This is a genomic window from Caulobacter sp. Root655 (assembly GCF_001427665.1).
Lineage (GTDB): Bacteria > Pseudomonadota > Alphaproteobacteria > Caulobacterales > Caulobacteraceae > Caulobacter.
In genome coordinates, this window is the sequence record NZ_LMHC01000001.1 from 954,436 (window position 1) to 1,010,000 (window position 55,565).

Genomic DNA, 55,565 nt, shown 5'->3' on the forward strand with positions numbered 1-55,565 from the left:
CTTCTCCGAGAGCGCGACCAGCGCCGGCACGGCCTCGATCACCAACGTCAACGACGCCCCGACCGGCGGGGTGTCGCTCACCGGCACGGCGACCGAGAACCAGATCCTGACCGCCAACACCGCGGCCCTGGCCGACATCGATGGCCTGGGCACGCTGCACTACCAGTGGCAGCACAACGTCGGCTCGGGTTACGTCAACATCGTCGGAGCCCTCGACCAGGCGACCTACACCCTGGGTGACGCCGACGTCGGCGGCCTGGTCCGGGTGGTGGTCAGCTACACCGACCAGCAGGGCACGGCCGAGGCGGTGACCTCCGCCGGCTCCGCCGCCATCGCCGGCGTCAACGACCCCCACACCGGCGGGGTGTCGATCACCGGCACGCCGACCGAGGACCAGGTGTTGACCGCCAACACCTCGACCCTGGCCGACGTCGATGGCGTGGGCGCGCTGCACTACCAGTGGCAGCACAACGTCGGCTCGGGCTTCGTCAACATCGTCGGGGCCGCCGACCAGTCCACCTACACCCTGGGCGACGGCGACGTCGGCGGCGTGGTCCGGGTGGTGGTCAGCTACACCGACGACCAGGGCTTCGCCGAGAGCGCGACCAGCCCCGGCACCGCCTCGATCTCCAATGTCAACGACGCCCCGACCGGTGGGGTGGCCATCACCGGCACGCCGACCGAGAACCAGGTGCTGACCGCCGACACCTCGACCCTGGCCGACATCGATGGCCTGGGCACGCTGCACTACCAGTGGCAGCGCGACACCGGCTCGGGCTACGTCAACATCGTCGGAGCCCTCGACCAGGCGACCTACACCCTGGGCGACGCCGACGTCGGCGGCGTGGTCCGCGTGGTCGTCAGCTACACCGACCAGCAGGGCACGGCCGAGGCGGTGACCTCCGCCGGCTCCGCCGCCATCGCCGGCGTCAACGACCCGCACACCGGCGGGGTGTCGATCACCGGCACGCCGACCGAGAACCAGGTGCTGACCGCCGTCTCGACCCTGGCCGATCCCGATGGCCTGGGCACGCTGCACTACCAGTGGCAGCGCGACGTCGGTTCGGGCTTCGCCAACGTCGTCGGGGCCGCCGACCAGGCGACCTACACGCTGGGCGACGCCGATGTCGGCGGCGTGGTCCGGGTGGTGGTCAGCTACACCGACGGCCAGGGCTTCTCCGAGAGCGCGACCAGCGCCAGCTCCGCCGCGATCGCCAACGTCAACGACGTCCCGACCGGCACGGTGACCATCACCGGCACGGTCGCCGAGAACGAAGTGCTGACCGCCAACGTCTCGGCCCTGGCCGACGCCGACGGTCTTGGGACCCTGCACTACCAGTGGCAGCGCGACAGCGGTTCGGGCTTCGTCAATGTCGGGGTCGACCAGGCGACCTACACCCTGGACGATCCGGACGTCGGCGCCGTGATCCGCGTGGTGGTCAGCTACGTCGACCAGCAGGGCACGGCGGAAGCCAAGACCAGCACCGCGACCGTTCCGGTGGCCAACGGCAACGACCCCCACACCGGCGGGGTGTCGATCACCGGCACGGCGACCGAGGACCAGGTGCTGACCGCGGTCTCGACCCTGGCCGATCTGGATGGCCTGGGCACGCTGCACTACCAGTGGCAGCGCGACACCGGCTCGGGCTTCGCCAACATCGCCGGGGCCCTCGACCAGGCGACCTACACCCTGGGCGACGCCGATGTCGGCGCCACCGTTCGGGTGGTGGTCAGCTATACCGACGGCGGCGGGTTCGCCGAGTCGGCGACCAGCGGCGCCACCGCCGCGGTGGCCAATATCAACGACCTTCCGACCGGCGCGGTGACCATCACCGGGACTCTGGCCGAGGACCAGGTGCTGACCGCCAACGTCTCGACCCTGGCCGACGCCGACGGGCTGGGTCCGTTGCACTACCAGTGGCAGCGCAACACCGGCTCGGGCTTCGTCAATGTCGGGACCGACCAGGCGACCTACACCCTGGGCGACACCGACGTCAGCGCCACCTTCCGGGTGGTGGTCAGCTACACCGACCTGCACGCCACGCCGGAAAGCAAGACCAGCGCCGTCACCGCGCCGGTCGCCAACGTCAATGACGCGCCGATCGGCGTGAACGACGCCACCTCGGTGATCCAGCGTCTGTCCACCAGCGGCTCGGTGCGGACCAACGACACCGACATCGACAACACCAACGCCAGCCTGGTGGTGACCAACGTCGCCTTCAACTTCACCCACGTGAACCAGGCGGTGGTGGCCGGCGGCACGGTGGTGAACGGCGGCTTCGGCCAGCTGACGATCAATCCGGACGGCTCTTACACCTATGTCGCCAACCAGGAAGGCCTGATCATCGGCCAGGTGGTGACCGACAAGTTCGACTACACGGTCCGCGACCCGGGCGGCCTCACCTCGACGGCGCAGTTGACGGTGACCGTCACCGGCTCGGCGACCGGCGACGCCAACGCCAACATCATCATCAGCGACGGCCTGGGCCACACCCTGACGGGACGTGGCGGGGCCGACACCCTGATCGGCAACGGCGGCGCAGACATCTTCGCCTATGAGGCCATCGGCGACAGCACCCTGGCGGCCTACGACACCATCACCGACTTCGCCCACGGCGTGGACAGCCTGCGCCTGACGCCGTTGATGACCGCTTCGACCAAGCTGACCCTGGCCACCGACGGAACCAACCAGTTCCTCTATATCGACCAGAATGGCGACGGGGCTTCCGAAGGCGTGATCCTGGCCCTGGGCCAGGGCCTGCAGGTGAGCGACATCGTCACCGGCGTCGCCAACCAGGGCTTCACGATCCTCGGTTCGAGCGGCGCGGACACCCTCACGGGCGGAAGCGGCGACGACGTCATCGCCGGCAACGGGGGCGTCGACACCATCCGCGGCGGCGGCGGAGCCGACTTCCTGTACGGCGGCGCCGGGGCGGACACCTTCGTCTACGGCGCGGGCGACTCCACTCTCCTGCATTGGGACGTCATCGCCGACTTCGCGTCCGGCCAGGACAAGATCGACGTCTCGGCGGCGGACGGCGGCAATGTCGTCATCGCCCGCTTCGGCGCGACCAGCTTCGTCTATTTCGGCGGCGTGGGGACCGGCTTCAGCGCGGTCCAGGTCTATGGCGACATCCAGGCCGCCGACCTGATCGTCAGCGGCGCCGTCACTGGCGTGACCATGTTCGGCAGCTTCGGGAACGAGACGCTGCGCGGCGGGGCGGGCAAGGACGTCCTGGTCGGCGGACTGGGGCAGACCACCCTGATCGGCGGCGACGGCGCCGACATCCTCTATGGCGGGGCGGGGACCGACACCTTCCTCTACCAGTCGATCTCGCACTCGAACTTCACCGCCTACGACCTGATCATCGGCTTCACCTCCGGCACGGACAAGATCGACATCTCGGCGATCGACGGCGGCAAGATCACGCTCGCCCGCTACGAGGGCGTCACTTTCATCTATTCGGCTCCGGACTCGGGCGGCAACTTCCAGTCGGCCATCGCGGTGCAGGGCACGACGCTGAAGGGCACGGACCTGATCATCAGCGGCGGCGCCAACCAGGCCTTCACCCTGGTCGGCGACGGAGCCAGCCACAACGTCGCCGACGTGCTGGTGGGGGCCGGCGGCAACGACATTCTCTACGGGCTGGACGGCGCCGACACCCTGACGGGCGGCGGCGGGGCGGATTTCCTGGTCGGCGGAACCGGCGCGGACACCTTCGTGTTCCTCGCCGTCACGGACAGCAGCCCGATCGCTTCGGACCTGGTGTACGACTTCACCAGCGCCCAGGGCGACCGCGTCAACCTGAGCGGCATCGACGCCAAGACCGGCGGCGGGGACGACGCCTTCACCGTGGTGACGACGTTCAGCAACGTCTCCGGCCAATTGATCATCGGGGCCGCCGACGGCTCGGGCTACCATCACCTGTCGGGCGACGTGAACGGCGACGGCGTGGCGGACTTCGTCATCGCCCTGCAAGTGATCGGCACGCTCACCGCGACGGACCTCATTCTCTAGAGTGCTTTCGAGCGAAGTGGATACCGGTTCGCGTGAAGAAAACGCGCCAAAACAAAAGACTAGAGCGCCCGGCCTGATGCAATCAGGTCGGGAAACGCTCTAGGGGGACGCTACGCGCTCAATCAAGGATATTGCTTTGATGCTGGCGCAACCTAAGCTGTTGAACGGTCGGGCCGAGTCGCCCGGCTGCTCAACAGGCGCCCGCCGTCAGAAGCGCCGGTCAGATCGGAGGACGCCGTGACCCGCACCCTCAGCGCCAGCGCCCAGGCGCCGCGCGATCCGTCGTTCAAGCGGCTCGACGGCCAGGCCCTGCGGGCCATCGCCCAGGCGGCGGTCGACGTCGAGCTGTTCACGATCCCGCTCTACATGACCAGCCTCTACTCGATCCAGGGCATGCACGCGATCACCGGGCAGGGGAACGACTTCTACCAGGGTCGGCTGTGGCCGGGCTCCAAGACCTCGGCCAGTCCCAAGACCGCCAACGACCAGGCGTTCAACCTGGTCTTCTCGGTGTTCATCCAGGAGATGCTGCACCTGCAGATGGCCGCCAACATGGCCACGGTGGTGGGCGTCAGTCCCAGCTTCACCGCCACGGCCCTGCAGGACGACCGTCACGGCTGGACCTGCTATGGCCCGAGCAACAGCGTCATTCCCAACATCATCGACCTGAGGGACACCGTCGCCCACGAGGACGTGCCGGTGAACGTCGGGCCGCTGTCGGAAACGCTGGTGCGGTTGTTCCTGGCCATCGAGCAGCCGGAGATCGACGCCAAGGCCAACATCAAGCCCGGCAAGGAAAATGACTATTTCCCCACGGTCCCGTTCGCGACCTGGAAGCCCGGCCAGCCCCTGCCGATGTTCGGCACCATCGGCTGGATGTACCAGTGCTACTACGACTATCTGAGCCTGACCTATACCGACGGCTCCACCCTGTGGGACGCGGTGTTCAAGTCCTCGGCCGTGCAGAACGACCTGTTCAACAGCTTCTCCTCGCCCGGCCACCCGATGCGCGAGTTCATGGGCTTCGAGACCACCATCGCCACGACGGACAAGGCCATCGCCTACGAGCAGATGATCGCGATGATGGACGCCATCACCGACCAGGGCGAGGGCAGCGAGATCGTCCGACGCCCGGCCCTGCTGAAGGCGGTCAAGCCGAAGTACCAGCCGTCCGACACCGCCCTGCGGGCCGACTATCCCAGCTATGACGACACCGGCGCCCAGATCCGCTCGGCCGACGCCGTGGCCCGCTACGACAACGACGGCCTGGATCACTACGAGCGCTTTCAGAAGGTTCGCGACCTGCTGCCCCAGGTGGTCACCTGGCCGCAATGGCTGGCCAAGTCCGGCGGCTGGACCGCCGATCAGCTGGTGGGCCCGGGCTACGACCCGGCCAATCCCCTGAAGCTGCCGACCCCGGACGAGCTGGCCACGGCGCTCAACGCCTTGAACGATCCGGCGGCGCGGGCCGACAGCCACAAGCTGCTGAGCCAGGCGGTGATCGGCGCCATCGCCGGGGTGACCAAGGTGCTGGACGACTACTGGACGCCGCCGGCCACCGGCCCGGTGCTGTTCCCGTTCCCGTCGATGGCCGGCTCCGGCGACCGCATGTCGATCGCCTGGGCGGTGCTGGGCCTGACCCCCGACCTGTCGATCGGCCTGGGCGAGCCGACCTCCGGCAAGCTCTACCACTCCTGCCAGGGCCTGGACTTCGACCGGACCGGCGACAACAGCTGCGCCGCGGTGGAGATCTTCCACACCTGCCGGGGCTCCAACCTCTGCCACGCCCAGGGCGGCTGCGGCTTCGTGCAGCCAGTCGGTGGCGGCGGCAACTGCGGCTCGGCGGTGGTGGTGCGGACCGTCGCCGCCGTCACCGACGACCAGTCGTCTCCCGGGGTGGCGGCTGGCTGCGGCCTGCCGCCCCAGAAGCTGTACTCGGCCCCCAGCGACAACAAGTGCGGCGGGTTTGGCGGCTGCGCCGTGCCGATCTCGGCCTCGCAGGTCTTCCCGGGCGGCGGCCAGATGCAGCTGTTCGACTATGTGCAGGACGACAAGGGCAAGGACGGCTGGATGTCCGTGCCGTTCGGCGAGCCGATGTTCTACGACCGCGGCGAGAAGGTGCACGACGTGGCCTACCGCGCCTACCAGGCGGTGATGGCGCACCGGGGCAAGCCGATTCCGGCCGGTCCGCCGGCCGCGGACAACCTGCGCCTCGTCTTCCCGCCGTCCACCTGATGGACGAACCCCGTTTCGGATTGCCGAACCTGGGCGACGGGGTGGGGCTGCGCGAGCCGCACTTCCCGCACCTGATGGCCACCGCGCCCGCCGACTGGGGCGTGGACTGGTTCGAGATCATCAGCGAGAACTTCCTCGACCACGCCGGCTACGCCGCCCACGTGCTCGAGGTGGTGGCCGCCCATCGCCCGGTGGTGATGCACGGGGTGTCGCTGTCGATCGGCGGCGCCGACCCGCTGGACCTGGCCTATCTCGACAAGCTGGCGGCCCTGGCCGACCGGGTGAAGCCGGCCTGGATTTCCGACCACCTGTGCTGGACCGGGGTGGCGGGGCTCAACACCCACGACCTGCTGCCGCTGCCCCTGACCGAGGCGACCCTGGCCCATGTGGTCGACCGGGTGAAGGCCGTGCAGGACCGCCTGGGCCGGCCGCTGATCCTGGAGAACCCCAGCAGCTACCTCGAATTCCGCTCGTCCCAGATGCCCGAATGGGAGTTCCTGGCCCGGATGGCGCAGGCCGCCGACTGCGGCCTGCTGCTGGACGTCAACAACGTGCATGTCAGCGCTTTCAACCACGGCTTCGACCCGGAGACCTATGTCGAGGCCATCCCCGCCGAGCGGATCGTCCAGACGCACCTGGCCGGACCCAGCGACTTCGGCACGCACCTGATGGACACCCACGACGCCCCGGTGCCCGACGCGGTCTGGCCGCTGTATGCCCGGGTCCAGGCCCGGACCGGCGGGGTCTCGACCCTGCTGGAATGGGACGCCGACATCCCGGCCTGGCCCGACCTGCTGGCCGAGCTGGCCAAGGCCAGAGCCGTGCGGGAAGGCTGGCGACCGGCGGCGCCGTCGCCGACCGCCGCGCGCGCCCATGGCTGAGCCCGACCTGCCGGTCCTGCAGCGCTGGATGCAGGGGGCGATCCTGGGCCGGGTGGCGCCGCCGGGCCTGGACGACCTGATCGTCGGCGACGACCGGCTGTCGGCGACCCAGCGCCTGACCCTCTACGCCCGCGGCTATCGGGCCCGGCTGGCGGAGTGCCTTTCCGCCGAATTCCCCTGCCTCAAGGCCCTGGCCGGCGAGCAGGTGTTCCAGCTGTTCGCGGCCAGCTACATCGAGAGCCAGCCGCCCGGCGATCCCAGCCTCTATGCGCTGGGCGCGGGCTTCGCCGACTTCCTGGAGGCCACGCGGCCGCCGGGTGACCAGGGCCCCGGCGCTCTTTCGGCCCTGCCGGCCGACCTGGCCCGGCTGGACCGGGCGCGGGCCGAGGTCCAGCGGGCGGCCGGGGTGGAGCGCCGTCCCGGACCGCCGCCGGCCGTCGACCTGCTGCTGACGCCCGGCGCCCGGCTGCGGCGGCCAGACAGCGTGCGCCTGCTGAACCTGGGCTTCGACCCGGCCCCGCTGCTGGCCGCCGTCGATCGCGGCGGCCCGATCGATCCGCCCGAACCTTGTCCGACTCCGGTCGCCGTGGCCCGCAGCCGCTACCGGGTCGCGGTCCACAGGCTGACGCCGTGGCGCTTCGCCTGGCTGGAGGCGCTGGGCGAGGCCGGAGACGACGTCCACGTCGCCGCCGCCCGGGCGGCGCGGGCCACTGGGCGCGAGACCGGCGCAATGATCGCCGACCTGGCGCTGTGGCTGCCGCTGGCGGCGGAGCACGGGCTGGTGGACGGGGTGTGAAATTGAGAAACCCTCTCCCAGAGGGAGGCCCGCCGCGATAGCGGTGGGAGGGTGAGGGGTTTAGACGTCAACCGCCCATCCCCACCGCCCTGCCCAGATCTGAAACAGCGTAACGCCTCACCCTCCCACGCCTGCGGCGCGGGCCCCTCCCTCTCCTTACAGGAGAGGGTTTAGGTGGCTCGTCCTTAGTCGAACACCACCGTCTTGGCGCCGTTGATCAGCACCCGGTGCTCGACGTGCCAGGTCACCGCCCGGGCCAGCACCGTGCACTCCACGTCGCGGCCGAACTCCACCAGGTCGTCGGGCGTGTGGCTGTGATCGACCCGATGGACGCCCTGCTCGATGATCGGGCCCTCGTCCAGGTCGGTGGTCACGTAGTGGGCCGTGGCCCCGATGATCTTCACGCCGCGCTCGAAGGCCTGGTGATAGGGCTTGGCGCCCTTGAAGCTGGGCAGGAACGAGTGGTGGATGTTGATGCACCGCCCCGACAGCCGCGCGCACAGGGCCGGCGACAGGATCTGCATGTAGCGGGCCAGCACCACCAGGTCGACGTCCAGGTCGTCGACCAGCTTGAGGAAGTCGGCCTCCTGCGCGGCCTTGTTGTCGCGCGTGGTCGGCAGGTGGAAGAACGGGATGCCGCTCCATTCGGTGAACGAGCGCATGTCCTCGTGGTTGGACATCACCCCGACGATCTCGACCGGCAGCAGGCCGGCGCGCCAGCGGTGCAGCAGGTCGAACAGGCAGTGGCCGAACTTGGAGACGGCGATCAGCACCTTGGGCTTCACGGCCGCGTCGTGCAGCGACCAGGTCATCGAGAACCGCTTGGCGATCAGCTCGAAGCCCTGGCGCAGGTCGTTGATCGGCGGCATGTCGCCGTCCGGTCGGAACACCGTGCGCATGTAGAACTGGTCGGCCTGGCCGTCGTTGAAGTGGCTGCTCTCGACGATCGAGGCGTCGTTGTCGGCCAGGAAGCCGGACACGGCCGCCACCACGCCCTTACGGTCGGGGCATTGCAGGATCAGGATGTAGCGGTCGGCGGCGGCGGGCGGGCTCATGACCTGGGTCGTAGTCGACCTTGGTCGCCGACCGCAAGTCCCATGCGACCTTCCCTCCCCCCTGCGGGGAGGGTGGCGGCGAAGCCGACGGGTGGGGGCCGGTGCAGGGAGTCATTGCGGCGGCTCCCCCACCCGACCCCTTCGGGGCCMCCCTCCCCGCAAGGGGGAGGGAAAGCGCGTTTGGGCTAGAACCTCACCGCCAGCGAGACGCTGTAGTTGCGGTCGGGCTGGGTGTAGGCGTCCTTGACGGTCGAGCTGTCGGCCAGGCCGCGCACGTCGCTCCACCAGGCATAGGTCTGGCCGGTGATGTTGAAGACGCCGCCGCGCAGGGTGACGCTGTCGGTCAGGTTCCAGTAGGCGGTCAGGTCGAAGACCGTGAACGCCTTGGGCATCCAGCAATAGTCCGACGAGGTGGTCGCCGCGCCGGTCGCCGCGCACTTCACGCCGGCGCGGCTGGCCGACTCGCGGGCCGAGTGGACGGCGCTGAGCTGGCCGCCGAACCGGCCGGCCGGGTCGCGGTAGCCGAGGCCGGCGACCAGCTTGACCGGATCGATAGAGGTCAGCGGCGTCTTCTTGCCGTCGGTTTCCGAATGGCCGCGGGCGTAGGACGCCGCGCCTTGCAGGGTGAAGCCCGCGCCCAGCTCGACGGCGGCCCGTGCCTCGGCCCCGGTGATCTCGGCCTTGGCCAGGTTGATGTACTGGTAGACCGCCGGGTCGGTGGGGGTGAAGGTCCCGCGCACCTGCACCTGCTCGATGAAGTCGTCGTACTTGCCGGTGAAGCCGGTGACGCTGGCGTTCCACCGGGCGCGGTTCAGGCGAACGCCCAGCTCGAAGGTCTCGCTGGTTTCGGGCTTCAGGTCGGGGTTGGAGATCGACATGTAGTTGGACGCCAGGTTGGCGAAGCCGTTGTTGACCTGCGACGGGGAGGGGGCCTTGAAGCCGGCGGCGGCGTTGGCGAAGACCGTCACCAGGTCGGTCGCCTTCCACACCACGCCCAGCTTCGGCGACAGGTGGGAGTCGCTCTGGCTGGCCGGGACATTGGCGGTGAACAGGGCGTCCCGCTTGGGCTCCAGCTTGTAGTAGTCGTAGCGAAGGGCCGGATAGAAGGTCACCGGGCCGATGGCGATCTCGTCCTGCGCATAGGCCCCGGCCAGGGTGTAGTCGGTGGTCGGGAAGGCCCGGGTGGGGAACACCTCGCCGGCCGGCGGGACCGTGCCGTCGCGGATACCCTCCTGGCGGGTGATCGAGGCGTCGCCGCCCCAGACGATCTTGTGGGTGACGCCACCGAAGGCCGCTTCGCTCTTCAGCTCCAGGGCCGCCCCGAACACCTCGTTGTCGAAGCTGGCGTCGCGGGTGCGGTCGACGGCGGTGTTGCGGTCTTCGGCCGAATACTGCCGGGTGGTGCTGTTCTGGTAATAGAGCGTGGTGGTCGCCGAGCGGATCAGGCCCTGGCCGCCGGTGAAGCGGTGGTCGAGGGTGACGCGGTCGCGCTTCATCCGGTCGAAGGCGGTCAGGCCCAGCACGCTGGTGGCGACCAGCGGCGGTTTGGCGATGGCGCTCAGCACCGTCCAGTCGACGTCGCGGTCGAGGTGGTCGTAGGTCAGGCGGAAGCGGTTCTGGTCGCTGAGATTATAGACCACCCGGGCCAGGACGGCGTTGGAGCTGTTGTCCTCGGGGTTGGCGGTGGTGCGGTCGGTATTGGCCGAGTCGTTGGTCCCTGCCGTCTTCTGGCCCTCGCCGTCGCGGCGGGTATAGGCGACCAGGCCTTCCCAGCGGCCCTGCCGGCCGGCGGCGACCAGGCTTTCGGTCCAGCTCTCGTCGGCCGAGGCGTAGCCGGCCCGGGCCCGCAGGCTGAAGGCCTTGCCCGCCTTCAGCAGATCAGACGGGTCCTTGGTGAAGAAGTTGATCGAACCGGCCAGGCCGTCGCTGCCGTACAGGGCCGAGGCCGGGCCGCGCACGATCTCGACCGACTTCAGCAGGTCCAGGTCGACATAGTCGCCGCGCCCCATGTTCTGGGCCCCGAAGGCGTAGCCGTCCGGCACGCGCACGCCGTCCACCAGGATCAGCACGCGGTTGCCCTCCAGGCCGCGGATGTTGAAGCCGGCATTGCCGTCGCGGCCGGTCGAGGCGCCGGCGGCGGTGAAGCGGGCGGGCGCGCTGCGCACCGAGACGCCGGGCTCGAACCGCACCAGGTCCTTGATGTCCTTGACCAGCCCGTCCTCGATCTCCTCGCTGGAGATGACGCTGGCCGTCACCGGGGCGTCCTGCAGCTTCTTCTCCGAGCGGGTGGCGGTGACGGTCACCTTGTCGAGCTCGGCGACGGCGTCGGCCGAGGTTTCAGCCGCGAAAACGGCCTGGGCGCAGAGCAGGGCGGTGGCCGAAGCGGCGGCGAAACAGACGAGTTTGGAACGAGACATTCTGGGGCCCCCAAACGCCGGCGTGAACGAGCGCCGGCATAAATGCGAACCATTCGCATCTTTCGGCGTCGAGCTACGGCCATCTCCCGCCTCGGTCAAGCTAAATGCAATTGATTCTCAGAATCATGAGCAATACACAGTGTGGCGACGCTTTCGCACCGACTCCTGGAGACCGCCATGCGCCGCTCGATCCTTGCCGCCACCTTGCTGGCCGGCGTGACCCTCGCCGGGGCGGCCACCGCCCACTCGCCCTACCTGCTGCCCAGCGCCTTCGACGTCACCGACCGCAAGCTGGTGACCGTGCAGGGTTCGTTCACCGAAAGCTTCTTCAGCCCCGAGGTGGTGATGAAGTCCGACGCCTGGGCGGTGGTCGGTCCCGACGGCGTGCGTCGGCCGCTGACGGCGACCAACCTGCGCGAACTGGCCCTGGTCGAGGTCCCGACCGAGACGGCCGGCACCTATCGCGTCACCACCGGCCAACGCACCGGCCGCACCGCCAAGGCCGTGCTGGTCAAGGGCGAGTGGGAGTTCCTCGAGGACCCGACCAAGGCGCCGGCCGGGACGACCCCGGTGGACATGCAGAGCCTGACCCTGGCCGATGTCTATGTGACCCGCGGCGCGCCCAATGCCGCGGCCCTGGCGCCCATTGGCAAAGGTCTCGAATTCGTGGCCGTCACCCATCCCAGCAGCATCTTCACCGGCCAGGACGCCAGGTTCGTGGTGTTGTTCGACGGCAAGCCGGTGAAGGGCCAGGCCGTCACCCTGCACGCCGGCGACGACCGCTACGCCGAGACCAAGGCCCCGCCGGTCAATCTGGTCAGCGACGACCAGGGCCGCTTCACGGTCAAGGTCGAGCGCTCGGGCGTCTACCAGATCCAGGCCCGCTATCGGGTCGCGCCCCAAACCACCGGGGCGGCCACCAACGCGACCGGCCACAGCTACACCTACGCCCTGACCTTCGAATCCCTGCGCTAAGGACCCGTCCCATGAACATCAAGATCGCCCTCCTGGCCGCCGCCACGCTCTGTGTCGCCGCCCCCGCCTTCGCCGCCTCCCACGCCCGCGACACCTTCATCAAGGAGCAGGACACCGGCGGCGACGGCTCGGTCAGCAAGGAAGAGTTCAAGGCCGGCCGCGAAAAGCAGTTCGCCGGCATCGACGCCGACAGGAACGGCGCCCTGTCGCACGACGAATATGTCGGCGAGTTCACCGCCCGCCTGACCAAGCGCCTGGCCGCCTCGACCGACACGGCCGAGAAGAAGGAAGAGGAGCGCCAGCGCCAGACGCGTCAGGCCGAGGTGCGGTTCGGCGTGCTCGACACCGACAAGAGCGGCGGCATCACCCCGGCCGAGTTCGAATACTCCGGCTGGCGGATGTTCGTGACCCACGACACCAACAAGGACGGCGCGGTGTCGGCGGCGGATCCGGTGACGGAAGAGCAGGACTAGCTACCCCAAAACACCGCTCATCCCGGCGAACGCCGGGACCCAGATGGAATGGCTTTGAGGCTGACGCCAAGGACTCTGAGCCCTTCCAATCATCCACACCGCTATGGGATCTGGGTCCCGGCGTTCGCCGGGATGAGCGGGTTTATTGGGCAACTTAAGGGTTGCTTATCTGATCCTGCGGAGTCACAAACAGGCAACCAGGAGGTTGCCATCATGTCCGATCGCATCGAAAAGACCATCGACCTGCGCGCGCCCATCGAGCGCGTCTGGCGCGCCATCACCGACTTCAACGAATTTGGCCAATGGTTCCGCGTCAAGCTGGACGGGCCGTTCGTCGCCGGCCAGCCGTCGACCGGCCACATCACCTATCCCGGCTACGAGCACCTGGCCTGGCAGGCCCAGGTGGTGACCATGGACCATCCGAGACTGTTCTCGTTCACCTGGCATCCCTACGGTGTCGATCCCGACATCGACTATTCCAAGGAGGAACCGACCCTGGTCGAGTTCAAGCTCGAGCCGATCGCCACCGGCACGCGCCTGGTCGTGGTCGAGTCCGGCTTCGACAAGGTGCCCGCCTATCGCCGCGAGGAAGCCTTCCGGATGAACGACGGGGGCTGGGCCGAGCAGATCAAGAACATCCAGGCCCATGTTGAATCCTGACGTCGGCAAATCTGGCGCGGGGTGGGCCGACCCCGCGCCGATCTTCGCGGCCCTGGGCGACCGCACGCGCCTGTCGCTGCTGATGAAACTCAGCGACGGCGATGCGCGGTCGATCGCCAAACTGTCGACCGACACCCTGCTGACCCGCCAGGCCATCACCAAGCACCTGCGCGTGCTGGAAGGCGCCGGCCTGGTGGCCAGCCTGCGGGTCGGCCGCGAAAGCCGCTTCGCCGCCCGCCGCGAGACGATCGACGAAGCGCGCGCCTATCTCGACCGGGTGTCGGGCCACTGGGACGACGCCCTGGCGCGCCTGAAGACCTTCGTGGAGCCGGCGGGCTAGGCCGGCTTGCCCGCCGCCAGGGCCAGGCGCACCGCCTCGGGCGTGATCGGGATGTGGCGCAGACGGACGCCGACGGCGTTGAAGATGGCGTTGGCGATGGCCGGAGCGACCACTGTCGTGGCCGGCTCGCCCAGGCCGACCGGGACCTGCGTGCTGTCGACGAACTGGATGTCGAGCTCCGGCGTGTCGGCGATGCGCAGCGGCGTGTAGGTGTCGAGGTTGACGTCCTTGACCTGGCCGTTCTCGAACGCCGTGCCCTCGTGCAGGGCCATGCTCAGGCCCCACAGCGCGGCGCCCTCGGTCTGGGCCCGGGCCCCGTCGGGGTCGACGATCGTGCCGGCGTCGGTCATCATCGTCAGCTTCTGGACCGTGACCACGCCGGTGGCGCGGTCGACGTGGACGCGGGCGGCGCAGGCCACCCAGGTGGGCATGTCGCGCTCCTGGCCGAAGCTGGTGGCCAGGCCCAGGCCGGTGTCCTTGGGCAGGGATTGGCCCCAGCCGGCGGCCTGGGCGGCGCGGCGCACGACCTCGGCCTGGCGCTTGGCCCCGCCGACGGTGCTGGCGTCGCTACCGGCGTTGGCGCCCGCGCCGGTCAGCAGCTTCAGGCGCAGGGCCACCGGGTCGGTCTTCAGGTGGTGGGCGGCCTCGTCGATGAAGCTTTCCAGCGCCCAGTTGGTCCAGCCCGGACCGACCGAGCGCAGCCAGCCGGGCCGGAACGTGCTGTTGGCCAGGTCGTTGTTGATCGCCCGGACCTTGTGGGCCCCGACCTCGTACCAGTGGTCGGCGCCGGAGATGGCGAAGGGGTCGTAGGCCACGCCGTTCTTGCCCTTGGGCATCAGGGCCGGGGCGTTGGCCAGGGTCGGCCAGCCGGCGGCGGCGTGGTGCTCCATGGCGGTGATCGCGCCGGCCCCGTCGAAGGCCATGCGCAGGGTCTGGACCGAGGGCGAGCGGACGGAGTCGAAGCGGACGTCGTCCTCGCGGGTCAGCACCATCTTCACCGGCTTGCCCAGGGCCTTGGCCGCCAGGGCGGCGGGCACGGCGTAGTCGCCGTTCAACCGGCGACCGAAACCGCCGCCCAGCATGTAGGTGCGCATGACGATGCCGGTCTCGGCCCGGCCCAGGGCCTTGGCCAGGGTCGGCAGGATCAGGCTCTGCCACTGGTTGCCGGTGTGAATCTCCATCACCCCGTCCTTCTCGAAGGCCAGGGCGTTCAGCGGCTCGAGCTGGAAATGCAGGACGGTGGCGGCGGTGTAGGTCTGTTCCAGCACCGACTTGGCGGCCTTGAAGGCCGGGGCCGGGTCAGCGGTCTTGGTGTCGAGCAGGGCGCCGCCGTCGGCCTTGGCGATCAGGGCGGCGGCATGGTCCTGCAGACCCTTTTCCGAGACGTCCGCGCCCGGGCCGGCGGCCCATTTGACCTTGACCAGGTCGGCGGCGCGAATGGCGGCGGGATAGCTTTCGGCGATCACCATCACCCAGCCGGGCACGGTGTCGGACGGGTCGTCCAGCGTCAGGCAGCGCAGGTAGCCCTTGACCTTCCTGGCCGCGCCGTCGTCGACCGACAGCACCTTCGACCCCTGGCGGGTGGGCGGCAGCTTGGGCCGCGCGAACACCATGCCCGGGACCTTGGCGTCGATGCCGTAGATCGCCGTGCCATTGGTCTTGGCGGCGATGTCCAGGGCCTTGCCCGGCTTGCCGATCAGCTTGCGGTCGGCCGCCGGCTTGATCGGCAGCTTGGCCAGCTCCTCGGGCGTGAACTGGCGGGCGACGCCGCCGCGCTTGACGATGTCGCCATACGAGATCGACCGGCCGCCGACATGCACCATGCCGTCCCGGGCCGCGCCGCCGGCCGGCGACACGTTCAGCAGCTTGGCCCCGGCCTCGACCAGGGCGATCCGTCCAGCCGCGCCGGCCTGGCTGAAGATCGGGAAGGTCTGCCACACCGACCAACTGCCGCCGGTGACCATCAGGCCCCATTTGGGATCGGTGTCGACGTGGACGATGCGCACCTTGTCCCAGGCGACCTCCAGCTCGTCGGCCAGGATACGGGCCAGGGCGGCGCCGATGTGCTGGCCCATCTCGGCGCGTATGATGTTGACCGTGACGATCCCGTCGCCGTCGATGGCGAACCACAGGGTCGGCTCGAACTGGGGGCCGGTCTTGGCCATGGGCGCGCCGCCGGGCGCGGCGGGGTCCATCGCCGCCTCGACCAGGGCCGAGAAGCCGAAGGCCAGGCCCGCGCCGGTCGAGGCGACCAGGAAATTACGACGCGACAGGAAGCTTCCCTGTTCGCCCTTGGGCGGCAGCCGGCTCACGACTTGCCTCCCGACGTGCTGAGCGCTTGGCCGCCCATCGCCGCGGCCGCCTGCTTGATGGCCGCCCGGATGCGGACATAGGTCATGCAGCGGCAGAGGTTGCCGCTCATCGTCGCGTCGATGTCCTGGTCGGTGGGGGCGGGGAAGTCCTTGAGCATCGCCGCCGCCTGCATGATCTGGCCCGACTGGCAGTAGCCGCACTGCGGCGTCTGCAGGTCCAGCCAGGCCTGCTGCACCGGATGCTGGCCGGCCGGGTCCAGGCCCTCGATCGTCGTCACCTCGGCCCCGTCGACCGCGCCGAGCGGGGTGATGCAGGACCGTGTCGCCCGGCCGCCGACATGGACCGTGCAGGCCCCGCACATCCCGATGCCGCACCCGAACTTGGTGCCGGTCAGGCCGATGTCGTCGCGGATCACCCACAGCAGGGGCGTATCCTCGTCGGCGTCGATGGAGACCGCGCGACCGTTGATCGTGAACTGGGTCATGGCTGGGTCACTTTCCCTGCGCGCGGATCGCCGCGACCTTCTTTTCCAGGTTCGGCCAGGCGGGCTTGTCGGTGCGGGTGGCGCGCAGATAGGTCGCCAGCCGCGCGATGTCGGCGTCGCTGAGGCGGTCGAAGGCGGGCATCACCACGCCCGGCGCGCCCTCCCTGGCCCCGACGCCATGCAGCACGACGCGGACCAGGTTGGTCGGGTCGTCGAGGTTGACCGCGCTGTTCAGGGCCAGGTCCGGCCGCAGCGGGGCGGGCTGGCCGGCTCCGTTATAGTGGCAGGACGCACAGGCGGCGGTGTAGAGCCGGGCGGACGGGTCGGTCTGCGGCCCGACGTTCAGGCGATCGGCCGCCGCCGCCCGTTGCAGGGCCGGGGCGAGGCTGGCGGCCCGGCCGGCCGCGCCGTCGGTGTCGGCGAAATAGACCGCCAGGGCCCGGATGTCGGCGTCCGGCAGCTTGGCCAGGCCGTCATGGACCACCGGCGCCATCGGGCCGGCGGCGACACCGTGATAGTGGCTGACGCCGGTGCGCAGATAGGCCACCAGCTCGGCCCGGTCCCACGGGGCCGGCGAGGGGTTGGCGGCGGTCAGGGCCGGAGCGATCCAGTTGTCGATCGCCGCCCCGGCGAAGGCCTTGTCGCGCTTCTCGGCCCCCAGGGCGCCGCGCGGCGTGTGGCACGCGCCGCAGTGGCTGACGCCCTGGGCCAGATAGGCCCCGCGGTTCCACTCGGCGCTCCTGGCCGCGTCCGGCTCGAAGCGGCCCGGCCGGAAATACAGCAGCTTCCAGCCGGCCTGCAGCGCCCGGATGTTGAGCGGGAAGGCAATGCCGTTGCGCCTGTCGGGGGCGACGACCGCCGGCCGGGTCATCATATAGGCGTAGAGGGCCGAGACGTCGGCGTCGGTCAGCTTGGTGAAGTGGTCATAGGGGAAGGCCGGCAGCAGGTGCGAACCGTCGCGGGCCACGCCCTGGTGCATCGCCCGCCGGAACGCGGCCTCCGACCAGGTCCCGATGCCGGTCTTGGCGTCGGGGGTGATGTTGGTCGAGTAGATCGTCCCGAAGCCGGTCTGCATCGGATAGCCGCCGGCGAACGGCTGGCCGCCCTTGGCGGTGTGGCAGGTCGAGCAGTAGCCGGCCCCGGCCAGGACCTCGCCGCGCGCCACCAGCGCCGGCGAGAAGCCGGAGGCGGCCGGTGGGGTGATCTTTCCGATGGAGGGGCGCCAGGCGAAGGCGGCGAAACCGACCATCGCCACGACCACCGCCGCGAGCAATCCGACGAGGAGACGTTTCAACACGGCGCCACTCCCGGCGGTCCCGCGTGACGGCTGGCGCGTCAGCAACAGGGCCAGATGCTCATGAGCTTGAGATCAAAACCGGGGTGGCGCAAGGCTGGCGGGCGACTTGCGAGTCGATAGCGTCTGGGGTGGCCGGGCGCGTTCTGTCGCCTTCGGCGAGCGCCCTGCGTCCTTCGAGGCTTCGCTACGCTACGCACCTCAGGATGAGGAGTGTTGTTGCTGAATTCCTCATCCTGAGGCGCCCTCCAGAGGAGGGCCTCGAAGGACGTACCGCGCTTCCCGATCTCAACGGTCCGGACCTGTTCTAGGCCTTGATGGCCAGGACGCGGACGCCGCGCGCCCGGCCCTCGGGGTCGGTCCACTGGAAGGTCTCGCCGGCGGTCATGCCGACCAGGGCGGCGCCCACCGGGGAGAGCACCGAGATGCGGTTGTCGTCGATGCTGGCGTCGCGCGGCAGGCTGAGGCGGACCTTGCGGGTCTGGCCGTTGGACAGGTCCTGGTAGTCGATGGTCGAGCCGATGCGGGCGAACGGGCGCGGCGCCTCGCCGGGCTCGACGATCAGGGCGCGGGCCATCTCCTGCGCCAGCACGCGGCCGCCCGGCGCGCGGCCGGCGGTGGCGTCGGCCAGGTTGGAGAGGATCTCGAAATCGGCCTCGGTCACATAGATCGTGGGGCGGGCCTGGGGGGTAAGGGTTTGAGTGGAAACGGTCGTCATGTTGGCTTTCTAGGTTTGGCTTGAGCCTGGACCGGGGCTTCTTCTGGAAGGCGGGTCCGTGAAGGCTCGATAAGGCGCGCGCCCTGTGGCGCGAGCATTTCGTCCGATCTGGGGCTCTCGAGGAAAGAACACGGCGCTTTTCGTCAGGATCAAGCGCGGCGTGAGCCGGAGCCGACCGTCTAGCGGTCGATCCTGGAAAGACGAGCCATGTGGAGTTTCAATGTCGCCCCGAGTTCTGGTTTGCGCATGGCGCGAACTCGGGGGTCAGAGGCCTTTGATCAGGCGTCCGGCGCGGTTCAGTCCATTCGAAAAGATCATGAACTGGCGCATGGTGACTGTAAGATGGGGGCTGGGGCCGCCAATGTCAAATCGGGGCGCCGCGGCGAGGCCGGCAAGCGGCTCCATGCGGCGGCGAGGTGATCGGCGGCTCAATCCCTGGGGGCGAGATCGCGAGGGTTGAGTTTCCGGCTTCTAACGACCTGGCTTCCGGTCTAGCGTCGGAAGCCAAGAGGCGGGGTTGGGGGCATGGCCGTGAGAAAGATTTCCACCCTTTTGGCGCTTGTCGCCGCGTGCTGGCTGTCGGCGTGTAGCGGCGACGTGCGCTCGACCAAGCTGACGCCGGAATTGCTTGAAGACCAGGCCAAGCTGCAGCGCGTCGTCAACCGCCTGGAGCCTCAGGAACGTAAGCTCTTCGCGCACTATCTGATGAACCGGACGGTGATGGCCAGCCCGCTGGGCGCCATGGGCTCGACCTTGGTGACATCGGAAGGAAAGGACCCCGCGACGGTCGGCGAGGCGATCGAGGTGGTCCGCCGGGCGGACGACCTCAGCGCAAGGCGTGACGTGTTGATCAAGGAGCGGGACGCCAAGGAAGCCGTCCTCGACGCCAAGCGAAAGAAGCTGAACGATGTCGCCGAGGCGGCGGGATGGGCGTCCAAGGAGGTCGACGCCGCGAACGCGGTCATCGACGAGATCAAGGCGATGCGCCAGGATTACGACGCCCGCATCGCCGCGATCAAATAGCGCCGGAGGGAAGTTGGGGCGGATGGAGCGGTGGCGGTGAGAGAGGGATTCGAACCCTCGTTAGGCTTTCACCTAAACACGCTTTCCAAGCGTGCGCCATCAACCACTCGGCCACCTCACCATGCGCACCAGATGTAGAAGGCGGTTGAAGCCCCCGACGCAGGAAGGGGCGCAATATACTCAGGAAGGTTGCGGGCACAAGCCGCCTTGCGGGATGAAACGTGGCCGCCGGCGACTTATATTGACCGGTGGGTTGCTCATCGAGGCCAGGCCATGCCGCTGACCAGGAAAACCCTGGACCTGCCGACCGTCGACACCGCCCTGCCGGGGCGCGCGGCCGCGATCCCGACGGCCCGGACCCACTTCGTCAACGGCCATCCTCTGAAGGGGCCCTATCCCGACGGGACGGAGATCGCGGTGTTCGCCATGGGCTGTTTCTGGGGCGTGGAGCGGATCTTCTGGAAGATCCCGGGCGTCCATGTCACCGCCGCCGGCTACGCGGCGGGGATCACGCCCAACCCCACCTATCAGGAGGTCCGCACCGGCCGCACCGGCCACGCCGAGGTGGTGCAGGTGGTGTTCGATCCGCGGTCCGTCAGCTACGAGACCCTGCTCAAGGCCTTCTGGGAAAACCATGATCCCACCCAGGGCCCGCGCCAGGGCGGCGACGTCGGCGCGCAATATCGTTCGGGACTCTACGTGACTTCCGACTCGCAGGCCGCGGCGGCGGTGGCCAGCAAGGAGGCCTATCAGCAGGCCCTCGACGCCCAGGGCCTGGGCGACATCACTACCGAGATCGGCGCGGCCGGACCGTTCTATTTCGCCGAGGCCTATCACCAGCAATACCTGGCCAAGAATTCCGAGGGCTATTGCGGCGTCGGCGGAACCGGTGTGGATTGCCCAATCGGCGTAGCCGTCGAGGCTTGACGATTGGAGCGCCGCTTGTCCCTCGAACGATTCATTGAAAAGTGGACGCACGAAGACTATCCGCCGGAGAAGGTCTCCGGGCCCGGCCTGGAGGCCGTCGAGGCGCGGTTCGGCTTTGTCTTGCCCGGGGACTACCGACAGGCGGTCCTGGCGCACGGCCTACCCCGGCCGACCATCGCGCTGCTCGACGGCATCCTGGCGGCCGACCTGGATTTCCCCGACGTGTCGGACTTCCTCGCGCCCGAGGAGATCGTCCGGCTCACGGACGATTGGCGGGGCGGCGGCATGCCGGACCACCTCGTCACCTTCGCCCACGATTGCGGGGGCAACCTGTTCTGTTTCGACGCCGGGCCCGGCGCGGATCACGCGACCGTGTGGTTCTGGGACCATGACGACGGTAGCGTGACCGTCGCCGCCGACAGCTTCGCGACCTGGATCGAGCGGTTCTGTTCGGTCGAACCCGCGGGAGACGACTTCGAGCCATGACCCCCGAAGCCTTCGACGCCGCCGCCATGGCCCTGCCGGGCGCGACCATGACCATCCAGTGGGGCGACGACCACGTCTACAAGGTGGGCGGCAAGATGTTCGCCGTGATGGGCGGGGCGGTCGGTCGCAACGGCTTTTCGCTGAAGGCCTCGGACGTGGCGTTCGAGGTGCTGAGCGAGACCGGCCGGGCCACGCCGGCCCCCTATCTGGCGCGGGCCAAGTGGCTGCATTTCGACGACATGGCCTCCCAGGACGACGCCGAGGTCGCCGACTGGCTGAAGACCGCCCACGGCCTGATCGCCGCCAAGCTGACCCGGAAGGCGCGGGCGGAGCTGGGGCTCTAAACCGCTTCCTCGTCCTTGGGCAGGTGCGGGCCGGTGATCACCGGCTGGCGCTCGAGGATCTCGCGGATCTTGCGCACGGCGGTCGAGGCGGCGCTGCGGCGCTGGCGCCAGAGCAGCAAGGCCATGGCCCCGCCGGTGGCCACGCCGAAGGGGATCGGGCCCAGCACCCAGGCCGCCGCCGCCAGGGCGAAGTAGTAACCCCGCACCCCGGCGTTGAAGGCCGAGAGGGCCGGGTTGAGGATGCCGCCGGCGGCCTCGGCATAGTCTTCCAGCACCGCGCGCGGCGCCCACATCGGCGTCGCCCCGATGGCGGCCAGGCAATAGTTCATCTGCCGGATCGCCCAGATGAAGTCGAGCAGGCCCCGGGCCAGGGCGATCAGCACCAGGCCCAGCTTGATCTGGAACAGCTGCGACGAGGCCGGCGCCAGGCCGGCGATGTCTTCAATGCTCTTCCAGGCGCTGTCGCCGCCGAACAGCACCCCGGCCGCGGCGGCGATCAGGATCAGGTTGGATGAGGCGAAGAACGAGGCGGAGTTGATGGCGTGGCCCAGAAGCTGGCCGTCCAGCAGGGCGACCTCGCGCACCGCCATCTCGGCCATCCACCGCCGGCGGATCACCGTCATGTCGGTGTTGATGACGTTGCGCGCGTGACCCAGCCGCTTCAGCAGCGGTTCGTAGAACAGCCAGCAGAAGATGAAGAACGTCAGGACGACGATGTCGAGGATCGGCAGGGGCAGGGACGGAAGGTGCATGGGGCGAGCTTAGGTCTGGAACGAGAGTCGGTGAAAGGGGTGTGTGACCGGTATCAGTCCTCGAGGATCAGGCTGTGCTTGCCGGTGTCGCGTAGCAGCAGCGCCACGACCAGGCCGACGGCCATGATCGCCGACACATAGAGGTAGAAGCCGCTTTCCATCCCCTCGCGCTTGAACCACAGGGCGACATATTCGGCCGTGCCGCCGAACGCGGCGTTGCCGATGGCGTAGGGCAGGGCGACGCCCAGGGCGCGCACATGGGTGGGGAACAGCTCGGCCTTCACCACGGCGCTGATCGAGGTGTAGCCCGACTGCACGACCAGGGCGGCGAAGATCAGGCCGAAGGCGATCAGCGGGCTGGCGGCCTTGGCGGTCAGGGTGAACACCGGCCAGGCGATCAGGGCGCCCACCCCGAAGGCGAAGACCAGCATGGTCTTGCGCCCCAGCTTGTCCGACAGCCAGCCGAACAGCGGCTGGATCAACATGAAGCCGGCCAGGGTGGCCAGGTTGATCGCCCCCGCCGTCGCCTTGGAGAAGCCGGCGGTGTTGGTCAGGAACTTCAGCATGTAGGTGGTGTAGGCGTAGAAGGCCAAGGAGCCGGCGGCGGTCAGGCCGATGATCGCCAGGGTCTGCTTGGGATGGCGCGAGACCAGCGGCGCGGCCAGGGCCACATAGGTCAGGAGCAGCAGCACCACCGACGCGCCCTGGGCCGCGCCGGCGAAGCTCCAGGCGGTGAAGCCGACGATCATCGCCGCCACGGTGAGCAGCAGCAGGCCGCCGACGCTGGCCACCTGCCGGGTGCTGATCGGGTCGTGCCGGGTGACGTTCTGGTGCGAGACGCTCTCTTCGATGCCGGTGCGGATCCAGAACACCACCACGGCCAGGGCCGCGCCGACGAAGAACGGGATGCGCCAGCCCCAGTCGGCCAGCTGCTGTTTGTCCAGGGTGTTTTGCAGGATCACCAGCACCAGGGCCGCCACCAGCTGGCCCATGATCAGGGTCACGTACTGGAAGCTGGACCAGAAGCCGCGGCGCTGCTTGCCGGCCATCTCGCTCATGTAGGTGGCGCTGGCCCCGTATTCGCCGCCCACCGACAGGCCCTGCAGCAGGCGGGCCAGCAGCAGGATCACCGGGGCGGCGTCACCGATGGTGGCGTGGCCGGGGCACAGGGCGATGACCAGCGAGCCGGCGCACATCAGCCCGACCGCCAGGGTCAGGCCGGCCTTGCGGCCCTTGCGGTCGGCATAGAGCCCCATCAGCCAGGCGCCGACCGGGCGGGCCCCGAAGCCGACGGCGAAGATGGCGGCGGTCTGCATCAGCTGGGCGGTCTGGTCGCCCTTGGGGAAGAAGACCTTGGCGAAATAGATCGAGAAGGCGGCGTAGGCGAACCAGTCGTACCATTCGACCAGGTTGCCGGCCGAGCCGCCGAGGATGGCCCGGGTGCGCCGCCAGGGGCTCATGGGAGCGAGAGCCGCCGGCATGGTGGTGTCGGTCATGTTGCCCCCGCGACTCTGATCTTGCCGCGACCTTAGGCGAACATCGATCGCCAAGGAATGGGGCGAGGCGACGAGAGCGGGAACGTGCGCGTGGTCGGGGACACACGCATGCGTGTGTCCCCAGGGGTGTCGCTAGATCCTGCCCAGCAGCACCAGGATGATCAGGATGATCAGAATCAGGCCCAGGCCGCCGCTGGGATAGTAGCCCCACGAGCGGCTGTGGCCCCAGGCCGGCAGGGCGCCGACCAGGGCCAGGATCAGGATGATGATGAGGATCGTGCCAAGCATGTCCACGTCTCCTTTCCGTCCGGACACTTCGCGCGCCCGAGTTCGGAAAAGGGAAATGCGAGGGGCGCGGCCAAGGTTCCGGCCGCGCTCAGGCCCCGATCGTCAGCCGAACCTGTAGCCGCAGAGCTTGTTGCCATCCAGGTCGCGGAAATAGGCGAAATAGACGCCCGGCATCCGCTCGCCCGGCGCGCCCTCGCACGTCGCGCCCAGCTCCAGGGCCTTGGCGTGGAAGGCCGCGACCTCCTCGACGCTGTCGAAGCTGAAGCCGCCCATCGACCCGTTGCCGATACAGGCCGGGTTGCCATCATACGGCCCCAGCACGCCGAACAGCCCCGTGCCCTTGCCGCGATAGAGCCGGCCGCCCGAGGCGTGCTCGTGCACCGACGCCATGCCGATCGAGCCGAGCAGCGCGTCGTAGAAGGCCTTGGCCTCTTCGAGCCTGTTGGACCCCACCGTGAAATAACCGACCTTGGCCATGCGCCGTCCTCCCGTGCGTTGTTTTGCCGAACGCTATCACGTCGGGGAGGGGAGGCAACGCCGAGCCGCCGGACACGCCGCGAAGGCGGGGCGCGCGCTCCCCGCTTTCGCCACGGGCCCGTCGGCTATTTCGCGTCGTCGGAGGGCGGCGCGGGCGCCTTTGGCTTGGCATAGATTTTATGCGCGGCGACAGCTAACGTGAAATACAGGCTCGCCGCGATGACGTGATGAAAAGGACAATCGAAGAGCGCGTTGATCCCGAGGACTGCGTGGACGCAGCAGTAAGTCCGAACAAGTAGATTGTGCATTTGAACCTCCACCTTGCACGGGGAGCTTCTTCGAAGAGGGGGCAATCTAAACCCGTCTGAGGAGGACAGATCCCGGACAACAATCGGACAACGGAACGTGCGGGACGTCAGCGAACACGCCAAAGCCGTGCGGTATGAGCGCCTGATCGAGGTCATGGAAGGGCTCGATTGGCCCGTGGCGCGAGAGCCCTTCGCCATGGCTCAGAAATTGGCCGTGGACCGCCTCCATCGACTGCCGGAGACCGTCCCGGCCTATCGAGGCCTGGAGACGATCGTCGGGTGGCGACCGGACACGATCAGGACAAGCCTTCAGCGCGGGCGGCTGTTTCGCGAGATGCTGGAGCTGCTGTGCGAGATTTTCGCGGCGCGTGACACGCGGCCCGATTTCACGGCCGCACAGAAAAAGGAAGCGTACTTTCAGTTCGTGATGAACGCCGTTCCCTTGGACTGGGACCGGCCCGTCGAAGTTTTTACCCCGAATCCAAGGTCGATCTTTCCGTTCAACGACGCGACAGCGACCCCGATCGGCGAGGCTGACGGGGACCTCTTCTTCAATGCCGTGCGTCAGGGCATGGGGGCGCCCGCGAAGGACTGGGACATCCCCAGGTTTGGATATGGCGATACGCTCCGGTCGCGGTTGTCGAAGACGCCCGCCGACCTCGCGCCCTGGCACGTCCACTACATCGGAGGGCGGTCCGGCAGCGGCAAGACGGTGCTGCTCGATCGGATCGCCTTCGACGCGCGTGAAAACGGCCTCTCGGTATTCACATGTGGGACGGCCCATGTGGATCCGCATACGTTTTTCGAAAGGCTGAACGGCGCGCTGGCGACGGCGGCCAGCCGGGTCGTCGTTCTGTTCGACGACGCTCACAGGCTTGAAGCCCGCGGAGTCAGCCTGGCTGAACTGGCCGGCATGCGGCCACCGGTATCCGGGCAGCAGGTGACGTTGGTCCTTGCCGCGAACTGGCAGACGCAGGCCCACGCTCTGCCCTTGCATCTCGCTCCCGAGGAGCGGGCGCGAAGCCTCGACACGCTGTCCAACCTCACCGACGGTGAAATCCAGGCCTTCGTCAGCAAGATCTGCTGGGCGGAGCGAACCGGCGTCATTCGATCCGTCCAATGCATGGTGCCGGAAAGCGAGCGGGCCGGTCTGCTGACCGATAGCCGTGAGCGCCTGATCCTGCTGGCGCTGCTGAAGCTGCGCTACGCGCGGAATGTCCGCGAGGCGCTCGGGGAGGAATTCCTCGCGATCGGAGACGGCAAGGCCAAGGAATTCTATGCGCAGATCGCGGTCATGGACGCCTTGGGATGCCCCCTGCCGCGCGTCGCGCTGAGCGCGTTGCTTCCTGACGCGCCGCAGGCGGCCAGCCTGCTTCGAACCATGACCTGGCTCGAAGGGGATCGCATCCACCTGCGGCATCCGCTGCTGGTCATCCCGACCATCGATGTCGTGTGCCCGGACGTTGACGCGCGACCGGACCTCCTGTGCGCCATCCTGTTGAGCTTGAATCGCGGTGGCCGCGCCGAACGAATGGTGTTGCTTGAATATTTCACCAGGGAGCGGATATCTCAGGCAATATTTCGATTCTTTAAGTATCGTAAAGATTTGATCAAATCCTATATGGATGTCCTGTTCGACAATATGGAGGAGTTCATTCAGTCGGAGCTTGGTGCGCAGTTGTACTGTCACCTGGGGATCATCGAGAAAGACATTCTCCTGAAATTCGAGGAGGCGGCCTATTGCTTCGAAGACGCGCTGAAGGTCGACGAAAACAACGTCTACGCGGCCAAGCAACTCGCGTGGGCCCTGCTCAAGGCCGGGTGGGAGAGGGAGGCCGAGGCGCAGGCGCGTCGCGCCGTGCAGCAGCACCCCGAGGAGCGCGAGCTCGTGTCGGATTGCGCGTTCATCATGTCCTGGTGCACGTCCGAGGGGTTCGAGGAGGCCACGCGGCTCTATCGGGACCTCATGGCGCTGTATCCGGACGACGAGGGGCTTCGCCGGCGCTGGACGAGACATGCCGAGGCCGCAGCCGTCGCGCAGGCGTCGAAAGGGGCGTTCAGCGACTATCAGTACCAGGAAATGCGGGCGCCGGCGTTCATCTGGCGCGTGCGGCGTCACGCGATGAAGCAGTACAAGCGCGCGTTGTTCGGCAGCCTGGCGGGCGCCCTGCGGGAGGCCGACGTCAGCGTCGGCCTTCTCGAAGAAGCCTCCCTCGTCAAGATGGAGGGTTCGGATGGCGCCTTGCGGGGTCTGCTCGAGGCGAACCTCGGAAGGCGCCTCTACGAGCGCTGGTATCACGACCAGGAGCCCATCGACCTGGCGGAGATAGAGCGCCACTTTCGGGAAGGCGTCCGGCTCGCGCCCCAGGAGCCGTTCGCACACCTTTGGCTAGGCACCTTCCTGAAGGAGGCGCGCGACGACTACCCGGGCGCGAAGGCGGCCTACGAGGCGGCGCGGGCGGCGGCGAAGGGGTTCCGCATACCGGACGTGGTCGAGCATCCGATGATCCTGAACAATCTGGCGCTGCTGCACATGGACGCCGTCTACACCCAGCGGGAATCGCCAGCCGTCGGCCTGGCCCAGGCCAGGGCGCTTCTGGTGGCGTCCATCGCGCGCATGGATGAAAGCAAGTCTCGCTTCCGCTGGCCGATCGACACGCTGGCGCGGCTGGAAGGCATGGAGCGGGAGTTTGGCGTCGCCGTCGGCTCGGCCGAGGCCTAGCCGCTCGGGCAGTCCTCGGCCTTGCGCAGGCCGATGGCCCACAGGGCGCCGATCACCGCGCCCTTGACGCGGGGCAGCAGCACCAGGGTCAGGCCGGCCAGCGGCAGGACGGTCAGCGGCACCACCAGGGCCGGCGACATCTTCCAGATGAACGGGAACAGCAGCAGCGGGGCCACGAACAGGTGGCCGACGATCAGGATGGTGAAATAGGCCGGGCCGTCGTCGGCCGGATAGCGCGCCAGGTCATGGCCGCAGACTTCGCAATCCAGGTCGACCTTCAGATAGCGCGTGTACAGCCGGCCCTCGCCGCAGTTGGGGCAGCGGTGACGGACGCCGCGCTTCATGCCGGTCAGGACGGCGCCGGTCTTGGCGCGGTCGGGTTGGGCTTGAGGGGAGGGCTGCTCGTTCATTGGCGTGCATATGCTCCCCTGGAGGGCTCGGCGAAAGAGGGCGCACGGTCGCATGCGCCGTTTTGAATCAGGTTTCGTAGAGAAGAAGGCGCGAATGTCTAAGCATTCATCCGCAAGGCGAGCGAGTAGATCAGACGAATTTGGCCGGAATTAACCACAGGCGTTTCGCCGACTTGTGGGTAACTGACGGTCAAGGTTGAGGAATTGGCCGGCCGAGGCCGCCATGGGCGGACCCAGCTTAACTATAGCGAGGTTCGCGGACTCCGATCGACCGGAGTCCGCAACCCTTGGTCCTGCGACTATTTGGCGTCGCTGGCGGTGTTGCTGACGGCGCGGCCGGCGGCCGACACGTCGCGGCCGACGCCTTCGATGGTGTTGCAGGCCGAAACCAGCAGGGCGGCCGCGGCCGCGGTGAGGATCAGAATCTTGCGCATGGGGAGCTCATAGCTAGAGAAACGGCGGCGGACCTTAACCTCGTCGAGCTTGACCTTTCAAGCGACGACGCCTGCGGTTTCCCGCCAAAATCCGGCCGCTTCAAGGCCGTGGCGCGGCGCGCTGGGATAGAAACGCCGACGGCGCCTCATACCAAGTCGGTTGTCATCCCGGACAAGCGCGCAGCGCGCCGATCCGGGACCGGCGCGTGAACGCCGGCGCTTGCGGCGGTCCCGGATAACGGCTTCGCCGTTTCCGGGATGACAACGGGAGGGGGAAGCGGTGCAATTCGCGTCCTACCGCTTCCCTGGCCGGTAGTCCTCGTGCACATGCCCCTTCAGTTGCGCCTCGGTGAACAGCACCGGCTTGGTGCGCATCGTCGCGAACAGCGGGGTCTGGTCGGCATGGTGCGGCGAGGCCGCGTCCAGGGTGGCCGAGCCGAACTGGTGGATGCTGTCGGAACGCACCACGCCGTGTTTGTCCCAGTCGACGAACATGATGAAGGTGTCGCCGGCGTCGGCGGTCAGGGTTCCGTCCTTCTGGGGGACGCCCCAGACCGAGCGGTAGGTGTCGGCCGCGCCGTCGATCGGCAGGTCGACCTGGCCGCGCCGGATGCGGTTCACCTGGCCCCATTCCGGATCCAGCCGTCCGAAGCCCTTCTTCAGCGTGACGATCGCCGCCTTCAGGGTGTCGAGCGGGGCGGGGACCGGGTCGCCGTTGTTCTGGGCCACCAGGATCGGCTGGAGCATCAGCGAGGCCAGGGCCGCGGCGCGGTTGTGGACGTCGGTGCGGCGGTCCCAGCCGCGCAGGATGGCCTGGGCGGCCTTGAGATCGGCGTCGCCGCCCGGGTCGAGCGCCGTCACCTGCCTGACCATGGCCACCTCGGCCGACCGTTCGCTGTACGTGATGTCGAACTTGTAGCGACGGAACGCCGGATCGGTGACCGCGCGGTCGGCGCCGACCAGTTCCTGGACGCGCAGGGCGCGGTTGGTGACGTTGGTCTGCAGGCCCTGGCTGGCCGGGAAGTCGGCGGGCTTGAGGTTGTCGGCCGGATCGCTGGCCAGGAACGGGCTGTTGTTGGAGTTGTAGACATAGCCGGACCTGGGGTTCCACAGCTGTGGGATGGCCGAGGCCGGCCTGTAGCCCTGCCAGATCAGGTCGCCGCGGTCGCCCGGCAGGACGCCGCTCCAGTCCACGTTCATGGCGACGCCCTCGCGCCGGTTGGGGTACTGGCCGTTGTGGACGAAGCCGATGTTCCCGGCCCCGTCGGCATAGATGTAGTTCAGGCTGGGCAGGGCGTGGACGGCGATGCCCGCCCGCCACTCGGCCAGGGTCCGGGCCTTGTTCAGCCGCCAATACTGCAACGGCTGGCGGTATTCGCCCATGCCGGCGTAGCGCAGGGCATAGAGGCCATGCTTGGTCTCCAGCACCGGGCCGTGGACGCTGCGCAGGGCTGGCTTGGTCACCGGGATGACGATGGGGCCCCAGAGCTTCACCCGCATCTTCACGTCATGCCGCTGGAAGTCGCGCCACCGCCCGTCCAGCCGATACTGGTTCTTGTTCTTCGGGTTGATCACCAGGCGATAGGCGTCGAACAGGTCGGGCTTGGAGACCGTGTTGGCCCAGCCCAGGTGTTCGTTGTGGCCGTGCAGCATGAACGGCGCGCCGGGGAAGAAGCCGCCGGCCACGTGCCAGCCCTCGCCGCTCTCGACCACGGCCTCGTACCAGGCGACCGGGCCGGTATAGGGCTGGTGCGAATTGACCAGCAGGTGGGTGACGCCGTCGGCGGTGCGCGACGGGGCGACGGCCAGGCCGTTCGAGCCCTTGGGCGGCTCCTTCTGGGCCTCTTCCGGCGCGTTCAGGTGCTTGAGCTCGCCGTCCAGGCCGTAGAAGAACGGCTGCTTGAACACGAAGCCGGCCAGCACGTCCTTGCCGGTCAACGGCAGCAGGCCGGGCGTCACGGCCTTGGGATGCTGGGCGGCGTAGAGGTTGACCCCGTCGGCATAGGCCTCGAGCAGGGCCCGCAGGTCGGCCGGCAGCCTGGGATAGCCGGCCTCGACCGTCGGCCAGACGTCCAGCAGGCCGACCAGATAGTCGGTGACCGCCGCCTTGGGCCCCGCCGTGCGGGCCAGGGTCCCGCGGGTGGCCAGCACCACGCTCTGGATGGTGGCGAAGTCGTCCTCGGCCTGGGCGTAGGCCAGGCCGAAGGCGGCGTCGGCGTCGCGGACCCCCAGGATGTGCGGCACGCCCCATTCGTCGCGGCGGACGCGCACGTCATAGGCCTCGGCCCGGGCGATCAGCGCCTCGGTGTCGGGTTTCGGCGGTTGGGTGGCGAGGTCCAGCCCGACCAGGCCCAGGACGGCGACGACCGCCAGACAGGCGACGGCCAGCAGGCCTCGCAAGATCCATCGCATGACGTTTCGCCCCGTACCGCTGTTTTGCGACGATGATGGGCGCGGATCGCCTCCAGCGATAGCCGGACCTTAGGGAAGGCGGCGCGCGCCCGCGGCCGCGTGATGCCCCTCGCGCCCGATCAGGGCTTGGCGGTCGCCAGGCGGGGCGCTTCCTCGACCGGCATGTCGATGTCGCCCAGCCCCGCGGCCTTGATGGCGTCGCGCAGCTTGGTGACGGGGTCGCCGGCCAGGGTGGTGAAGGACAGCTCGCTCGGCTCGGCGCGGTTCTCGGCCAGGTTGGCGAAGCCGCCCGCCGTCGCCCCGGCGCTGGGAGCCTTATTCAGCGACACCGCATAGGTCTTGCCCGGCAGGGTCCGGCACAACAGCACGAAGGTCTTGGCGTCGCTCAGCAGGCGCGGGGTCTTCAGGCACTCCGGCGCCTCGCCGCCGGCCCCAGGGCCGTAGGAGAAGTCGCGGGGCGTCATCTGTTGGTCGAACACCACCTTGAGCACCAGCACCCCGGGGGCGACCGCCTCGCCGGCGGCGGGCCAGGTGGCCGTCACCTTGGGCTTCTGGGTCGGCGGCATGACGGTGACCGGCGAGACGGGCGTCGGCTCCTCACGCGGCTTGGCCGTCTGGGCCAGGCCGGGGCCGGCGACCAGGGTCAGGGCGAGGAGGGGCAGGGCGAGGAGGGGAGCGCGCATGAGCGTCACCGTGCCGCCAAAGCGCGGCGTTCTCAAGGCCGGCGTGGGGGCGCCATGGGGGCCTCTACCGCGTCAACCAGGGCTTGCTCTTGCTGCTCGACGCGGCGGCCGCGGCCTGTTCGCGCTGGAACTTGCCGCCGCGCGGCGGCTTCGGCTTGGCGGCCAGGGCGGCCTTCTTCAGGCGCAGGGCGCGCTGGATCGGGGTCTCGCCGGGAACTTCGGGGGGATCTTCAGGCTGGTCGGTCATCCGCGCCTTCTAGCACGGTCGGCGAGGACGCGCCTCCCTCGCGCGCGCCTTCTCCGGCGACAGGTCCGACGCCGGACCATCTGGCGCCGACTCTCCGCCTGGGGCATCGTCGCCGCGTGGGCGATTTGGCGATCAACGGACGAACCTGGAACGAGGCCGAGCAAGACCTGGTGGTCGGCGACTATTTCGTCATGCTCGACAAGGCGATGACCGGCCGGCCCTACGATCCGGACAACCATCAGCGGGCCCTGCGCTTCGTCACCAACCGATCGGGCGGGGCGATCACCTTCCTGCAGGGCGAGATCTCGGCGATCCTGTCGCTGATCGGCCTGCCCACCCTCAAGGATCATCCACCGCGCCGCGACTTCGGCGACAGCCTGGTCGACGCCGTCGACCGTCACCTGTCGATGCGCCCGGCCGTGCTCAAGGACCTGGCCCAGCCGCCCGCCCTGCTCGGCCGCACGGCCGCGCCCGTCCTGGCCGAAGGCGCGCCGCCCCGCCCCGCGCCGACCCCGCCCGGTGACCGCGCCCAACGGCTGATCGCCCGGTTCGACCCCGCCGAGCGCGACCTCGAGGCCCGGATGCTGACCCGGATCGGTGTCGCCGCCGCCCTGGCCTACGAGCAGACCCGCCTGGCCGAGCGCGGCCGCCCCGACCTCGCCGCCGAAATCCGCCTGGCCCTGCCGCCGGTCGACGAGGGCTGCGACCTCCTCAGCTTCAGCCGCACCGGCGCCCCGCGCCGCATCGCCGTCAAGACCACCACCGGCGGCCCGGCCACGCCCTTCCGCCTGACCCCGGCCGAGGAAGCCCTGAGCCGCGACCAGCCTGGCGCCTTCGTGGTTTACCGGATCTACGACGTGGCCCGGGAGGCGCGGGTGTTCCGGGTGCGAGGGGCGGGGGAGGCGGCCGAGGGGTAGGGTCCCCTTTTTTACTGTCATCCTCGGACTTGTTCCGAGGACCCCTGTGTCAGCTGCGCCATCGGTTCGAAGGGGCCACGAACCTCGCCGCACTCCCCTCCACGTTCTTCGCGGTTGAAGCAGAGGTCCTCGGAACAAGTCCGAGGATGACGGGCGCTGGGGGCGAGAGCCGTCTCTGGCTTCTCAATGTTCGCTAAAGGTGACACGCTTGAAGCGTGGCGGATCAGAACCTCATCGGTAAGCCTTGGGGCGAGACGGAACTCGACCTCATCGTCGCTGACCATTTCGCTATGCTTGCCGCACAGTTGGAGAACCGCCGCTTCGTCAAGGCGCATCATCGTGCGGCCTTGATGCAGCATGTCGACCGAACCAATCGATCGGTCGAGTTCAAGCATATGAACATCTCGGCGGTGCTGACCGAACTCGGGCACCCTACGATCCAGGGCTATAAGGCTAAACATCACTATCAGGACGCCTTGGTCGATGCCGTGGCGAGATACTTGGCCGTCAATCCGCAGACTCTGGACCTAACTGCGTTAGCTCCTGTCATCGACGGTTTTTCAGAACCGCCAACTCTGTTTGAGACGCCTCCACCGCCTATTAGCATCAAGTCCAAGTCGCGCTCTGCGCCGCTGCAGCGGCTGGTTCGCAAGTTCGACCCCGTTGCACGGGACTTTCGCAACCGCGCTTTGGGCAAGGCCGGAGAAGAGGCGGTCTTCTTTGCTGAGCAGCAGCGTCTACGGGACGCTGATCGGGTCGATCTCGCCCGCAAGGTCCGCTGGACCGCTCAGGAGGACGGCGACGGCGCAGGCTACGACATTGCTTCCTTTGATCCCTCGGGCTCTGAGCGTTTGATCGAAGTCAAGACGACCAACGGCGCTCAGACCACGCCGTTCTTCCTGACGCGCAACGAGGAGGCGCTGTCGCGTGAACGGCCCGCCGAGTTTCGTCTCTATCGCCTCTATGATTTCGCAAGGGCGCCCAGGCTTTTCATGCTGACGCCTCCCCTAGGGGAGCACGTGGTACTGGAGACGGAGACTTGGCGCGCAGGGTTCGGATAACTGTCTGCGTTACGGCACGTTTTCCCGCGCCCAGGGCCCGAACGCCGGCCGTTGTCTCAGCCGTGCGTAATAGGCCTCGACCGCCGGCAAGCTCACCCGATCCATCGGCGTCTTCAGCCAGCGGTGGACCGACAGGCCCAGCACCACGTCGGCCAGGGTGAAGTCGTGACCGGCCGCGTGGGCGCCGGTCGCCTGAAGTTGCCCCTCCAGGATCGCCATCGCCGCGTTCCAGGCTTCGACGCTGGCGGCGATCCGCGTGGCGTCGTCATGGCCCGGCATGCCGCGCGCCAGGGCGTTGAAGGCGTAGGTCCAGGTGGTGTTGAGGTCGGTGGCCTGCCAGTCCATCCACTGCTCGACCCCGGCGCGGGGCCGGGGCTCGACGGGCAGCAGCAGGCCGTGGCCGTAGCGGGCGGCCAGGTAGCGGCAGATGGTGTTGGACTCGTAGAGCGCGCCCTGCTCGTCGATCAGCACCGGCACCAGGCCGTTGGGGTTGAGGGCCAGGAACTCGGGGCTGCGGGTCGAGGCGAAGCCCATGCCCCAGTCCTCGCGCTCATAGGCCAGGCCCAGTTCGTCGCAGGTCCAGAGGACCTTGCGGACGTTGAGGGACGAGGTGCGGCCGAGGATCTTGAGCATCAGACGGGCTCCAGTAGGGGCGTAGCAGTACGCCGCGCGGAGCCCAGCCTAAGCGTGGTGGCTTCGAACAACGCGTCGGCGGCCGAGCGCGCTTGGTCCGTCACCGGCCGTCGTTCGAGACCGTCCAGCGCGGCTGCCTTCTCCAATTCCTCTCGGACGAACGCGAGGATTGATGCGGGCATGAGGCCAACGCCCATTTCGCGACTGACGGCCTTTTGCGCCATGAGGTCGTCGATCAGGTCGCGAACTTCCTGCGAAAGATCGCCTTGGCTAACGAGGGTCGGAAAATGCATCGGTGGCAGGGTGCGGTCTGGATGCAGCCTCAGCCAGCGGAGTGCGGCCGTAGGGCGAAGAGCATAGAAGATCTTCTTGAGCGCGACGTTCTGCGGTTCGGCCAGGTGTCGGGCTACCTGCCGCTGTCCCAGGTGAAGATAGTGCGAAGCTAGGCGGGCGCGATCGGTGAACCGTTCAGCGAAGGCCAGAAGATCGTCTCGAAAAACGGGGTCAGCAGAATAGACGATCGGCGATTGCAGCCACTCGATGACCACGGCGTTGCCCTTCAGCGCCAGTCTAAGCGCCTTGGACAAGTCCCAGCCATTGACGTCAAGCTCGTCAGAAATAGGCCGCTCGATCACGTCGCGGCGCGGCCAGATGGTCAGATGGTGTCGGGCCGGGCGCACGTAGATGAAGCGGCAATCGTAGTCGCTGTCCGGTGACGGAAAGCCCCAGGCGCGACTGCCGCTCTCGATGGCGAGCGGAATGTCCACGCCTTCTTCCTGGCGAATGGCCGCCAGCATCGCGTCCACCCCGGCCACCGCCGCAGGCGACAGGTCGTCGGGGATGGCGCGAAAGACCTCCATCAATCCCCGTCCATCTTCAGCGCCGCGATGAAGGCTTCCTGCGGGATCTCGACCTTGCCGAACTGGCGCATGCGCTTCTTGCCGGCCTTCTGCTTGTCGAGCAGCTTGCGCTTGCGACTGGCGTCGCCGCCGTAGCACTTGGCGGTGACGTCCTTGCGCAGGGCCCGCACGGTCTCGCGGGCGATGATCCGGCCGCCGATCGCCGCCTGGATGGGGATGACGAACATGTGCTGCGGGATGAGCTCCTTCATCTTCTCGCACATGCCGCGGCCCCGGCTCTCGGCGCGGTCGCGGTGGACCAGCATCGAGAGGGCGTCGACGGGCTCGGCGTTGACCAGGATCGACATCTTGACCAGGTCGCCGGCCTTGTAGTCCTCGATCTGGTAGTCGAACGAGGCATAGCCCTTGGAAATGGATTTCAGGCGGTCGTAGAAGTCGAACACCACCTCGTTGAGCGGCAGCTCATAGACCAGCATGGCGCGGTTGCCGACATAGCTGAGCTCGCGCTGCACGCCGCGGCGGTCCTGGCACAGCTTGATGACGCCGCCGAGATATTCGTCCGGGGTGAAGATCGTCGCCTTGATCCACGGCTCGAGGATGGCCTCGATATGCATCGGGTCGGGCATGTCGGCCGGGTTGTGGAGCTCGATCTCCGTCCCGTCGCGCATCTGGATCTTGTAGACCACCGAGGGGGCGGTGGCGATCAGGTCGAGGTCGAACTCGCGGGAGAGGCGCTCCTGGATGATTTCCAGGTGCAGCAACCCCAGGAACCCGCAGCGGAAGCCGAAGCCGAGGGCCGCTGAGCTCTCCATCTCGTAGGTGAAGCTGCCGTCGTTGAGGCGCAGCTTGCCGACCGCGGCGCGCAGGTCCTCGAAGTCGGCGGCGTCGACCGGGAACAGGCCGCAGAACACCACCGGCTGGACGTCCTTGAAGCCGGGCAGGGCCTTTTCGGTGGGCTTCTTCTCGTCGGTGATGGTGTCGCCGACGGCGGCGTCGGCCACTTCCTTGATCTGGGCGGTGATGAAGCCGATCTCGCCGGGGCCGAGGCTCTCGACAGGGGTGTTCTTGGGCTTGAAGACGCCGACCCGGTCGATCAGGTGGGTCGAGCCGTGCTGCATCATCTTGATCTTCTGGCCGGCCTTCAAGCGGCCGTCGATCACGCGGACCAGCACCACGACGCCGAGATAGGCGTCGTACCAGGCGTCGACCAGCAGGGCCTTGAGCGGGGCGTTCTCGTCGCCCTTGGGGGCGGGCAGGCGAGTGACGATGGCTTCCAGCACCTCGTGGATGCCGACGCCGGACTTGGCGCTGGCCAGCACGGCGTCGCTGGCGTCCAGGCCGATCAGATCCTCGATCTGGGCGCGCACGCGCTCGGGCTCGGCGGCCGGCAGGTCGATCTTGTTGAGGACCGGGACGATCTCGTGGTTGTTGTCGATGGCCGAATAGACGTTGGCCAGGGTCTGGGCTTCCACGCCCTGGCTGGCGTCGACGACCAGGATCGAGCCCTCGCACGCGGCCAGGCTGCGGCTGACCTCATAGGCGAAGTCGACGTGGCCGGGGGTGTCCATCAGGTTGAGGACATAGGTCTGACCGTCGTCGGCCTTGTAGTCCAGACGCACGGTCTGGGCCTTGATGGTGATCCCGCGTTCCTTCTCGATGTCCATGTTGTCCAGGACCTGGGCGGTCATCTCACGCGCGGTGAGGCCGCCGGTCTCCTGGATCAGGCGGTCGGACAGGGTGGACTTGCCGTGGTCGATGTGGGCCACGATGGAGAAGTTGCGGATCAGGTGCAGGGGCGTCGAGCTCATGGCGCTGCGTCTAGCATATTTGCGACGTTTCGCGAGGGTAGTTCCTCCCCCTGTGGGGGAGGTGGCGGCGCAGCCGACGGAGGGGGGAGTGATCCGCAGCCCGATGCCTTCCCCCCACCGGCGCTTCGCGCCACCTCCCCCATGGGGGGAGGAATTGTCCATGCTTAACCACGCATTAAGCTACAGGCCGCAAACCCGACTCAAAGGCTTGCGACTGTGACGCCTGTCGGAATCACGAGAGTTACCCATGGACCGCCGCAAGTTGATCCTTTCGGGCATCGCCACCGCTGGCCTCGGCGGCTGCGCCAGCACCGCGCAGACCCGGCCCCCGGGCGATCCGGGCACGGGCGCCGCGCCGGCCTACGACACCGGCGCGGCGGCGACCTATTCGGCCGACGAGATCATCCGCAGCGGCTCCGACTTCCTGGGCGTGGCGGCCGAGACGGTCGGCGGGGCGGTCGAGCGGGTGTTCCGCGACAACGGCCAGCCCACCGGCTACATCGCCGGCGAGGAGGGCTCGGGCGCCTTCGTCGCGGGCCTGCGCTATGGCCGGGGCCTGCTCTACATGAAGGGCCGACCGACCCTGGAAGTGTTCTGGCAGGGGCCGTCGGTGGGCTGGGACTGGGGCGGCAACGCCAGCCGGGTCTTCACCCTGTGCTATAACCTGCAATATCCCGACGCCATCTTCCGCCGCTTCCCGGGCGTCGAGGGCACGGCCTATCTGGTCGGCGGCCTGGGCGTGAACTACCAGCGCGCCGACACCATCACCCTGGCGCCGATCCGGGCCGGCGTCGGCCTGCGCCTGGGCGCCAACGCCGGCTACCTGGCCTATAGCCGGCAGCGGAACATTCTTCCGTTCTAGGCGGGTCCTCCCCCTCTGGGGGAGGCGGCCGAAGGCCGGTGGGGGGAGTTTGGGCAGGTTGGTCACGCGGGCCGCCGAGATCGTATCGCTCCCCCCTCCGTCGGCTTCGCCGACACCTCCCCCAGAGGGGGAGGAAGGCTCAGTCCACCCGTTCGAGCTCCGTCCGATACCGTTTCCAGTTCTCCACATAGTGCAGCGCCGAGGCCCGCAGCACGATCGCGTGCTGCTCGCCGATCTCGCGCACCACCTTGCCCGGCGCGCCCATGACCATGGAATTGTCCGGGATCTCCTTGCCCTCGGTGATCAGCGCCCCGGCCCCGATCAGGCAGTTCTTCCCGATCTTCGCCCCATTGAGCACGATCGCGCCAATGCCGATCAGCGAGCCGTCGCCGATCGTGCAGCCATGCAGCATCACCATGTGGCCGATCGTCACATTGGCCCCGATGGTCAGTGGGCTGCCCACGTCGGTATGCAGTACTGAGCCGTCCTGAACATTGCTGTTCTCGCCGATATCGATCGGATCGTTGTCGCCGCGAACTATTGCGCCCCACCAGATGCTCGAATTCTTGCGCATGATGACGTTTCCCATCACGGCGGCATTGGGTGCGATCCAATATTCGCCTTCCGGAGGAAGCGAGGGACCTAAGGCGCCCAAGGAATAGACAGTCATCCGTACACCCCGTGTTCTAAAAGCAGGCAAGGCCTTAACGGCTCATAAACCATGTCGCACCCATTGTATTTGTGCGATTCGAGGGGGAACACTCTCTTATCGGGATTGATTCTTTCCTCGTGTCCCGCCGCGCCCGATCTCCGGTCGCGGCCTCCCGATGACGGAGACCATGGGTGTCGGTTTTGGGGTTTCGGCGTCTTGTTTCGCTCAGAGGGGCTGCTCCCTCCGGAGCCATCTCCGAACCGCCGGGCCGTTCACGCGCCTCCGTCTCATCTCCTCCCACCTGCTCCAAGGACGACGCCATCCGGCCTCGTCCTTTTTTCATGCCTGAATGGAGGCTTTCATGACCAAGCGAGCTCTCAAGCGGATGGTGCGCGAAGGCGCGAATGACGCCGGCCGTTACGACGACGACGCCAAGGTGCGTCGCCTGCCGGTGGAGCATCGCAGCGCCTGGTCGCCGTTGAGCGGCCCAGGGCATGAGGAACGGGACCAGAGCTATCTCAAAACGATCAAACCCAAATCGCCAGGCCAGGCGAGCCTCATGGAGGCGATCGACGACAAGAACCTGATCATGGCCCTAGGTCCGGCCGGCACCGGCAAGACCTACATCGCCATCGCCAAGGCCGTGGAGGCCCTGGAGGCCGGCAAGGTCGGCCGCATCGTCCTGTCGCGCCCCGCCGTCGAGGCCGGCGAGTCGCTGGGCTACCTGCCGGGCGACATGGAAGAGAAGCTGGCCCCCTATCTGCGGCCGCTCTACGACGCCATGAGCGACCGGCTGTCGGTCAAGCGGATGCGGGCCCTGATGGCCGAGGGGGCGATCGAGATCGCGCCGGTCGGCTTCATGCGCGGGCGCACGCTGAACAACGCCTTCGTGGTCATCGACGAGGCCCAGAACTGCACCTACATGCAGCTGAAGATGCTGCTGACCCGGCTGGGCTGGAACTCGACCATGGTGGTGACCGGCGACCCGAACCAGTCCGATCTGTTGCCTGGCATCTCAGGCCTGGGCGACGTGGCGGAGAAGTTCGAGGCGATCGACAACATCGCGGTGGTCCGCCTCGCCGATCGCGACATCGTCCGCCATCCGCTGGTCGCGGAGATGCTGGGCGTGCTCTGAAACCCGGACGCCGTAGACGGCGCCCGATGACCGATCAGGAGCGGGCCCGGTCAGACCGGGCCCGCTCTTTTCCTTTCTGGGCTTGGGCTTTGGCGAGAATTGCGTTGCGCGCGAGACCCGGAAGGATCATGCTTCCAGAGGTTGAACCCGTGGGCTCAGTGTGTGTCGCGGGCGGCCGAATGGATCGGATCTTTCAAACCAGGGGACACCGAATGTCGTTGATCAGAACCGCCGCGATCACCGTGGCCATCCTCGCCGCCGCTTCGCCGGCCTTGGCGGACCAATTCGTCGTGCCGCAGTCCGGCGCCGGCGCGATGAGCCCGCTCGATATGATGGGTCGCCAGCTGACCGCGATCGCCGGCGCGAAGGCGACCAGGGTGCAATGGAAGCGCGCCGTGAAGGCCGCCGACATGATCAATTCCAACCGCTGCAAGGACGCCTATCTGTACGCCGTCAGCGAAAGCGACGATCGGCTGGCCAAGCGGGTCTACGAGGTCTGCACCACCATCTCTCGGTCCTAGCCTTGAGGTCATAAACGACCGCAAAACCGCGAAATGCGGAACAAGACTTGAGTTCAGGGCGGTCGGACGTGCAAGGTCCGACCGCCTTAACTGTTTCGGGACCCCTGCATGTCGTCCGACGCCGCCGCGACTCCTCGTTCGGAGTTCACTACCCGAGGGGTCCTGCTCGGGATCGCCATCACCGTCATCTTCACGATGGCCCAGGTCTATCTGGGCCTGAAGGTCGGCCTGACCTTCGCCACCTCGATCCCGGCCGCCGTCATCTCGATGGCGCTGCTGCGGATGTTCCGGACCGGCACCATCCAGGAAAACAACATCGTCCAGACGATCGCCTCGGCGGCCGGGACGCTGTCGTCGGTGATCTTCGTCCTGCCGGGCCTGCTGATGATCGGCTGGTGGAGCAAGGTGCCGTTCCTGGCCACCTTCGGCGCCTGCCTGGTCGGCGGCATCCTGGGCGTCATGTACACCATCCCCCTGCGTCGGGCCCTGGTGACCAATTCCGACCTGCCCTATCCGGAAGGCGTCGCCGCCGCCGAGGTGCTGAAGGTCGGCACCGGTTCGCGAGCCGGCGCGGCCGAGGGCCAGGCGGGCCTGGTCGCCGTGGTGCTGGGCACCGTCGCCTCGGCCCTGTTCGCCGCCCTGGCCGCCGCCAAGATCTTCGCCGCCGAGGTCGCGGGCTACTTCAAGGCCGGGGCCGGCGCGACCGGCCTGGGCGCGTCCAGCTCGCTGGCCCTGATGGGCGCGGGCCATCTGATGGGCATCACGGTCGGCGTGGCGATGTTCGCGGGCCTGGCCATCGCCTGGGGCGTGCTGGTGCCGGTGATGACCAGCCTGCATCCGATGCCTGACGTCTCGGTGGCCAAGCACGCCCTGACCGTCTGGAAGACCGAGGTGCGCTTCATGGGGGCCGGCGTCATCGGCGCCGCCGCCATCTGGACCCTGGGCAAGCTGGCCGTGCCGATCTGGTCGGGCTTGGTGTCGGCCTTCGAAGCCAACAAGGCCCGCAAGGTCGATGGCGCGGTGATCCCGCGCACTGAACAGGACATCCCGATCAACGTCGTCGGCCTGGTGTCGTTGCTCCTGCTGGCTCCAGCGGGCTGGTTCCTGGCCCACTTCCTGACCGGCGGCCCGATCACCAGTCTGGCCGCGCCGCTGGTGGCCATCGGCATCGGCTATGTGCTGGTCGCCGGCCTGCTGGCCGCCGCCGTCTGCGGCTATATGGCCGGCCTGATCGGCTCGTCCAACAGCCCGGTCTCGGGCATCGCCATCCTGACCGTTCTGGGCGCCTCGCTGATGGTCGGCGTGGTCGGCCGCGGCGTGATCGGTCCCGACATCGCCAAGGCCCTGGTCGCCTACGCCCTCTATGTCACCACCATGGTGCTGGCCGTGGCCGTCGTGGCCAACGACAACCTGCAGGACCTGAAGACCGGCCAACTGGTCGACGCCACGCCGTGGAAGCAGCAGGTGGCCCTGGTGATCGGCGTCGTCGCCGGCGCCATCGTCATCCCCTTCGTGCTGGAGCTGCTGAACCAGTCGAACGGTTTCTCGGGCGCGGCCAATCTCAACACCGTGGCCGGCGCGACGCCGCTGGACGCTCCGCAGGCGACCCTGATCTCGACCCTGGCCAAGGGGGTGATCGCCCACGACCTGAACTGGACCCTGCTGGGCTACGGCGCCCTGATCGGCCTGGGCCTGGTGCTGGTCGACATCGTCCTGCGCAGGAGCAGCAAGGGGCGTTTCAGCCTGCCGCCGCTGGGCGTGGGCCTGGCCATCTACCTGCCCAGCGCGGTGACCGCGCCGGTCGTGGTCGGGGCCCTGGCCGGCTGGATCTACGACAAGGTCGTCGCCAAGGACCGCATGGCCGAGCCGGCCAAGCGCCTGGGCGTGCTGGTCGCCTCGGGCTTCATCGTCGGCGAAAGCCTGTTCAACGTGGCCCTGGCCGTGCTGATCGTCGCCACCCAGAAGGCTTCCCCCCTGGAGGTTCCGTTCGCGCCGCCCGAGCACGTGGGCATGATCTTCGCCCTGATCGCCGCCGTGGTGGTGGTGGTCGGGCTGTATGGCTGGGCGCGCAAGTCGGCCAACAAGATCCAGGCCTGATCGGGTTGGCTTGATCGAACAAGGGACCCGGAGGGCGAGCGCCTTCCGGGTCCTTTTTTTGTTTCGGGTCATCCCTTGATCCGCTCATCCCGGCGTTCGCCGGGATGAGCGGAGTTTAGAGGGGCGCCAGCACCGTCAACACCTGCTCGCACCGGAACCGGAACCCCAGCGCCTCATAGAGTCCGATCGCGCCGGCATTGTCGGCGTAGCTGTGCAGGAACGGAGTCTCGCCGCGCGCCCGGATGGCGCCGGCGACATGCAGCATCAGCCGCGCCGCGTAGCCCCGGCCCCGGAAGTCCGGATGGGCGCAGACGCCGCTGACCTCGGTGAAGCCGTCGGGGCGCAGGCGCTCGCCGGCCATGGCCGCCAGCCGTCCATCGACCTTGACGCCGACGAAGTCGCCCAGCTCGTGGGTGCGGCGGAAGAACGGGCCCGGCTTGGTCAGGGTGGCCAGGGCCAGCATGTCCGGCGCGTCAGCCTGGGTCAGGGGCTGGATCGCGAAGGTGACCGAGGCGGGGGCGGCCAGATCCTCGGCGACCATCTGCCAGCACAGCGCGCTGGACACGACCCGGGTCCCCGGAACGGGCGGCGGGTCGAACCGCTCGACCAGGCCGACGTCGCCGCCGTGGGCGCGCACCAGCTCGCCCAGCGCGGCCAGGCTTTCGGGCGATTGATCTTCCGTCCCGGCGAACAGGCCGAAGTCGGGGTCCATGCGCCGCGCGCCGCCGCCGACCACGGCGAGGTGGGATTGACGGCCGATCAGCGCCGACCAGGCGGGGCGATCAAGGGGGTGTGAGGTCATGCCGTATTCTCGGCCCGACAATAGACTTCGATCAACGCCTTGATCGCCCCGACCACGGCCAGGGCCGGCTTGTCGTCGTCCTCGAACATCTGGCTGGAGGTGAAGACGCCTTCGATCAGCAGCATCATCGCATCGCCCAGCGCCCTGGGATCGGACGCGCCCATCTGCTCGGCCTTGGCCCGCAGCCGGTCCCGCAGCTCCAGCTTGTGGGCCTGCGACACCGCCCGGCCGACATGGTCGCGGTCCGGATACTCGACCACGGCGTTGGACAGCGCGCAGCCGCGATAGTCGGCCCCGCCCGACCGCACCGCCAGGCCCTCGAAATAGCCGACCATCTGGGCTTTCGGGTCACCCGGAAACGCCGCCTCGGCCGCCTCGAAGCGATCCCAGAAGCCCAGCTCGACCTCGCGCAGCACGGCGGCCACCAGGTCGTCCTTGGACTTGAAGCTGCGATAGAGGCTGGGCTTGGTCACCCCGGCCTTGGTGACGATCTCGTCCACCCCGACCGCCCGGATGCCCTCGCGGTAGAACAGCTCGCGGGCGGTGTCGAAGATGCGCTCGGCGGCGCGCGGCCCCGGGCCGTAGGGCCGGTGGTGTTCGGGGATGTCTTGCGACGTTTCTGGGACAAGTTTCGTCATGGCGCTTGACGATGTTACTTACCGGTACGTATAGGCGACAGCAACCCCCGTACCGATCGGTGACATCGCATGCAGATCCTCCGTCGCACCCTCGGTTCCCGCTACGCCTTCGTCGTGGCCGGCGTCACGTTCCTGGCGCTGTTGTCGGCCGCTGGCCTCAGGGCGGCGCCGGGCGTGCTGATCCTGCCGCTGGAAAAGGCCTTCCACTGGGATCGCGGCACGATCTCGACAGCGGCCGGCATCGGCATCTTCCTCTACGGCTTGACCGGGCCGTTCGCGGCGGCGCTGATGCAGTCGTTCGGCGTGCGGCGCACGGTCAGCCTGGCCCTGGTGCTGATGGCGGTGTCGACGGCGCTTTCGGCCTTCATGACCCAAAGCTGGCAGTACGTGGCCACCTGGGGCGTGATGGCCGGGTTCGGCAGCGGCGCGGTGGCCATGGTGCTGGGGGCGACGATCGTCAATCGCTGGTTCGTCGAGCGGCGTGGCCTGATGCTGGGCCTGCTGACAGCGGCCACGGCCACCGGTTCGCTGATCTTCCTGCCGGCCATGGCCTGGATCGCCGACCAGGGTGGCTGGCGGCCGGTGGTGCTGACCGTCGCCGCCGTCGCCGCGATCATGGCTCCGATCTGCTGGCTGCTGATCCCCGAGAGCCCCGACGCCATCGGCCAGCGACCCTACGGCGCGCCCGACGACTGGGTCGCCCCGCCCAAGGGCTCGGCCTCCAACGCCCTGGTCGGCGCGTTCGGCGCCCTGGCGCGGGCCAGCAAGACCCGCACCTTCTGGCTGCTGTTCGGCGGCTTCTTCATCTGCGGCCTGACCACCAACGGCCTGATCGGCGTGCACATGATCGCCTTCTGCGGCGACCGGGGCATGCCCGAGGTGCGGGCCGCCGGCCTGCTGGCGCTGATGGGGCTGTTCGACCTGTTCGGGACCACGGCCTCGGGCTGGCTGACCGATCGCTACGACCCGCGCAAGCTGCTGTTCATGTACTACGCCCTGCGCGGGCTCTCGCTGATCTACCTGCCGTTCTCGGATTTCTCGATCATGAGCCTGTCGGTGTTCGCGGTGTTCTACGGCCTGGACTGGATCGCCACCGTGCCGCCGACCGTGCGGCTGGCGACGGAGGCGTTCGGCGACCGCGACGGACCGATCGTCTTCGGCTGGATCGGAGCCGGCCACCAGTTGGGCGCCGCGACGGCGGCGATCGGCGCGGGCGTGATCCGCGCCCAGTCGGGGCAATATATGGAGGCCTTCATCATCGCCGGCCTCGCGGGCCTGCTGGCGGCGGGCGCGTCGCTGATGGTGCGGCGGACTTTGGTTGTGAGCGCGGCGTGACTTGCCCCCTACGGGTCGCTTCGCGACCGTCTTCCCCCAGAGGGGGAAGAGCGCTCCGCCCCCTGTGGGGGCGGACAGACCGCGAAGCGGTCAGGTGGGGGCAAGTCGGAAGCCGAACTAGCCTTCCAAATCTTCCGCCAGGATCGCCATCTCGAACATGAACGAGCCGTCCTCGTCCTCGTCCTGGAAGATGACGCCGATGAATTCGCCCTTCACCTCGACCTCGGCGGAATCCTTCTGCTTGGGACGGGCCTTGAGGACGATGTGGGGGTTGCCGAAGGTGCGCTTCAGATGGCCTTCGAGCTTGGCGATGGTGGCGGCGTCCATGACGGGCTCCTGGTCTCGGTGGGGCGCCGGGGCGCTGTGTGTCGGCGGAAACTAGATCGCCAACCGCGAAAGTGTAAGGGGTTTTGCGCCTTTGGCCGGTCCCGCCTGTTGAGAACCGGGCGGTGGCGGGGTCGCCGCGCCCTGGGCCAGCAGCCAGTCGCGGAACCGGCGGGCGGCCTTGGTGGCCTTGCTCTTGGGCGTCAGGGCGCAGATCAGGGCCCGTCCGGGGATCAGACCCAGCGGGGCCACCAGCCGCCCGGCGGCCAGGTCGCCCTCGACGAAGGCCCACGGGCCCATGGCCACGCCGAGGCCGGCGGCGGCCGCTTCCAGCATGTAGAAATAGTGGTCGAACTCGCGGTTCACCTGGGCTGGCGGCAGGGTCAGGCCCGCGGCGGCCTCCCACTCGGCCCAGCTTTCGATGAAGGTTCGGGTGTGGAGGCGGGGCAGGCGGGCCAGGGCCTCCAGGTCGCCGGCCTTGGCGGCGAGGGCCGGCGACACCACCGGTCCGACATGGTGCTTGAGGAACGGCGTGACCTCGGCGTCGGGCGAGGGCGGAGCGTCGGGCAGGCGCATGCGGATGGCCAGGTCGATCCCGTCGGCGCGGAAATCGAACGGGCCGTTGGACTCCACGATCCGCACCGGGATGTCGGGATGGGCGGCCACGAAGTCCGGCAGGCGCGGGATCAGCCACTTCATCGCGAAGGTCGGCAGGCACGAGACCACCAGCGCGCGGTCGGCGGCGGCGACGGGGCGGGGAATGGCGGCGTCGATCTGGTCGAAGGCCAGGGTCAGGGCCTGGGCCAGGGTCACGCCCGCCTCGGTCAGCACCAGCCGGGTGCGCGGTCCTTCGGTCAGCGGCGCGCCCAGGTGCTCTTCCAGCTGGCGGATCTGGCGGCTGATGGCCCCATGGGTGACGCACAGCTCGTCGGCCGCCAGGGTCATCCGCCCGCGCCGGCCGAACGCCTCGAAGGCGCGCAGGGCGTTGAGCGGCGGAAGCGAGCGGGCGGCCATGTGACGAAACCTCACAGATGAGCGCTGATAAGTCGTTATCCGGACGGACGCAACCGGCGGATAACCGGGTCATGAGCAAGCCCGCCCCCCACAGCGTCACCCTCGCCCAATGGCTGGCCGTGCTGGCGGTGTGGGGGCTGGCGGCCTACGGCGCGCTGGCCGGCAAGCCGGTAGAGGCGCGGCGGGATCAGGTCAGCCTGATCGCCTGCCGGTAGGTCCGGCATGGTGGCGACAAGCAAACGCATCGCCGCCTGCGCCTGCTCTCAGCTGCAACTCCTGTGCATGGGCCAGCCCCGGCGCGTTTCCATGTGCCACTGCGTGGACTGCCAGCGCCGGACGGGCAGCGTCTTCAGCATCGCGGTGTTCTACGATCGCGGTGCGGTGACCGTGTCGAAAGGCGCGGCGCGGACCTTCACCCGCGACTCCGCGAGCGGTTTCCCGGTGACGTTCCATTTCTGTGGCACATGCGGCTCGAACGTCTTCTGGGAGCCCGCTCGGATGCCGCACCTGATCGGGGTGGCGATCGGGGCCTTTGGCGACCCCGGTTTTCCCCAGCCGGAACAGTCGGTCTGGACCAAGGACAAGCACGCTTGGCTGACCCTGCCCGATGGCATGCCCGCCTTCGAGGTCAACCCGCCGCCACGGGCTTGAAGCGAACGTTAGAGCGTTCGTCTCTTGGCTTGAATCCCCACATCCGCTCATCCCGGCGAATGCCGGGACCCAGATGGAATGGCTTTGAGACTGACGCCAGGGGCGCTGAACCCCTCCAGTCATCCACACCGCTACAGGATCTGGGTCCCGGCGTTCGCCGGGATGAGCGGAGTTTGGGGCGGGAGCAGACCAACTCAGCCGGCGAATGCTAGGGACCGGTTTTCCTCCGCTCACCCCGGCATTCGCCGGGATGAGCGGATCAAGGGGATTATTTCTCCGGCTTGACGATCATCGTCCACGACTTGTCGTCGCCCAGGAACTCCTGGGCCGCCTTCTGTACGTCGGCGACCGACACCCGTTGCAGGCCGGCGATCACCGAACGGGTGGAGTCCAGCAGGCGCGGGTCGGTCTGGGCGCCCGACAGGGTTCCCAGCCAGTACTCGTTGGTCTCGCGGGCCTTTTCGATCTGGTCGATGCGCGGCTTCTTGGCCCGGTCCAGCTCGTCGGCGGTGACCGGCTTGTCGCGCAGGTCGGCGGCGATCTGGCGGATGCTGGCGACGATGCCGTCCATCTTGGCGGGCGGAGCCTCGACGCTGACCGCCAGATAGCCCCAGTGGTCGAAGGTGACGCTGGCGGTGGCCGAGGCCGAGGGCGAATAGGTGGCTCCCTGCTTCTCGCGAAGTTCGTCGGTCAGCCGCAGCTGCATCACCTGGGCCAGGATCTGGGTGTTGCGGGCCCGCTGCAGGTTGGCGAACAGGTCGTCGGTCCGCCAGGCCATGAACAGCTGGCCCTGGTCGGCGCGGCCCTTATGGAAGCGCACCACCGGCGTGGCCGAGGGGGCGGGGAAAGGGGCCTTGTTCGCGCCGGCCGGGGCGGGGGTGTCGGTGCGGGTCGGCAGGGCGCCGAAGGTCTCGGCCACGGCGGCGATCGCCTTGTCGACCGTGATGTCGCCGACTATCACCACCTCGATGTCGTCGGTGGCCAGGGGCTTGTCGATCGCGGCCTTCAGTTGGTCGATCGCGGCGCCGGCGATCTGCTGACGGGTGGGGAAGGTCCAGCGGCCGTCGCCGCCGTGCAGCAGCCCGCCCAGGTCGCGGCCCATCACGCCGCTGCTGGTGGTCTCCATCTGGTCGTGGATCGTGCTGTAATAGGTCTTGATGCGGGTGAAGGCCTCGGGCCGCCAGCCGCCCTCGGTGGCGTAGGCCGCCAGCACCTGCAGCTCGGTGGACAGGTCTTCGGGGCGGGTGCGGCCCGACAGGCTGAAGGCGTCGTCCTCGACCCCCAGGCCGGCGTTCCACACCTTGCCGTTCAGCACCCGCTCCATGTCCTGGGCGCTGATCTGCTTGAGGCCGCCCTCGATATAGGCAGAGCCGGCCCACAGCGGGCTCTGGACGTCGGTCGGCAGGTCCAGCAGGCCGTGGCCGACGCGGGCCTTCACCAGAATCTGGTCGTCGCGGAACTTGGTCGGCTTGACGGTCAGGCGCACGCCGTTGGCGAAGCGCACGAAGACGGTGTCCAGGTCGGTGATGTCGCGCTGCTCGGCGACCGCGCCGATCGCGCCGAAGCTGGCATAGGGCCAGGTGGTGATCCCCGGCGCGGCGGGGGCGGCGACTGGGGTCTTGCCGGAGGCGACATAGGCGTCGGCCACCGTCTTTTCGGCCCCCTCGATGGCGACCCCTTCAATTGGGGTGGGCGTCGGGACGGTGATCAGCGGGCCGCTGCCGGCGAACTGCGCCTTGAGCACGGCCGACACGGTGTCGGCGGTCAGGCCCTTAACGGCTTCGTCGAACACCACCAGGTTCTGGGACGGGCTGGTGACGACCTCCTTGTCGCCCAGCGAGCCGACGATGGCGCCGGCCAGGGCGGTGGTGCGCTGGGTGGCTTCGCCCGCCGCCGCGGCCACGAAGCCTGAACGCATGGCGGCGATCTCGCGGTCCAGCTCGTCCTGGCGCACGCCGTACTGGGCGACGCGGCGCTGTTCCTGGTCGAGGGCGGTCATCGCCTCCTTCCAGCGTCCGGGCTGGGCGGTGGCGGCCAGGGTGGTGATCTGGGCGGCGTGCTCCTGGTCGTTCTGCATGGCCACGCCGACGATGAACGGCGGGTCGTCCGAGCGGGTCAGCACCTGCAGCCGGCGGTTCAGCACCGAAAAGCCCAGGGCCTTGACCAGTTCGGCCTTGTCCTTGGCGCGGGTTTCCAGCTCCAGGTCCGGCGGGGTCACCCACGACATCTGCACCGACAGCTGGGCGCCGGGCTCGACCAGCACCTTGGCGGTCAGGCCACGCTTGGCGACGGCGCCGAGCGCCGGCTTGACTCCGGCCGGACCCTGGCCCTTCCAGTCACCGAACCGGGCCTTGATCTTGGCTTCCATGGCGTCGACGTCGAAGTCGCCCACGGCGACGACCACGGCGTTCTCGGGCCGGTACCAGGCTTCGTAGAAGTCGCGGATGCGCTGGGCCGGGGCGGTCTTGAGAATCTCGGCCTGGCCGATCGGCAGGCGTTCCGGCGGCCGCTGGCCGGCCAGCTGGAAGGCGAAGGTGTTGACGAACACCCGGTAGCCGGGCGTGTCGCGGCTGCGCTCCTCCGACAGCACCACGCCGCGCTCGCGATCGACGGCGTCGGGGGCGATGGTCAGCTCGCCGGCCGCCTCGCGCAGCAGCATCAGCGAGTTGTCGACGGTGTCGTCGTCGGTCTTGGGCAGGTCCAGCTGGTAGGCGGTCTCGCTGAAGCCAGTCGAGGCGTTGGTGTCGGCGCCGAAGGCCAGGCCGTGGCGCTCGAGGATCTTGGTCATCTCGCCTTCCGGCACGTTCTTGCTGCCGTTGAACGCCATGTGCTCAAGGAAGTGGGCCAGGCCCTGCTGCTCGTCGGTCTCCATCAGCGAACCGGCGTCGAACCACAGGCGCAGGGCGGCCTGGCCGGGCGGGGTGGCGTTCTTCTGGATGGCGTAGCGCATGCCGTTGGGCAGCACCCCGAACCGCACCCGCGGATCGGGCGTCACGTCGGACACCGCCTGGGGCCACTGGCCGGGCTTGACCGCATCGATCGTCGGGCCGGCGGGCGCGGCCGGGGCGGGCGCCGCCGTCGCGGTCGGGCGGGCCTGGTCCGGCTTGATTTTCGAGATCGTTCCGCAGGCGGAAAGGCTAAGCCCGGCGGAGAGAACAAGCGCCAGGCGCGAAACGCGGATCATGGATGACCTTGGGGGTGATCGATATCGGTCCGCCACCTTGGCCGTGCGACGTGACGCAAGCAAGGCGCCGCCGGGGCGGTCCTGCCTCATTGGCGGTGACGGGCGTGGGCGGCTCGGTAGCCGAGGGTTGGCGCCGTCCGAGCAGTTCCCAACGTATGTGTCTCAATGGAGGGAAAGTATCGCCGGTGGCGGGGCCGTGGAGTGGCCGAAAGGGGTGTGTGTGTGCTTCTGGCTGCACACGACCGTTTGCGGACGCTCCTGTACCCCTCTCTCTTAGAGAGAGGGAGGGGCCCGCCGCGAAGCGGTGGGAGGGTGAGAGGTTACACCCTCTCCGACCGGAGCACCGCCAGGATGTCGTCCGCTGTCCCGCCCGGGTCGGCCAGGACCCGCTCGTTGCGGAACCTCACCACGCTGTATCCGAACAACTCCAGGATCTCGGTGCGACGACTGTCATGGACCTCGCGACCGTCATGGGTCGGGCCATCCAGTTCCACGATCACCTTGGCCGCCTCGCAGACGAAATCGGCGAAGTAGCGGTCGATCGCCACCTGCCGCAGGAACTTGAACCCGCCCAGGCGGCGATTGCGCACGAGGGTCCAGAGCATCTTCTCGGCCAGGGTCTGGTTCCGGCGCGGACGACGGGCGTTGGCGGTCTTGTCCATGGCCAGAGCCTGGCCCGGGAGACTTGGGAATCGAGATTTTCCGGCAGCGGTGAAACCTCTCACCCTCCCACCGCCTGCGGCGGCGGGCCCCTCCCTCTCTCAAAGAGAGAGGGGTTTCGAGGGGGATCGAGCGGTAACTATCCCCGCCAGAGCCGACGAAAACCCAAACGATCTCAACGCCCTGAAAAATAATCAGCGTCACCAACGCGCCAGCACTTGCACCCCGCCCATACTGGACCCCGTCTCCGTCGCGGAGGAGGGCGCTTGGTACCGACCCGAAGCGGCGATGGAGATGGAACCGAGCGGGGCCGCCTGGGCCTGGCGATCGGACCGCGGCGGNGTCTCCGTCGCGGAGGAGGGCGCTTGGTACCGACCCGAAGCGGCGATGGAGATGGAACCGAGCGGGGCCGCCTGGGCCTGGCGATCGGACCGCGGCGGGTGGCGGAGCTCAGAAGGCTCCAAGGCTTGTCGGGGACGATGGCGGGACAGGCGGGTCGACGGGGCCGGGAGGTTCAAACCGGCCTGTTCCAGGATCTGTCGGAGTCGCTGACGGCCCCTTCCGGGCGACTTTGATCCTGCCCGTCCGAGGGGGAACAGTCGCCGTCCCTCGAGAACAACGGTTTCGCGGAGCGGTCGGTCCACGCCGAAACGCAAACACAACACTCACGGTCTCCGGGCTTGGCCCGGCCGCTCCGCGCCTCCTCAACCAACTCGCAGCGAAAGCCCGAGGTCGATGGATCGTATCCGCCGCCTAATGCCCCGAGTTCGTCACCGAGAAGCTGGCGTTGTTGCCGGTCGCCGTGGCCACCCCGACGATCGAGCGGCCACCGCCGCCCATGGTGATGGTCGAGCGGGCGCTGACGTCGACATTGTTGGACTGGCTGTTGGTGGCGTTCATCGTGCCGCTGCACTGGTTGCAGACATAGCCGGTGACCGCGTTGCCGATCGCCGTGGCCGAGGCCCCGGCGTCGTAGCCGTTATTGCCCTCGAAGCTGGCGATCACCTCGACGCCGCCGCCGTCATTGACCTGGACGTTGTCGAGCACCAGGCCCGGGCCGTAGTTGCCCGCCATCACCGAGTTGCCGACCCCATAGGCCGTGGCCTGGGCGGAGCCGAACTCGTAGGAGGTCTCCTGCGCCTGGGCCCGCACATAGGCGGTGTTGTACTGGTGCGAGGCCACGTCCAGCAGCGGGCCCGTATTGGCGGCGTTGAGGTTGTTGCCCGAGGCGGTGGCCGCCGTGACGGTGGTGTTGCTGTTGCCATAGGCGGTGAACTGGGTGGCGGTGACATTGGCCGCGCCGTTGTTCTGGTCGGTGATCACCCGGGCGGCCGACTGGTTGGCGCCGTTCAGGTCGATGTTGTTGCCGGCCGCGGTGCCCGCCACCACGGCGGTCCCGGCGACATACTGGATGATCGCCCCGCCGTCGGCGGCGACGTCGGCCTGGTTGTTCTGGCTGACCCGCGCGCCCATCGAGCCGTTGTTGAGGGTCAGACCCTGGCTGTTGCCGGCCGCCAGGCTGCTTTCGACGACGTCGCCGGCCTGGGCGGTCTCGCCCTCGATCTGGCTGCGGGCGGTGACCGCGCCGGTGTTGGTCTGGACCATGAAGCCGGTCAGCGTGCCGGCGGCCGCCGTGGCCGTGCCGCTGTTGCCGACCGCCGTCGAGGTGACGGTGGCGACGCCCATCGAGTCGCTGACATTGACCACGCCGTGGGCCAGGACGCCGCCCCGGTTGTCCTGGTTGGAGGTCAGGCCGCCGTCGGCGCCGTAGACGGTCATGCCGAACGTGTTGCCGCCCGCCGTGGTGGGGGCGGAGACGTCCTCGGCGGTGACGACGTTGAGCGTCTGCTCGGCATTGATGTCGCCGAGGTTCAGCTGGTCGTTCGAACCCTGGCTGGGAACGGTCTGGCTAGTAGCGACCCCGGCCAGCATCACGCACATTGGGATCGCTGCGATCATTCCAGCGAGACGGGTCTTCGCGGGTTTGCGCATTGTTGGTTCCCAGGTTGTTGTAGGCGGGGACGAAGGCCCCGGTCGCCCCGACCGTATTGGCGGCGTAGGGGTCGTACTGCAGGCAGCTTTGCGGGCCGGGCATGCCGTAGAGGTTGGCGCTCATCTCGATCGCCGCCCGCTCGATCAGCGAGCGCACGGCCAGTTGCATGGGCTCCAGGGCCCCGCGGCCGGCGGAAATGTCAAAGATGTTGCCGTTGAGGAAGTCGAACACCCCGGCGCTGATCTCGCGGCCGACCACCTGCTTCTGGTAGGAGATCACGTCGACCACCTCCAGCGTGCGGGTGTTGATCAGCCGCAGGTCCAGGGCGATGTTCATGATGAACACCCGGCGGCGGAAATTGCCCTTCAGCCCGTCGGTGTCCTTGTCGCCGACATAGGCGTCAACGCCCGCCGAGCGGATGTTGTAGTTCAGCTCGGTGATGCCGCCGGCCACGTAGAAGTCCGAGCCGGGCACCTGGCCCGCCAGGATCTTGCGATACTCGGCCGGCACGTCGGCCCCGGGCTTGGGGTTGTCGGAGATCAGCTTGTTGTTGGCGTATTTCAGCTCGTACTCCGACACCGAGGTGTCGAAGCGCTCGACCATCGGCATGCCGGCCTTGGCGAAGGCGGTCATGGCCAGCAGCGAGGCGCCTTGCGTCACCTTGCGGCCCGAGCCGTCGGACTCTTCCTTGCCGGTATAGTCGGCGATGCGGCCGATGGCGACGCGCGGGGCCACGACGCGGTTGGTGCGCGCGTACTGGGCCAGGCAGACCAGGCCCGCCGTATAGGGCGTGGGGTTGGCGGTGACCGGCGCCGAGCCGATCGGCGTGGCGTAGTTGCCGTTGCCCATCGGGGTCGGCACGCTTCCGCAGGCGCTCAGCGCCAGGCAGGCGCTCGCCAGCAGGAGGGAGAGGCGCTTAGCGGCCATTGCCCGAGCTTCCGTTGTTGACGTTGGTTCCGGCGCTAACGTTGCCGTTGTTGGTCTGGGTGGAATTGACGATCACCGTGTTGTTGTTGCCCTGGGTGATGACCGTCAGGTTGTTGCCGATCGCGGTGGAGCCGCCATAGCTGCCGTAACCGCCGACCCCGGAGTAGCTGTCCAGCGAGCCCGACGAATGGCTGGAGGAGTAGACGCTCTGGTCGGCGCCGGTCAGCATCACGCCGTCGACGATCACCCGGTTGCCGTTGGCGTCGCGGGTCGAATACTGGACGACGTGGTTTTCCGAGCCGGCGACGCGGCCGTAGCCGGCGTTGAACCCGGCGGAATTGGTTTCCATCGACTGGGCCTGGGCGACGCCGGTGGCGGACAGGGTCAGAATGGCCGAGCAAAGGGCCAGCGACAGGTCGCCACCCGGCAGTTTCTTCTTCTGATTGACCATCTCAACCCCCGCGAACGCCGACACGAGAGGGTTAAGCAACCCTCGTGCCAAAATCGGACAGCGTTCGGTGTAACCCCAAAGGTCTCGCGATTTGGTTAAGGTGAATCGCCGTGTGGTGACCTGGGGTCGAACCGCGACACTAATGCAGCCCATTGATCCGGGACGCGCTTTGCGAGACCCTCGTCAAAACGAATTTGTCAGGGAGGATTAGGCTTTGCTGGTTTCTCAGATCCTGAAAGACAAAGGTGATCTCGTGTTCACCGCCTCGCCGAACGAGACGGTGGGCGCGGCGGCGGCCCTGCTGCATACCCGCAAGGTGGGCGCGATGGTCGTGCTCGAGGATGACGAGACGATCGCCGGCATCCTTTCGGAACGCGACATCGTGCGGGTGATCGCCGAGGAAGGGGCCGCGGCCCTGACCAAGCCGATCTCGGCCTGCATGACCCGCGACGTGGTCTTCGCCCAGCCCGAAGAGACGGTCGACGCCCTGCTCGAACGGATGACTGATCGGCGGATTCGCCACCTGCCCGTCTGCAAGGGCAAGCGCCTGGCCGGCATCATCTCGATCGGCGACTTGGTGAAGTACAAGATCCGCGAGACTCAGGCCGAGGCCGACGGCCTCAAGGCCTATATCGCGGCGGGCTGACCGGCCGTCGTGGGTGGGGCCGGGAAGGCCCCGCGCCACACTCTATATATAGGGCGCGCTATATGGAGTGCGTCAGCGCCCTGACTCGCCCAGCAGTTCGGCGCCCGAACCGTTGACCGCGTCGGCCAGGCTGTAGCCCTCCAGAACCGCGGCGGTGGCGTCGCGGGCTCGCAGCAGGGCTTCGCGCAGCGCGCAGGTCGCCAGGTCGCGGCAGTCCTCGCAGCGCCGGAAGGCCGTGCGGCTGACGCAGGGGGTCAGGGCCAGCGGCCCATCGACCAGGCGGATGATCTCCGCGAAGCTGATCTCCCGGGCGTCCCGTCCCAGCAGGTAGCCGCCGAACTTGCCGCGCCGGCTGGCCACCAGGCCCTGGCGGGCCAATGCAAGAAGAATGGCCTCCAGGAATTTGCGGGGCGCGTCGGCCCGCACGGCCAGTTCGCCGGCCGTGACCTGGCCGCTCTCGCGGGCCAGTTCGATCATGGCGCGCAGGGCGTAACGGGCTTTCTGGGACAGCATGGGTGCGGGGCCTCTCTATATATATAAAGGTCTATGGAGGCAGGGGAGGGGATGGCGCAAGCGGCCCGTGAGCGGCGCGCTCCTGGATCCATGCACAGATCCGCGCACAGGATAAGGCCAGCGTACGATTGATCCGATCGCTTTTGCGGTTGCGACTCTCCGGGGCGCTGGCTAAACACCGCCCTCGCTTCGGGGCCAACGCCCGCCGGACGG

53 protein-coding genes and 1 tRNA gene (1 of these 54 running past the window's edge) are annotated in these 55,565 nt (G+C 68.3%); 23 read left to right on the plus strand and 31 right to left on the minus strand.

The window, feature by feature from the left end:
• The 4 genes from ASD79_RS04420 to ASD79_RS04435 form a co-directional block, all read left to right on the plus strand.
• A protein-coding gene (locus ASD79_RS04420; RefSeq protein WP_056719789.1) for a M10 family metallopeptidase C-terminal domain-containing protein crosses the window boundary here: on the plus strand, window positions 1–4,018 show its end. 5,720 nt of this gene lie to the left of the window's left edge; only the last 4,018 of its 9,738 coding nucleotides appear in the window; its start codon lies beyond the left edge, outside the window; it ends in the stop codon at window positions 4,016–4,018.
• 237 nt (window positions 4,019–4,255) lie between these two features.
• Window positions 4,256–6,253, plus strand: a complete 1,998-nt coding sequence (locus tag ASD79_RS04425) for a ferritin-like domain-containing protein (protein ID WP_056719790.1) — start codon at window positions 4,256–4,258, stop codon at window positions 6,251–6,253.
• Window positions 6,253–7,134 (plus strand): DUF692 domain-containing protein, encoded by an 882-nt coding sequence (locus tag ASD79_RS04430; RefSeq protein WP_056719791.1) that lies wholly within the window; start codon window positions 6,253–6,255, stop codon window positions 7,132–7,134. The genes ASD79_RS04425 and ASD79_RS04430 overlap by 1 nt, the downstream gene beginning before the upstream one ends.
• Complete coding sequence (locus ASD79_RS04435; protein WP_056719792.1) at window positions 7,127–7,930, plus strand: DNA-binding domain-containing protein; 804 nt, start codon at window positions 7,127–7,129, stop codon at window positions 7,928–7,930. The genes ASD79_RS04430 and ASD79_RS04435 overlap by 8 nt, the downstream gene beginning before the upstream one ends.
• 185 nt (window positions 7,931–8,115) lie before the next feature.
• Here the strand turns inward: ASD79_RS04435 and purU are convergent, their stop codons facing one another.
• On the minus strand, window positions 8,116–8,985 hold the full coding sequence (purU, locus tag ASD79_RS04440; protein WP_056719793.1) for a formyltetrahydrofolate deformylase: 870 nt from the start codon (window positions 8,983–8,985) through the stop codon (window positions 8,116–8,118).
• A gap of 185 nt (window positions 8,986–9,170) precedes the next feature.
• A complete protein-coding gene (locus ASD79_RS04445) occupies window positions 9,171–11,402 on the minus strand; it encodes a TonB-dependent hemoglobin/transferrin/lactoferrin family receptor (RefSeq protein ID WP_056719794.1) in 2,232 nt (743 codons plus the stop codon).
• Window positions 11,403–11,579: 177 nt separating this feature from the next.
• On the opposite strand from ASD79_RS04445, the gene ASD79_RS04450 reads away from it, so the two are divergent.
• The 4 genes from ASD79_RS04450 to ASD79_RS04465 all read left to right on the plus strand — a co-directional run bounded on the left by ASD79_RS04450 (window position 11,580) and on the right by ASD79_RS04465 (window position 13,850).
• Window positions 11,580–12,377, plus strand: a complete 798-nt coding sequence (locus ASD79_RS04450; RefSeq protein ID WP_056719795.1) for a DUF4198 domain-containing protein — start codon at window positions 11,580–11,582, stop codon at window positions 12,375–12,377.
• 11 nt (window positions 12,378–12,388) lie between these two features.
• Complete coding sequence (locus ASD79_RS04455) at window positions 12,389–12,850, plus strand: hypothetical protein (RefSeq protein WP_056719796.1); 462 nt, start codon at window positions 12,389–12,391, stop codon at window positions 12,848–12,850.
• A 213-nt stretch (window positions 12,851–13,063) separates the two neighbouring features.
• Window positions 13,064–13,510 carry an SRPBCC family protein gene (locus ASD79_RS04460; protein WP_056719797.1) on the plus strand — a complete coding sequence of 149 codons (447 nt, stop codon included), beginning with the start codon at window positions 13,064–13,066 and terminating at the stop codon, window positions 13,508–13,510.
• A complete protein-coding gene (locus ASD79_RS04465) occupies window positions 13,497–13,850 on the plus strand; it encodes a helix-turn-helix transcriptional regulator (RefSeq protein ID WP_056719900.1) in 354 nt (117 codons plus the stop codon). The genes ASD79_RS04460 and ASD79_RS04465 overlap by 14 nt, the downstream gene beginning before the upstream one ends.
• On the opposite strand, the gene ASD79_RS04470 is transcribed toward ASD79_RS04465, so the two are convergent.
• The 4 genes from ASD79_RS04470 to ASD79_RS04485 form a co-directional block, all read right to left on the minus strand.
• Entirely contained in the window at window positions 13,847–16,162 is a 2,316-nt protein-coding gene (locus tag ASD79_RS04470; RefSeq protein WP_056719798.1) for a xanthine dehydrogenase family protein molybdopterin-binding subunit, read from the minus strand. The genes ASD79_RS04465 and ASD79_RS04470 overlap by 4 nt on opposite strands.
• Complete coding sequence (locus ASD79_RS04475) at window positions 16,159–16,647, minus strand: (2Fe-2S)-binding protein (protein WP_056719799.1); 489 nt, start codon at window positions 16,645–16,647, stop codon at window positions 16,159–16,161. Before ASD79_RS04475 ends, ASD79_RS04470 begins: the two co-directional genes overlap by 4 nt.
• Before the next feature lie 7 nt (window positions 16,648–16,654).
• Window positions 16,655–17,944, minus strand: coding sequence for a cytochrome c (locus ASD79_RS04480; RefSeq protein ID WP_056719800.1), 1,290 nt, complete (start codon window positions 17,942–17,944; stop codon window positions 16,655–16,657).
• A gap of 304 nt (window positions 17,945–18,248) precedes the next feature.
• Window positions 18,249–18,659, minus strand: a complete 411-nt coding sequence (locus tag ASD79_RS04485) for a GreA/GreB family elongation factor (protein WP_056719801.1) — start codon at window positions 18,657–18,659, stop codon at window positions 18,249–18,251.
• A 531-nt stretch (window positions 18,660–19,190) separates the two neighbouring features.
• Here ASD79_RS04485 and ASD79_RS04490 point away from each other — a divergent pair.
• Window positions 19,191–19,682, plus strand: a complete 492-nt coding sequence (locus ASD79_RS04490; RefSeq protein ID WP_156400355.1) for a hypothetical protein — start codon at window positions 19,191–19,193, stop codon at window positions 19,680–19,682.
• 31 nt (window positions 19,683–19,713) lie between these two features.
• On the opposite strand, the gene ASD79_RS04495 is transcribed toward ASD79_RS04490, so the two are convergent.
• A tRNA-Ser gene (locus tag ASD79_RS04495) sits at window positions 19,714–19,803 on the minus strand.
• Window positions 19,804–19,955: 152 nt separating this feature from the next.
• Between ASD79_RS04495 and msrA the strand changes: the two genes are divergently transcribed.
• The 3 genes from msrA to ASD79_RS04510 are packed head-to-tail and all read left to right on the plus strand — an operon-like array spanning window position 19,956 to window position 21,439.
• Window positions 19,956–20,609, plus strand: a complete 654-nt coding sequence (msrA, locus tag ASD79_RS04500; protein ID WP_056719803.1) for a peptide-methionine (S)-S-oxide reductase MsrA — start codon at window positions 19,956–19,958, stop codon at window positions 20,607–20,609.
• A 15-nt stretch (window positions 20,610–20,624) separates the two neighbouring features.
• Window positions 20,625–21,095: an SMI1/KNR4 family protein gene (locus ASD79_RS04505; protein WP_162252332.1), complete on the plus strand. Its 471-nt coding sequence runs from the start codon at window positions 20,625–20,627 to the stop codon at window positions 21,093–21,095.
• On the plus strand, window positions 21,092–21,439 hold the full coding sequence (locus tag ASD79_RS04510; protein ID WP_056719805.1) for an MmcQ/YjbR family DNA-binding protein: 348 nt from the start codon (window positions 21,092–21,094) through the stop codon (window positions 21,437–21,439). Before ASD79_RS04505 ends, ASD79_RS04510 begins: the two co-directional genes overlap by 4 nt.
• On the opposite strand, the gene ASD79_RS04515 is transcribed toward ASD79_RS04510, so the two are convergent.
• The 5 genes from ASD79_RS04515 to ASD79_RS23705 form a co-directional block, all read right to left on the minus strand.
• Window positions 21,436–22,170 (minus strand): DUF599 domain-containing protein, encoded by a 735-nt coding sequence (locus tag ASD79_RS04515; protein WP_056719901.1) that lies wholly within the window; start codon window positions 22,168–22,170, stop codon window positions 21,436–21,438. The genes ASD79_RS04510 and ASD79_RS04515 overlap by 4 nt on opposite strands.
• A gap of 74 nt (window positions 22,171–22,244) precedes the next feature.
• Complete coding sequence (locus ASD79_RS04520) at window positions 22,245–23,687, minus strand: MFS transporter (RefSeq protein WP_056719806.1); 1,443 nt, start codon at window positions 23,685–23,687, stop codon at window positions 22,245–22,247.
• Between the two features lie 132 nt (window positions 23,688–23,819).
• The gene (locus ASD79_RS23115) at window positions 23,820–23,975 is read right to left on the minus strand and encodes a DUF3309 family protein (RefSeq protein WP_082584793.1); all 156 of its coding nucleotides are present in this window, start codon (window positions 23,973–23,975) and stop codon (window positions 23,820–23,822) included.
• A 102-nt stretch (window positions 23,976–24,077) separates the two neighbouring features.
• The gene (locus tag ASD79_RS04525; RefSeq protein WP_056719807.1) at window positions 24,078–24,452 is read right to left on the minus strand and encodes a VOC family protein; all 375 of its coding nucleotides are present in this window, start codon (window positions 24,450–24,452) and stop codon (window positions 24,078–24,080) included.
• 125 nt (window positions 24,453–24,577) lie between these two features.
• Complete coding sequence (locus tag ASD79_RS23705) at window positions 24,578–24,760, minus strand: hypothetical protein (RefSeq protein ID WP_156400356.1); 183 nt, start codon at window positions 24,758–24,760, stop codon at window positions 24,578–24,580.
• Between the two features lie 97 nt (window positions 24,761–24,857).
• On the opposite strand from ASD79_RS23705, the gene ASD79_RS04530 reads away from it, so the two are divergent.
• Entirely contained in the window at window positions 24,858–27,482 is a 2,625-nt protein-coding gene (locus ASD79_RS04530; RefSeq protein ID WP_056719808.1) for an ATP-binding protein, read from the plus strand.
• Here ASD79_RS04530 and ASD79_RS04535 read toward each other — a convergent pair.
• From ASD79_RS04535 to ASD79_RS04555, 5 genes are all read right to left on the minus strand, one after another.
• Window positions 27,479–27,892, minus strand: a complete 414-nt coding sequence (locus tag ASD79_RS04535; protein ID WP_056719809.1) for a DUF983 domain-containing protein — start codon at window positions 27,890–27,892, stop codon at window positions 27,479–27,481. The genes ASD79_RS04530 and ASD79_RS04535 overlap by 4 nt on opposite strands.
• A gap of 299 nt (window positions 27,893–28,191) precedes the next feature.
• Window positions 28,192–28,326 (minus strand): entericidin A/B family lipoprotein, encoded by a 135-nt coding sequence (locus tag ASD79_RS04540; RefSeq protein WP_056719810.1) that lies wholly within the window; start codon window positions 28,324–28,326, stop codon window positions 28,192–28,194.
• A 294-nt stretch (window positions 28,327–28,620) separates the two neighbouring features.
• Complete coding sequence (locus ASD79_RS04545; RefSeq protein ID WP_056719811.1) at window positions 28,621–30,738, minus strand: acylase; 2,118 nt, start codon at window positions 30,736–30,738, stop codon at window positions 28,621–28,623.
• A 119-nt stretch (window positions 30,739–30,857) separates the two neighbouring features.
• Window positions 30,858–31,421, minus strand: coding sequence for a hypothetical protein (locus ASD79_RS04550; protein ID WP_056719812.1), 564 nt, complete (start codon window positions 31,419–31,421; stop codon window positions 30,858–30,860).
• Between the two features lie 64 nt (window positions 31,422–31,485).
• Complete coding sequence (locus ASD79_RS04555) at window positions 31,486–31,668, minus strand: hypothetical protein (protein WP_056719813.1); 183 nt, start codon at window positions 31,666–31,668, stop codon at window positions 31,486–31,488.
• Window positions 31,669–31,784: 116 nt separating this feature from the next.
• Between ASD79_RS04555 and ASD79_RS04560 the strand changes: the two genes are divergently transcribed.
• Together ASD79_RS04560 and ASD79_RS04565 are read left to right on the plus strand one after the other, a co-directional pair.
• Complete coding sequence (locus ASD79_RS04560; RefSeq protein ID WP_056719814.1) at window positions 31,785–32,585, plus strand: DUF3883 domain-containing protein; 801 nt, start codon at window positions 31,785–31,787, stop codon at window positions 32,583–32,585.
• A 215-nt stretch (window positions 32,586–32,800) separates the two neighbouring features.
• Window positions 32,801–33,646: a DUF3883 domain-containing protein gene (locus tag ASD79_RS04565; RefSeq protein WP_235524318.1), complete on the plus strand. Its 846-nt coding sequence runs from the start codon at window positions 32,801–32,803 to the stop codon at window positions 33,644–33,646.
• Between the two features lie 9 nt (window positions 33,647–33,655).
• Here the strand turns inward: ASD79_RS04565 and ASD79_RS04570 are convergent, their stop codons facing one another.
• The 3 genes from ASD79_RS04570 to lepA are packed head-to-tail and all read right to left on the minus strand — an operon-like array spanning window position 33,656 to window position 36,947.
• Window positions 33,656–34,279, minus strand: a complete 624-nt coding sequence (locus ASD79_RS04570; protein ID WP_056719815.1) for a glutathione S-transferase family protein — start codon at window positions 34,277–34,279, stop codon at window positions 33,656–33,658.
• Window positions 34,279–35,139: a nucleotidyltransferase domain-containing protein gene (locus ASD79_RS04575; RefSeq protein WP_056719816.1), complete on the minus strand. Its 861-nt coding sequence runs from the start codon at window positions 35,137–35,139 to the stop codon at window positions 34,279–34,281. The genes ASD79_RS04570 and ASD79_RS04575 overlap by 1 nt, the downstream gene beginning before the upstream one ends.
• A complete protein-coding gene (gene lepA / locus ASD79_RS04580) occupies window positions 35,139–36,947 on the minus strand; it encodes a translation elongation factor 4 (RefSeq protein ID WP_056719817.1) in 1,809 nt (602 codons plus the stop codon). The genes ASD79_RS04575 and lepA overlap by 1 nt, the downstream gene beginning before the upstream one ends.
• 247 nt (window positions 36,948–37,194) lie before the next feature.
• Here lepA and ASD79_RS04585 point away from each other — a divergent pair, with 247 nt between their 5' ends.
• On the plus strand, window positions 37,195–37,809 hold the full coding sequence (locus ASD79_RS04585) for a DUF1134 domain-containing protein (RefSeq protein ID WP_056719818.1): 615 nt from the start codon (window positions 37,195–37,197) through the stop codon (window positions 37,807–37,809).
• Window positions 37,810–37,948: 139 nt separating this feature from the next.
• On the opposite strand, the gene ASD79_RS04590 is transcribed toward ASD79_RS04585, so the two are convergent.
• The gene (locus tag ASD79_RS04590) at window positions 37,949–38,479 is read right to left on the minus strand and encodes a gamma carbonic anhydrase family protein (RefSeq protein ID WP_056719819.1); all 531 of its coding nucleotides are present in this window, start codon (window positions 38,477–38,479) and stop codon (window positions 37,949–37,951) included.
• 331 nt (window positions 38,480–38,810) lie between these two features.
• On the opposite strand from ASD79_RS04590, the gene ASD79_RS04595 reads away from it, so the two are divergent.
• The 3 genes from ASD79_RS04595 to ASD79_RS04605 all read left to right on the plus strand — a co-directional run bounded on the left by ASD79_RS04595 (window position 38,811) and on the right by ASD79_RS04605 (window position 42,214).
• Complete coding sequence (locus tag ASD79_RS04595; protein ID WP_156400357.1) at window positions 38,811–39,596, plus strand: PhoH family protein; 786 nt, start codon at window positions 38,811–38,813, stop codon at window positions 39,594–39,596.
• Between the two features lie 212 nt (window positions 39,597–39,808).
• Complete coding sequence (locus tag ASD79_RS04600; protein WP_056719821.1) at window positions 39,809–40,117, plus strand: hypothetical protein; 309 nt, start codon at window positions 39,809–39,811, stop codon at window positions 40,115–40,117.
• Window positions 40,118–40,225: 108 nt separating this feature from the next.
• On the plus strand, window positions 40,226–42,214 hold the full coding sequence (locus ASD79_RS04605; protein ID WP_056719822.1) for an OPT family oligopeptide transporter: 1,989 nt from the start codon (window positions 40,226–40,228) through the stop codon (window positions 42,212–42,214).
• A gap of 115 nt (window positions 42,215–42,329) precedes the next feature.
• On the opposite strand, the gene ASD79_RS04610 is transcribed toward ASD79_RS04605, so the two are convergent.
• Window positions 42,330–43,016, minus strand: a complete 687-nt coding sequence (locus tag ASD79_RS04610; RefSeq protein ID WP_056719823.1) for a GNAT family N-acetyltransferase — start codon at window positions 43,014–43,016, stop codon at window positions 42,330–42,332.
• Window positions 43,013–43,654, minus strand: a complete 642-nt coding sequence (locus tag ASD79_RS04615) for a TetR/AcrR family transcriptional regulator (protein WP_082584794.1) — start codon at window positions 43,652–43,654, stop codon at window positions 43,013–43,015. Before ASD79_RS04615 ends, ASD79_RS04610 begins: the two co-directional genes overlap by 4 nt.
• Before the next feature lie 69 nt (window positions 43,655–43,723).
• Between ASD79_RS04615 and ASD79_RS04620 the strand changes: the two genes are divergently transcribed.
• On the plus strand, window positions 43,724–44,989 hold the full coding sequence (locus ASD79_RS04620) for an MFS transporter (RefSeq protein ID WP_056719824.1): 1,266 nt from the start codon (window positions 43,724–43,726) through the stop codon (window positions 44,987–44,989).
• Window positions 44,990–45,106: 117 nt separating this feature from the next.
• Here the strand turns inward: ASD79_RS04620 and ASD79_RS04625 are convergent, their stop codons facing one another.
• Both ASD79_RS04625 and ASD79_RS04630 read right to left on the minus strand, forming a co-directional pair.
• Complete coding sequence (locus ASD79_RS04625; protein WP_056719825.1) at window positions 45,107–45,316, minus strand: DUF3126 family protein; 210 nt, start codon at window positions 45,314–45,316, stop codon at window positions 45,107–45,109.
• Between the two features lie 51 nt (window positions 45,317–45,367).
• Window positions 45,368–46,327 (minus strand): LysR substrate-binding domain-containing protein, encoded by a 960-nt coding sequence (locus ASD79_RS04630; protein ID WP_056719826.1) that lies wholly within the window; start codon window positions 46,325–46,327, stop codon window positions 45,368–45,370.
• Window positions 46,328–46,398: 71 nt separating this feature from the next.
• On the opposite strand from ASD79_RS04630, the gene ASD79_RS24545 reads away from it, so the two are divergent.
• Together ASD79_RS24545 and ASD79_RS04635 are read left to right on the plus strand one after the other, a co-directional pair.
• Window positions 46,399–46,542, plus strand: coding sequence for a hypothetical protein (locus ASD79_RS24545; RefSeq protein WP_200952273.1), 144 nt, complete (start codon window positions 46,399–46,401; stop codon window positions 46,540–46,542).
• Between the two features lie 7 nt (window positions 46,543–46,549).
• The gene (locus ASD79_RS04635; protein ID WP_056719827.1) at window positions 46,550–46,978 is read left to right on the plus strand and encodes a GFA family protein; all 429 of its coding nucleotides are present in this window, start codon (window positions 46,550–46,552) and stop codon (window positions 46,976–46,978) included.
• 268 nt (window positions 46,979–47,246) lie between these two features.
• Here the strand turns inward: ASD79_RS04635 and ASD79_RS04640 are convergent, their stop codons facing one another.
• The 5 genes from ASD79_RS04640 to hfaA form a co-directional block, all read right to left on the minus strand.
• On the minus strand, window positions 47,247–50,162 hold the full coding sequence (locus tag ASD79_RS04640) for a pitrilysin family protein (RefSeq protein ID WP_056719828.1): 2,916 nt from the start codon (window positions 50,160–50,162) through the stop codon (window positions 47,247–47,249).
• A 320-nt stretch (window positions 50,163–50,482) separates the two neighbouring features.
• A complete protein-coding gene (locus ASD79_RS04645) occupies window positions 50,483–50,824 on the minus strand; it encodes an endonuclease domain-containing protein (RefSeq protein WP_056719829.1) in 342 nt (113 codons plus the stop codon).
• 751 nt (window positions 50,825–51,575) lie between these two features.
• A complete protein-coding gene (gene hfaD / locus ASD79_RS04650; protein ID WP_056719830.1) occupies window positions 51,576–52,763 on the minus strand; it encodes a holdfast anchor protein HfaD in 1,188 nt (395 codons plus the stop codon).
• Window positions 52,732–53,742, minus strand: a complete 1,011-nt coding sequence (gene hfaB, locus ASD79_RS04655; RefSeq protein ID WP_056719831.1) for a holdfast anchoring protein HfaB — start codon at window positions 53,740–53,742, stop codon at window positions 52,732–52,734. The genes hfaD and hfaB overlap by 32 nt, the downstream gene beginning before the upstream one ends.
• Entirely contained in the window at window positions 53,732–54,193 is a 462-nt protein-coding gene (hfaA, locus tag ASD79_RS04660; RefSeq protein ID WP_056719832.1) for a holdfast anchoring protein HfaA, read from the minus strand. The genes hfaB and hfaA overlap by 11 nt, the downstream gene beginning before the upstream one ends.
• A 214-nt stretch (window positions 54,194–54,407) precedes the next feature.
• Here hfaA and ASD79_RS04665 point away from each other — a divergent pair, with 214 nt between their 5' ends.
• Entirely contained in the window at window positions 54,408–54,839 is a 432-nt protein-coding gene (locus ASD79_RS04665; RefSeq protein ID WP_056719833.1) for a CBS domain-containing protein, read from the plus strand.
• A gap of 72 nt (window positions 54,840–54,911) precedes the next feature.
• On the opposite strand, the gene ASD79_RS04670 is transcribed toward ASD79_RS04665, so the two are convergent.
• Window positions 54,912–55,352 carry an Rrf2 family transcriptional regulator gene (locus ASD79_RS04670; protein WP_056719834.1) on the minus strand — a complete coding sequence of 147 codons (441 nt, stop codon included), beginning with the start codon at window positions 55,350–55,352 and terminating at the stop codon, window positions 54,912–54,914.
• Window positions 55,353–55,565: the final 213 nt, after the last annotated feature.

Bases quoted from the DNA above. Each gene is read 5' to 3' on its own strand.
- ASD79_RS04430 (WP_056719791.1), top strand. From the start codon at position 6,253: ATGGACGAACCCCGTTTCGGATTGCCGAACCTGGGCGACGGGGTGGGG.
- ASD79_RS04435 (WP_056719792.1), top strand. From the start codon at position 7,127: ATGGCTGAGCCCGACCTGCCGGTCCTGCAGCGCTGGATGCAGGGGGCG.
- purU (WP_056719793.1), bottom strand. From the start codon at position 8,985: ATGAGCCCGCCCGCCGCCGCCGACCGCTACATCCTGATCCTGCAATGC.
- ASD79_RS04445 (WP_056719794.1), bottom strand. From the start codon at position 11,402: ATGTCTCGTTCCAAACTCGTCTGTTTCGCCGCCGCTTCGGCCACCGCC.
- ASD79_RS04450 (WP_056719795.1), top strand. From the start codon at position 11,580: ATGCGCCGCTCGATCCTTGCCGCCACCTTGCTGGCCGGCGTGACCCTC.
- ASD79_RS04455 (WP_056719796.1), top strand. From the start codon at position 12,389: ATGAACATCAAGATCGCCCTCCTGGCCGCCGCCACGCTCTGTGTCGCC.
- ASD79_RS04460 (WP_056719797.1), top strand. From the start codon at position 13,064: ATGTCCGATCGCATCGAAAAGACCATCGACCTGCGCGCGCCCATCGAG.
- ASD79_RS04465 (WP_056719900.1), top strand. From the start codon at position 13,497: ATGTTGAATCCTGACGTCGGCAAATCTGGCGCGGGGTGGGCCGACCCC.
- ASD79_RS04475 (WP_056719799.1), bottom strand. From the start codon at position 16,647: ATGACCCAGTTCACGATCAACGGTCGCGCGGTCTCCATCGACGCCGAC.
- ASD79_RS04485 (WP_056719801.1), bottom strand. From the start codon at position 18,659: ATGACGACCGTTTCCACTCAAACCCTTACCCCCCAGGCCCGCCCCACG.
- msrA (WP_056719803.1), top strand. From the start codon at position 19,956: ATGCCGCTGACCAGGAAAACCCTGGACCTGCCGACCGTCGACACCGCC.
- ASD79_RS04510 (WP_056719805.1), top strand. From the start codon at position 21,092: ATGACCCCCGAAGCCTTCGACGCCGCCGCCATGGCCCTGCCGGGCGCG.
- ASD79_RS04520 (WP_056719806.1), bottom strand. From the start codon at position 23,687: ATGACCGACACCACCATGCCGGCGGCTCTCGCTCCCATGAGCCCCTGG.
- ASD79_RS23115 (WP_082584793.1), bottom strand. From the start codon at position 23,975: ATGCTTGGCACGATCCTCATCATCATCCTGATCCTGGCCCTGGTCGGC.
- ASD79_RS04525 (WP_056719807.1), bottom strand. From the start codon at position 24,452: ATGGCCAAGGTCGGTTATTTCACGGTGGGGTCCAACAGGCTCGAAGAG.
- ASD79_RS23705 (WP_156400356.1), bottom strand. From the start codon at position 24,760: ATGCACAATCTACTTGTTCGGACTTACTGCTGCGTCCACGCAGTCCTC.
- ASD79_RS04535 (WP_056719809.1), bottom strand. From the start codon at position 27,892: ATGAACGAGCAGCCCTCCCCTCAAGCCCAACCCGACCGCGCCAAGACC.
- ASD79_RS04540 (WP_056719810.1), bottom strand. From the start codon at position 28,326: ATGCGCAAGATTCTGATCCTCACCGCGGCCGCGGCCGCCCTGCTGGTT.
- ASD79_RS04545 (WP_056719811.1), bottom strand. From the start codon at position 30,738: ATGCGATGGATCTTGCGAGGCCTGCTGGCCGTCGCCTGTCTGGCGGTC.
- ASD79_RS04550 (WP_056719812.1), bottom strand. From the start codon at position 31,421: ATGCGCGCTCCCCTCCTCGCCCTGCCCCTCCTCGCCCTGACCCTGGTC.
- ASD79_RS04555 (WP_056719813.1), bottom strand. From the start codon at position 31,668: ATGACCGACCAGCCTGAAGATCCCCCCGAAGTTCCCGGCGAGACCCCG.
- ASD79_RS04570 (WP_056719815.1), bottom strand. From the start codon at position 34,279: ATGCTCAAGATCCTCGGCCGCACCTCGTCCCTCAACGTCCGCAAGGTC.
- ASD79_RS04575 (WP_056719816.1), bottom strand. From the start codon at position 35,139: ATGGAGGTCTTTCGCGCCATCCCCGACGACCTGTCGCCTGCGGCGGTG.
- lepA (WP_056719817.1), bottom strand. From the start codon at position 36,947: ATGAGCTCGACGCCCCTGCACCTGATCCGCAACTTCTCCATCGTGGCC.
- ASD79_RS04585 (WP_056719818.1), top strand. From the start codon at position 37,195: ATGGACCGCCGCAAGTTGATCCTTTCGGGCATCGCCACCGCTGGCCTC.
- ASD79_RS04590 (WP_056719819.1), bottom strand. From the start codon at position 38,479: ATGACTGTCTATTCCTTGGGCGCCTTAGGTCCCTCGCTTCCTCCGGAA.
- ASD79_RS04595 (WP_156400357.1), top strand. From the start codon at position 38,811: ATGGAGGCTTTCATGACCAAGCGAGCTCTCAAGCGGATGGTGCGCGAA.
- ASD79_RS04600 (WP_056719821.1), top strand. From the start codon at position 39,809: ATGTCGTTGATCAGAACCGCCGCGATCACCGTGGCCATCCTCGCCGCC.
- ASD79_RS04605 (WP_056719822.1), top strand. From the start codon at position 40,226: ATGTCGTCCGACGCCGCCGCGACTCCTCGTTCGGAGTTCACTACCCGA.
- ASD79_RS04610 (WP_056719823.1), bottom strand. From the start codon at position 43,016: ATGACCTCACACCCCCTTGATCGCCCCGCCTGGTCGGCGCTGATCGGC.
- ASD79_RS04615 (WP_082584794.1), bottom strand. From the start codon at position 43,654: ATGACGAAACTTGTCCCAGAAACGTCGCAAGACATCCCCGAACACCAC.
- ASD79_RS04620 (WP_056719824.1), top strand. From the start codon at position 43,724: ATGCAGATCCTCCGTCGCACCCTCGGTTCCCGCTACGCCTTCGTCGTG.
- ASD79_RS04625 (WP_056719825.1), bottom strand. From the start codon at position 45,316: ATGGACGCCGCCACCATCGCCAAGCTCGAAGGCCATCTGAAGCGCACC.
- ASD79_RS04630 (WP_056719826.1), bottom strand. From the start codon at position 46,327: ATGGCCGCCCGCTCGCTTCCGCCGCTCAACGCCCTGCGCGCCTTCGAG.
- ASD79_RS24545 (WP_200952273.1), top strand. From the start codon at position 46,399: ATGAGCAAGCCCGCCCCCCACAGCGTCACCCTCGCCCAATGGCTGGCC.
- ASD79_RS04635 (WP_056719827.1), top strand. From the start codon at position 46,550: ATGGTGGCGACAAGCAAACGCATCGCCGCCTGCGCCTGCTCTCAGCTG.
- ASD79_RS04640 (WP_056719828.1), bottom strand. From the start codon at position 50,162: ATGATCCGCGTTTCGCGCCTGGCGCTTGTTCTCTCCGCCGGGCTTAGC.
- ASD79_RS04645 (WP_056719829.1), bottom strand. From the start codon at position 50,824: ATGGACAAGACCGCCAACGCCCGTCGTCCGCGCCGGAACCAGACCCTG.
- hfaD (WP_056719830.1), bottom strand. From the start codon at position 52,763: ATGTGCGTGATGCTGGCCGGGGTCGCTACTAGCCAGACCGTTCCCAGC.
- hfaB (WP_056719831.1), bottom strand. From the start codon at position 53,742: ATGGCCGCTAAGCGCCTCTCCCTCCTGCTGGCGAGCGCCTGCCTGGCG.
- hfaA (WP_056719832.1), bottom strand. From the start codon at position 54,193: ATGGTCAATCAGAAGAAGAAACTGCCGGGTGGCGACCTGTCGCTGGCC.
- ASD79_RS04670 (WP_056719834.1), bottom strand. From the start codon at position 55,352: ATGCTGTCCCAGAAAGCCCGTTACGCCCTGCGCGCCATGATCGAACTG.